This is a genomic window from Streptococcus mitis, assembly GCF_013305725.1.
GTDB classification, from domain to species: domain Bacteria; phylum Bacillota; class Bacilli; order Lactobacillales; family Streptococcaceae; genus Streptococcus; species Streptococcus mitis_BO.
The window spans coordinates 395,687-452,045 of sequence record NZ_CP047883.1; the positions used below are offsets into that span (position 1 = coordinate 395,687).

At 41.9% G+C, this 56,359-nt stretch carries 55 protein-coding genes, 19 tRNA genes, 3 rRNA genes and 1 riboswitch (2 of these 78 cut by a window edge); of the genes, 67 read left to right on the forward strand and 10 right to left on the reverse strand.

Going from position 1 to position 56,359, the window contains the following annotated elements; all coding sequences use genetic code 11:
• The 32 genes from M594_RS01995 to groL form a co-directional block, all read left to right on the forward strand.
• A protein-coding gene (locus M594_RS01995) for a hypothetical protein (protein WP_020903123.1) crosses the window boundary here: on the forward strand, positions 1-397 show its 3' portion. 8 nt of this gene lie to the left of the window's left edge; only the last 397 of its 405 coding nucleotides appear in the window; its start codon lies beyond the left edge, outside the window; it ends in the stop codon at positions 395-397.
• A gap of 45 nt (positions 398-442) precedes the next feature.
• On the forward strand, positions 443-691 hold the full coding sequence (gene blpZ, locus M594_RS02000; RefSeq protein ID WP_000276505.1) for an immunity protein BlpZ: 249 nt from the start codon (positions 443-445) through the stop codon (positions 689-691).
• Between the two features lie 29 nt (positions 692-720).
• On the forward strand, positions 721-1,332 hold the full coding sequence (locus M594_RS02005) for a CPBP family intramembrane glutamic endopeptidase (RefSeq protein ID WP_173875832.1): 612 nt from the start codon (positions 721-723) through the stop codon (positions 1,330-1,332).
• Between the two features lie 161 nt (positions 1,333-1,493).
• A complete protein-coding gene (gene ccrZ, locus M594_RS02010; protein ID WP_173875833.1) occupies positions 1,494-2,288 on the forward strand; it encodes a cell cycle regulator CcrZ in 795 nt (264 codons plus the stop codon).
• The gene (trmB, locus tag M594_RS02015) at positions 2,285-2,920 is read left to right on the forward strand and encodes a tRNA (guanosine(46)-N7)-methyltransferase TrmB (protein WP_001266094.1); all 636 of its coding nucleotides are present in this window, start codon (positions 2,285-2,287) and stop codon (positions 2,918-2,920) included. Before ccrZ ends, trmB begins: the two co-directional genes overlap by 4 nt.
• 125 nt (positions 2,921-3,045) lie before the next feature.
• Positions 3,046-3,525, forward strand: a complete 480-nt coding sequence (gene rimP, locus M594_RS02020) for a ribosome maturation factor RimP (protein WP_000338691.1) — start codon at positions 3,046-3,048, stop codon at positions 3,523-3,525.
• Positions 3,526-3,568: 43 nt separating this feature from the next.
• Positions 3,569-4,705, forward strand: a complete 1,137-nt coding sequence (gene nusA, locus M594_RS02025) for a transcription termination factor NusA (protein ID WP_000032274.1) — start codon at positions 3,569-3,571, stop codon at positions 4,703-4,705.
• A 21-nt stretch (positions 4,706-4,726) separates the two neighbouring features.
• Positions 4,727-5,020: an RNase P modulator RnpM gene (rnpM, locus tag M594_RS02030; protein ID WP_000857560.1), complete on the forward strand. Its 294-nt coding sequence runs from the start codon at positions 4,727-4,729 to the stop codon at positions 5,018-5,020.
• Entirely contained in the window at positions 5,013-5,312 is a 300-nt protein-coding gene (locus tag M594_RS02035; protein ID WP_173875834.1) for a YlxQ-related RNA-binding protein, read from the forward strand. Before rnpM ends, M594_RS02035 begins: the two co-directional genes overlap by 8 nt.
• A gap of 16 nt (positions 5,313-5,328) precedes the next feature.
• A complete protein-coding gene (gene infB, locus M594_RS02040) occupies positions 5,329-8,121 on the forward strand; it encodes a translation initiation factor IF-2 (RefSeq protein ID WP_173875835.1) in 2,793 nt (930 codons plus the stop codon).
• 252 nt (positions 8,122-8,373) lie between these two features.
• Positions 8,374-8,724, forward strand: a complete 351-nt coding sequence (gene rbfA / locus M594_RS02045; RefSeq protein WP_001273601.1) for a 30S ribosome-binding factor RbfA — start codon at positions 8,374-8,376, stop codon at positions 8,722-8,724.
• A gap of 143 nt (positions 8,725-8,867) precedes the next feature.
• Positions 8,868-9,647, forward strand: coding sequence for a hypothetical protein (locus M594_RS02050; RefSeq protein WP_084887571.1), 780 nt, complete (start codon positions 8,868-8,870; stop codon positions 9,645-9,647).
• 1 nt (position 9,648) lies between these two features.
• The gene (locus tag M594_RS02055; protein WP_173875836.1) at positions 9,649-9,831 is read left to right on the forward strand and encodes a hypothetical protein; all 183 of its coding nucleotides are present in this window, start codon (positions 9,649-9,651) and stop codon (positions 9,829-9,831) included.
• A gap of 265 nt (positions 9,832-10,096) precedes the next feature.
• The gene (locus M594_RS02060) at positions 10,097-10,330 is read left to right on the forward strand and encodes a DUF1858 domain-containing protein (RefSeq protein ID WP_049499782.1); all 234 of its coding nucleotides are present in this window, start codon (positions 10,097-10,099) and stop codon (positions 10,328-10,330) included.
• Positions 10,330-11,664 (forward strand): DUF438 domain-containing protein, encoded by a 1,335-nt coding sequence (locus M594_RS02065; RefSeq protein ID WP_173875837.1) that lies wholly within the window; start codon positions 10,330-10,332, stop codon positions 11,662-11,664. Before M594_RS02060 ends, M594_RS02065 begins: the two co-directional genes overlap by 1 nt.
• Before the next feature lie 9 nt (positions 11,665-11,673).
• Complete coding sequence (locus tag M594_RS02070) at positions 11,674-11,928, forward strand: DUF1912 family protein (protein ID WP_049510149.1); 255 nt, start codon at positions 11,674-11,676, stop codon at positions 11,926-11,928.
• Between the two features lie 95 nt (positions 11,929-12,023).
• Positions 12,024-12,419 carry a helix-hairpin-helix domain-containing protein gene (locus M594_RS02075; RefSeq protein WP_000038635.1) on the forward strand — a complete coding sequence of 132 codons (396 nt, stop codon included), beginning with the start codon at positions 12,024-12,026 and terminating at the stop codon, positions 12,417-12,419.
• Positions 12,420-12,698: 279 nt separating this feature from the next.
• On the forward strand, positions 12,699-13,259 hold the full coding sequence (locus M594_RS02080) for a GNAT family N-acetyltransferase (protein WP_173875838.1): 561 nt from the start codon (positions 12,699-12,701) through the stop codon (positions 13,257-13,259).
• Positions 13,259-13,837, forward strand: coding sequence for an AAA family ATPase (locus M594_RS02085; protein ID WP_173875839.1), 579 nt, complete (start codon positions 13,259-13,261; stop codon positions 13,835-13,837). The genes M594_RS02080 and M594_RS02085 overlap by 1 nt, the downstream gene beginning before the upstream one ends.
• Positions 13,830-16,481 carry a valine--tRNA ligase gene (locus M594_RS02090; RefSeq protein WP_173875840.1) on the forward strand — a complete coding sequence of 884 codons (2,652 nt, stop codon included), beginning with the start codon at positions 13,830-13,832 and terminating at the stop codon, positions 16,479-16,481. Before M594_RS02085 ends, M594_RS02090 begins: the two co-directional genes overlap by 8 nt.
• Positions 16,482-16,572: 91 nt before the next feature.
• Positions 16,573-17,604, forward strand: a complete 1,032-nt coding sequence (locus tag M594_RS02095; RefSeq protein ID WP_173875841.1) for a nucleoid-associated protein — start codon at positions 16,573-16,575, stop codon at positions 17,602-17,604.
• Entirely contained in the window at positions 17,591-19,015 is a 1,425-nt protein-coding gene (locus M594_RS02100; RefSeq protein WP_173875842.1) for a hypothetical protein, read from the forward strand. Before M594_RS02095 ends, M594_RS02100 begins: the two co-directional genes overlap by 14 nt.
• A gap of 296 nt (positions 19,016-19,311) precedes the next feature.
• On the forward strand, positions 19,312-19,899 hold the full coding sequence (rpoE, locus tag M594_RS02105; RefSeq protein WP_000418409.1) for a DNA-directed RNA polymerase subunit delta: 588 nt from the start codon (positions 19,312-19,314) through the stop codon (positions 19,897-19,899).
• 342 nt (positions 19,900-20,241) lie between these two features.
• Positions 20,242-21,849: a CTP synthase gene (locus tag M594_RS02110; RefSeq protein WP_173875843.1), complete on the forward strand. Its 1,608-nt coding sequence runs from the start codon at positions 20,242-20,244 to the stop codon at positions 21,847-21,849.
• Positions 21,850-21,968: 119 nt separating this feature from the next.
• A complete protein-coding gene (locus tag M594_RS02115; protein ID WP_173875844.1) occupies positions 21,969-23,045 on the forward strand; it encodes an N-acetylmuramoyl-L-alanine amidase family protein in 1,077 nt (358 codons plus the stop codon).
• Positions 23,046-23,135: 90 nt separating this feature from the next.
• Positions 23,136-23,435, forward strand: coding sequence for a DUF4651 domain-containing protein (locus M594_RS02120; protein ID WP_173875845.1), 300 nt, complete (start codon positions 23,136-23,138; stop codon positions 23,433-23,435).
• Positions 23,432-23,749: a thioredoxin family protein gene (locus tag M594_RS02125; protein WP_000615777.1), complete on the forward strand. Its 318-nt coding sequence runs from the start codon at positions 23,432-23,434 to the stop codon at positions 23,747-23,749. Before M594_RS02120 ends, M594_RS02125 begins: the two co-directional genes overlap by 4 nt.
• A 15-nt stretch (positions 23,750-23,764) precedes the next feature.
• A complete protein-coding gene (gene ytpR, locus M594_RS02130; RefSeq protein ID WP_173875846.1) occupies positions 23,765-24,391 on the forward strand; it encodes a YtpR family tRNA-binding protein in 627 nt (208 codons plus the stop codon).
• A 41-nt stretch (positions 24,392-24,432) separates the two neighbouring features.
• Positions 24,433-25,194: an SDR family NAD(P)-dependent oxidoreductase gene (locus M594_RS02135; protein WP_173875847.1), complete on the forward strand. Its 762-nt coding sequence runs from the start codon at positions 24,433-24,435 to the stop codon at positions 25,192-25,194.
• 77 nt (positions 25,195-25,271) lie between these two features.
• Complete coding sequence (locus M594_RS02140) at positions 25,272-25,667, forward strand: single-stranded DNA-binding protein (protein WP_173875848.1); 396 nt, start codon at positions 25,272-25,274, stop codon at positions 25,665-25,667.
• A 155-nt stretch (positions 25,668-25,822) separates the two neighbouring features.
• Positions 25,823-26,107 carry a co-chaperone GroES gene (gene groES / locus M594_RS02145; protein ID WP_000917335.1) on the forward strand — a complete coding sequence of 95 codons (285 nt, stop codon included), beginning with the start codon at positions 25,823-25,825 and terminating at the stop codon, positions 26,105-26,107.
• A gap of 15 nt (positions 26,108-26,122) precedes the next feature.
• Complete coding sequence (gene groL, locus M594_RS02150; RefSeq protein ID WP_173875849.1) at positions 26,123-27,745, forward strand: chaperonin GroEL; 1,623 nt, start codon at positions 26,123-26,125, stop codon at positions 27,743-27,745.
• A gap of 75 nt (positions 27,746-27,820) precedes the next feature.
• Here the strand turns inward: groL and M594_RS02155 are convergent.
• Positions 27,821-29,169 (reverse strand): IS3 family transposase gene (locus tag M594_RS02155; RefSeq protein ID WP_173875850.1). Its coding sequence is split into 2 segments (ribosomal slippage): positions 27,821-28,728 and positions 28,728-29,169, totalling 1,350 coding nucleotides; the frame shifts between segments, so codons are not numbered across the junction.
• A 150-nt stretch (positions 29,170-29,319) separates the two neighbouring features.
• Between M594_RS02155 and M594_RS02160 the strand changes: the two genes are divergently transcribed.
• Positions 29,320-30,087 (forward strand): epoxyqueuosine reductase QueH, encoded by a 768-nt coding sequence (locus tag M594_RS02160; RefSeq protein ID WP_000567567.1) that lies wholly within the window; start codon positions 29,320-29,322, stop codon positions 30,085-30,087.
• A gap of 70 nt (positions 30,088-30,157) precedes the next feature.
• On the opposite strand, the gene M594_RS02165 is transcribed toward M594_RS02160, so the two are convergent.
• Positions 30,158-30,691, reverse strand: a complete 534-nt coding sequence (locus M594_RS02165; RefSeq protein ID WP_000775316.1) for a DUF402 domain-containing protein — start codon at positions 30,689-30,691, stop codon at positions 30,158-30,160.
• Between the two features lie 88 nt (positions 30,692-30,779).
• Positions 30,780-31,556, reverse strand: a complete 777-nt coding sequence (gene recX, locus M594_RS02170; protein WP_173875851.1) for a recombination regulator RecX — start codon at positions 31,554-31,556, stop codon at positions 30,780-30,782.
• Between the two features lie 37 nt (positions 31,557-31,593).
• Between recX and rlmD the strand changes: the two genes are divergently transcribed.
• The 23 genes from rlmD to M594_RS02285 all read left to right on the forward strand — a co-directional run bounded on the left by rlmD (position 31,594) and on the right by M594_RS02285 (position 39,722).
• The gene (gene rlmD, locus M594_RS02175) at positions 31,594-32,949 is read left to right on the forward strand and encodes a 23S rRNA (uracil(1939)-C(5))-methyltransferase RlmD (RefSeq protein ID WP_173875852.1); all 1,356 of its coding nucleotides are present in this window, start codon (positions 31,594-31,596) and stop codon (positions 32,947-32,949) included.
• 58 nt (positions 32,950-33,007) lie between these two features.
• Positions 33,008-33,079, forward strand: a tRNA-Glu gene (locus M594_RS02180).
• 242 nt (positions 33,080-33,321) lie between these two features.
• Positions 33,322-34,867 (forward strand): 16S ribosomal RNA (locus tag M594_RS02185).
• 51 nt (positions 34,868-34,918) lie between these two features.
• Positions 34,919-34,991: transfer RNA gene (locus M594_RS02190), tRNA-Ala, on the forward strand.
• A 124-nt stretch (positions 34,992-35,115) separates the two neighbouring features.
• A 23S ribosomal RNA gene (locus M594_RS02195) occupies positions 35,116-38,017 on the forward strand.
• Positions 38,018-38,093: 76 nt separating this feature from the next.
• Positions 38,094-38,209, forward strand: a 5S ribosomal RNA gene (gene rrf, locus M594_RS02200).
• The 16S, 23S and 5S rRNA genes sit together here with 19 tRNA genes alongside, the layout of an rRNA operon.
• Positions 38,210-38,213: 4 nt before the next feature.
• Positions 38,214-38,286, forward strand: a tRNA-Val gene (locus M594_RS02205).
• 2 nt (positions 38,287-38,288) lie between these two features.
• A tRNA-Asp gene (locus M594_RS02210) sits at positions 38,289-38,361 on the forward strand.
• A gap of 23 nt (positions 38,362-38,384) precedes the next feature.
• A tRNA-Lys gene (locus M594_RS02215) sits at positions 38,385-38,457 on the forward strand.
• A 5-nt stretch (positions 38,458-38,462) separates the two neighbouring features.
• A tRNA-Leu gene (locus tag M594_RS02220) sits at positions 38,463-38,544 on the forward strand.
• Between the two features lie 18 nt (positions 38,545-38,562).
• Positions 38,563-38,635 (forward strand) — tRNA-Thr (locus tag M594_RS02225).
• Positions 38,636-38,657: 22 nt separating this feature from the next.
• A tRNA-Gly gene (locus tag M594_RS02230) sits at positions 38,658-38,729 on the forward strand.
• A gap of 7 nt (positions 38,730-38,736) precedes the next feature.
• Positions 38,737-38,822: transfer RNA gene (locus M594_RS02235), tRNA-Leu, on the forward strand.
• Between the two features lie 11 nt (positions 38,823-38,833).
• Positions 38,834-38,907 (forward strand) — tRNA-Arg (locus tag M594_RS02240).
• A gap of 15 nt (positions 38,908-38,922) precedes the next feature.
• A tRNA-Pro gene (locus M594_RS02245) sits at positions 38,923-38,996 on the forward strand.
• A gap of 5 nt (positions 38,997-39,001) precedes the next feature.
• A tRNA-Met gene (locus tag M594_RS02250) sits at positions 39,002-39,075 on the forward strand.
• A 13-nt stretch (positions 39,076-39,088) separates the two neighbouring features.
• Positions 39,089-39,162 (forward strand) — tRNA-Ile (locus tag M594_RS02255).
• Between the two features lie 12 nt (positions 39,163-39,174).
• Positions 39,175-39,264: transfer RNA gene (locus tag M594_RS02260), tRNA-Ser, on the forward strand.
• A gap of 10 nt (positions 39,265-39,274) precedes the next feature.
• A tRNA-Met gene (locus tag M594_RS02265) sits at positions 39,275-39,348 on the forward strand.
• 3 nt (positions 39,349-39,351) lie between these two features.
• A tRNA-Phe gene (locus tag M594_RS02270) sits at positions 39,352-39,424 on the forward strand.
• Between the two features lie 20 nt (positions 39,425-39,444).
• A tRNA-Gly gene (locus tag M594_RS02275) sits at positions 39,445-39,515 on the forward strand.
• A gap of 39 nt (positions 39,516-39,554) precedes the next feature.
• A tRNA-Ile gene (locus M594_RS02280) sits at positions 39,555-39,628 on the forward strand.
• A 6-nt stretch (positions 39,629-39,634) separates the two neighbouring features.
• Positions 39,635-39,722 (forward strand) — tRNA-Ser (locus tag M594_RS02285).
• Between the two features lie 185 nt (positions 39,723-39,907).
• Here the strand turns inward: M594_RS02285 and birA are convergent.
• The gene (birA, locus tag M594_RS02290) at positions 39,908-40,843 is read right to left on the reverse strand and encodes a bifunctional biotin--[acetyl-CoA-carboxylase] ligase/biotin operon repressor BirA (RefSeq protein WP_173875853.1); all 936 of its coding nucleotides are present in this window, start codon (positions 40,841-40,843) and stop codon (positions 39,908-39,910) included.
• A 269-nt stretch (positions 40,844-41,112) separates the two neighbouring features.
• Here birA and M594_RS02295 point away from each other — a divergent pair, with 269 nt between their 5' ends.
• The 5 genes from M594_RS02295 (at position 41,113) to M594_RS02315 (ending at position 45,918) form a co-directional block, all read left to right on the forward strand.
• On the forward strand, positions 41,113-42,306 hold the full coding sequence (locus tag M594_RS02295; RefSeq protein ID WP_084950229.1) for an O-antigen ligase family protein: 1,194 nt from the start codon (positions 41,113-41,115) through the stop codon (positions 42,304-42,306).
• A 144-nt stretch (positions 42,307-42,450) separates the two neighbouring features.
• Positions 42,451-42,894 (forward strand): MarR family winged helix-turn-helix transcriptional regulator, encoded by a 444-nt coding sequence (locus M594_RS02300; protein WP_173875854.1) that lies wholly within the window; start codon positions 42,451-42,453, stop codon positions 42,892-42,894.
• 3 nt (positions 42,895-42,897) lie between these two features.
• Positions 42,898-43,662 (forward strand): ester cyclase, encoded by a 765-nt coding sequence (locus M594_RS02305; RefSeq protein ID WP_173875855.1) that lies wholly within the window; start codon positions 42,898-42,900, stop codon positions 43,660-43,662.
• A gap of 14 nt (positions 43,663-43,676) precedes the next feature.
• On the forward strand, positions 43,677-44,405 hold the full coding sequence (locus tag M594_RS02310; protein ID WP_173875856.1) for an ABC transporter ATP-binding protein: 729 nt from the start codon (positions 43,677-43,679) through the stop codon (positions 44,403-44,405).
• Positions 44,398-45,918 (forward strand): ABC transporter permease/substrate-binding protein, encoded by a 1,521-nt coding sequence (locus M594_RS02315; RefSeq protein ID WP_173875857.1) that lies wholly within the window; start codon positions 44,398-44,400, stop codon positions 45,916-45,918. The genes M594_RS02310 and M594_RS02315 overlap by 8 nt, the downstream gene beginning before the upstream one ends.
• 136 nt (positions 45,919-46,054) lie before the next feature.
• On the opposite strand, the gene M594_RS02320 is transcribed toward M594_RS02315, so the two are convergent.
• Positions 46,055-46,591, reverse strand: a complete 537-nt coding sequence (locus M594_RS02320) for a TetR/AcrR family transcriptional regulator (protein WP_004235331.1) — start codon at positions 46,589-46,591, stop codon at positions 46,055-46,057.
• A 132-nt stretch (positions 46,592-46,723) separates the two neighbouring features.
• On the opposite strand from M594_RS02320, the gene M594_RS02325 reads away from it, so the two are divergent.
• The gene (locus tag M594_RS02325; protein WP_000095928.1) at positions 46,724-47,614 is read left to right on the forward strand and encodes a cation diffusion facilitator family transporter; all 891 of its coding nucleotides are present in this window, start codon (positions 46,724-46,726) and stop codon (positions 47,612-47,614) included.
• Positions 47,615-47,647: 33 nt separating this feature from the next.
• Here the strand turns inward: M594_RS02325 and galR are convergent, their stop codons facing one another.
• Complete coding sequence (galR, locus tag M594_RS02330; RefSeq protein WP_153209320.1) at positions 47,648-48,652, reverse strand: DNA-binding transcriptional regulator GalR; 1,005 nt, start codon at positions 48,650-48,652, stop codon at positions 47,648-47,650.
• Between the two features lie 164 nt (positions 48,653-48,816).
• Between galR and M594_RS02335 the strand changes: the two genes are divergently transcribed.
• The 4 genes from M594_RS02335 to M594_RS02350 all read left to right on the forward strand — a co-directional run bounded on the left by M594_RS02335 (position 48,817) and on the right by M594_RS02350 (position 52,624).
• Positions 48,817-49,995 carry a galactokinase gene (locus M594_RS02335; protein ID WP_173875858.1) on the forward strand — a complete coding sequence of 393 codons (1,179 nt, stop codon included), beginning with the start codon at positions 48,817-48,819 and terminating at the stop codon, positions 49,993-49,995.
• Positions 49,996-50,006: 11 nt separating this feature from the next.
• The gene (locus M594_RS02340) at positions 50,007-50,666 is read left to right on the forward strand and encodes an HAD family hydrolase (protein WP_173875859.1); all 660 of its coding nucleotides are present in this window, start codon (positions 50,007-50,009) and stop codon (positions 50,664-50,666) included.
• Complete coding sequence (locus M594_RS02345; RefSeq protein WP_173875860.1) at positions 50,663-52,150, forward strand: UDP-glucose--hexose-1-phosphate uridylyltransferase; 1,488 nt, start codon at positions 50,663-50,665, stop codon at positions 52,148-52,150. The genes M594_RS02340 and M594_RS02345 overlap by 4 nt, the downstream gene beginning before the upstream one ends.
• Before the next feature lie 69 nt (positions 52,151-52,219).
• Positions 52,220-52,624, forward strand: coding sequence for a PaaI family thioesterase (locus M594_RS02350; RefSeq protein ID WP_000651218.1), 405 nt, complete (start codon positions 52,220-52,222; stop codon positions 52,622-52,624).
• A 29-nt stretch (positions 52,625-52,653) separates the two neighbouring features.
• Here M594_RS02350 and M594_RS02355 read toward each other — a convergent pair whose 3' ends face one another.
• From M594_RS02355 to M594_RS02370, 4 genes are all read right to left on the reverse strand, one after another.
• Positions 52,654-53,916 carry a nucleobase:cation symporter-2 family protein gene (locus M594_RS02355; RefSeq protein WP_004256021.1) on the reverse strand — a complete coding sequence of 421 codons (1,263 nt, stop codon included), beginning with the start codon at positions 53,914-53,916 and terminating at the stop codon, positions 52,654-52,656.
• On the reverse strand, positions 53,916-54,497 hold the full coding sequence (locus tag M594_RS02360) for a xanthine phosphoribosyltransferase (protein ID WP_173875861.1): 582 nt from the start codon (positions 54,495-54,497) through the stop codon (positions 53,916-53,918). The genes M594_RS02355 and M594_RS02360 overlap by 1 nt, the downstream gene beginning before the upstream one ends.
• Positions 54,498-54,626: 129 nt before the next feature.
• Positions 54,627-54,722: riboswitch (purine riboswitch) on the reverse strand.
• A 133-nt stretch (positions 54,723-54,855) separates the two neighbouring features.
• On the reverse strand, positions 54,856-55,242 hold the full coding sequence (locus tag M594_RS02365) for a bleomycin resistance protein (protein ID WP_049539602.1): 387 nt from the start codon (positions 55,240-55,242) through the stop codon (positions 54,856-54,858).
• Positions 55,243-55,253: 11 nt separating this feature from the next.
• Entirely contained in the window at positions 55,254-56,081 is an 828-nt protein-coding gene (locus M594_RS02370) for an exodeoxyribonuclease III (protein WP_084930297.1), read from the reverse strand.
• 218 nt (positions 56,082-56,299) lie between these two features.
• Between M594_RS02370 and M594_RS02375 the strand changes: the two genes are divergently transcribed.
• Positions 56,300-56,359 carry the beginning of a CPBP family intramembrane glutamic endopeptidase gene (locus M594_RS02375; RefSeq protein WP_094753359.1) on the forward strand. 840 nt of this gene lie beyond the right edge of the window, so the window shows 60 of its 900 coding nt (coding positions 1-60); it begins with the start codon at positions 56,300-56,302; its stop codon lies beyond the right edge, outside the window.

Here is a 56,359-nt window from a genome sequence, read left to right on the forward strand (position 1 = left end):
TTTTCTTGCTAAAAAACGGAACATCTTCCTTGCGAGATTGTTCTTAGGTCAGTTGCCTTTACTTGTCTCTACTTATCTATTTCTATCTCGTCAGTTTTTAAATTTTTCCTTGGTTTTCCAATTTCTTTTAGTGGTTATTAACTTGGCTTCTATTTTGGTCACTGTTTATCTCACTAGAGAAATGAGGATAAGAAAGTTTGAAGATGATGATTTGGTTAGTCCTAGAACCAATCAACTCATGTTCATCGGCTTGACAGGTTTTATGTCTATTATTTGTTTGTATAGAGGTGTCACAGCAGGAGAATCTTACCAACAACTAATTGCCTATATTGGCGCTATTCTCTGCTTGATTATTATGCTTCTACTCATTTGGGGCTTGAAGTATTATAAAAAGTAGGGAAGAACTTGCGGCTAGTCTATAGTCTGATAAGAGGAGGTCATCATGTATAAACACTTATTTTTCCTAGATTCCAAAACTTTAGACCGGTTGACGCCCTATATTCTGGTCTTGGCTTCTGACACCATTGCCTTTAATGTTTTTGTGCTAACCTTTGTATCTGCGGTGGTCTTTAATTCCCTAAATTCCATGCTAGCTTTAATGGCTATATTCTTAGGGGCTGGCTATGTGGTCGGATTTTGGTTACTCAAATGGTTTGTTTTGGAAAGACTAGATCTAAAGAATGACGTGTAGGAAGTCTGTTTGGTGAGGAGGATAGCTTTATGGCCATTTTCAATAAGTGTCATGCCTTGTTTTTGGGATTTTTAGTCTTTGCAATCATTGGTACAGCGGGATATTCCGTCAATCAAGGGGATTATTTTCAACACCAGTACACATTCATTATGATAAAGAGTCTCTTGCTTTTCCTTAGTTTTGGCTATGCGAGATGGTTTGACATGATTTCTTTTGGGATGTTAAGCAAGAAACAACTCTTGCTCTTCATTGGAATCTTTCTTCTCACTGTGCTGGTAAATATAGGTTATCATGCCTTTTTCTCAGTTGCTTCTGGTGCTTCGGCTCAACACCTTGAGGAAACGAGTAAAGGACTTTCGCTTTCCTTTATTGTAAGTGCCATAGTTTTGGCCCCTATCCATGAGGAACTCCTGTTTAGAGGACTTCTTCAGGGTGCTGTTTTTGACAATTCTTGGTTAGGGTTTGTGCTAACTTCATCTCTCTTTTCTTTCATGCATGGACCTTCTAATGTCCCTTCGTTTATTTTTTATCTACTTGGGGGCTTGTTACTGGGCTTTGCTTATAAAAAGAGCCAAAACCTATGGGTTTCTACTCTAGTCCACATGTTTTACAACAGTTGGCCACTCTTATATTATTTATAAAAATTATGAAAAGGTAAGTAGGAGATTGTGCTTACCTTTTTCTTTCTATAATGATACCCAAGCCAATCTAGAGGCTTTTCTTTGAGAATCGGGTGTGGAGCGGTTGACGAATAGCCCAAAAACTAGTAGAATAGTAAGGAAACTTTATACGGAGGAAAGAAATGGATTTGGGTGATAATGAGCTAACACTGACTCCCATACCTGGGAAAAGTGGCAAGGCTTATATGGGTAGCTATCCTGATGGGAAGCGTATCTTTGTAAAAATGAACACCTCTCCAATCCTACCTGGTCTAGCTAGAGAACAAATTGCTCCACAATTATTATGGAGTCGCCGTTTGGCAGATGGGCGTGATATGTGTGCTCAAGAATGGTTGACAGGCAAAATATTGACCCCCTATGATATGAATCGTAAACAAATCGTCAATATTTTAACCCGCCTTCATCGCTCACGTCCTTTGATGACACAGTTGAGTCGTTTGGGATATGCCATGGAAACACCTGTAGATTTACTACAGTCTTGGCAGGAAACGGCTCCAGATGCTTTGCGTAAAAATCATTTTATCAGTGAAGTGATGACTGATTTACGTCAGACTATTCCAGGATTTAGAGAGGACCATGCGACCATTGTCCATGGAGATGTACGACATAGTAATTGGATTGAGACAGACAGTGGCTTAATTTATTTGGTGGATTGGGATTCGGTTCGCTTGACCGATCGCATGTTTGATGTGGCCCATATGCTCTGCCATTATATTCCAGAACATCAGTGGAAGGAATGGTTGACCTACTACGGTTACAAGTACAATCAAACGGTATTAAGTAAATTGTATTGGTACGGTCAATTGTCTTATTTGAGCCAGATTTCCAAGTATTATATGAACCAAGATTTAGAAAATGTCAATCGGGAGATTCATGGCTTGCGTCACTTCCGAGACAAGTATGGAAAGAGAAGATGAGAGTTAGAAATCGTAAAGGGGCAACAGAATTACTAGAGGCAAATCCCCAGTATGTGGTCCTCAATCCCTTGGAAGCCAAGGGAAAATGGCGGGACTTGTTTGGTAATGATAATCCCATTCATGTGGAAGTTGGAAGTGGAAAGGGTGCCTTTGTTTCAGGTATGGCCAAGCAAAACCCTGACATCAACTATATCGGGATTGATATTCAAAAGTCTGTTTTGAGCTACGCTTTGGACAAGGTGCTTGAAGTTGGAGTGCCTAACATTAAGCTCTTGTGGGTAGATGGTTCTGACTTGACTGACTACTTTGAAGACGGTGAGATTGATCGCTTGTATTTGAACTTTTCAGATCCATGGCCTAAAAAACGCCATGAAAAGCGTCGTTTGACTTACAAGACCTTCTTGGATACCTTCAAGCGTATCTTGCCTGAAAATGGAGAAATTCATTTCAAGACGGATAACCGTGGCTTGTTTGAGTACAGCCTAGTGAGTTTTTCTCAGTATGGCATGAAGCTCAATGGTGTCTGGCTTGATTTACATGCCAGTGATTTTGAAGGCAATGTCATGACAGAATACGAGCAAAAATTCTCCAACAAGGGGCAAGTTATCTACCGAGTTGAGGCAGAATTTTAAGAAATAGCCTGAAATCAGGCTGTATAAGTGCTTTTGCTTTACATAAGCTGGCAAACGTGCTATACTAAGAGTAAGAATATGAAAAGAGAGGCGGGGAAATATCTTCGCCTCTTGCTTATGAGGAGGTGGACGCAATCGCAACAATCGTAGAATTAGTCAGAGAAGTTGTAGAACCTGTCATCCAAGCACCTTTCGAACTCGTGGATATCGAGTATGGAAAGATTGGCAGTGACATGATTCTCAGTATTTTTGTAGATAAACCTGAAGGAATTACCTTGAACGACACGGCAGACTTGACAGAAATTATCAGTCCTGTCTTAGACACCATCAAGCCAGATCCCTTCCCAGAACAATATTTCCTAGAAATCACCAGTCCAGGCTTGGAACGTCCTTTGAAAACCAAGGATGCTGTCGCTGGAGCGGTTGGGAAATACATTCATGTCGGGCTCTACCAAGCCATCGATAAGCAAAAGGTCTTTGAAGGAACCTTGTTGGCCTTTGAAGAGGACGAGTTGACCATGGAATATATGGACAAGACGCGTAAGAAAACCGTCCAAATTCCATATAGTTTAGTATCAAAAGCACGTTTAGCAGTTAAATTATAGAAAAAGAAAGGATAGCTTTTGAGGATTCAAAAGTGAAGAAAACATGAGTAAAGAAATGCTAGAGGCCTTCCGCATTTTGGAAGAAGACAAGGGAATCAAAAAAGAAGATATCATCGACGCAGTAGTAGAGTCGCTTCGTTCCGCTTATCGCAGACGCTATGGTCAATCAGACAGCGTAGCTATTGACTTCAATGAAAAAACAGGTGACTTTACAGTCTATACTGTCCGTGAAGTGGTTGATGAAGTATTTGATAGCCGTTTGGAAATCAGTTTGAAAGATGCTCTTGCCATTAATTCAGCCTATGAACTTGGTGACAAAATCAAGTTTGAAGAAGCACCTGCTGAGTTTGGTCGTGTAGCAGCTCAATCTGCCAAACAAACCATCATGGAAAAAATGCGCAAGCAAACACGTGCCATCACTTACAATACTTATAAAGAACATGAGCAAGAAATCATGTCTGGTACTGTAGAACGCTTTGATAACCGTTTTATCTATGTCAACCTTGGCAGCATCGAAGCCCAATTGTCAAAACAAGACCAAATCCCTGGAGAAGTTTTTGCTTCTCATGATCGTATTGAAGTTTATGTCTACAAGGTTGAAGACAACCCTCGCGGGGTCAACGTCTTTGTTAGCCGTAGCCATCCAGAAATGATCAAACGTTTGATGGAGCAAGAAATTCCAGAAGTTTATGATGGAACTGTTGAAATCATGAGCGTGGCTCGTGAAGCTGGTGACCGTACGAAGGTTGCCGTTCGCAGTCATAATCCAAACGTGGATGCTATCGGTACAATCGTTGGACGTGGTGGTGCTAATATCAAGAAGATTACCAGCAAATTCCACCCAGCTCGTTATGATGCTAAAAATGACCGCATGGTACCAATCGAAGAAAATATCGATGTTATCGAGTGGGTAGCAGATCCAGCTGAATTTATCTACAATGCCATCGCTCCTGCTGAAGTTGACCAAGTTATCTTTGATGAAAACGACAGCAAACGTGCCTTGGTGGTTGTTCCTGATAACAAGCTTTCTCTTGCTATCGGTCGTCGTGGGCAAAACGTTCGCTTGGCGGCTCACTTGACTGGTTACCGTATCGATATCAAGTCTGCTAGCGAATTTGAAGCCATGGAAGAAGCTGGTTCGGTAGATTTGGAAGCAGAAAACGATACTGTAGAAGAATAAAAGCTGCTAGAGGAGGGAAAGATGAAAACGAGAAAAATCCCTTTGCGCAAGTCTGTTGTGTCTAACGAAGTGATTGATAAGCGTGATTTGCTCCGCATTGTCAAGAATAAGGAAGGGCAAGTCTTTATCGATCCGACAGGCAAGGCCAATGGCCGTGGCGCTTATATCAAGCTAGACAATGCAGAAGCCCTAGAGGCGAAAAAGAAGAAGGTCTTTAACCGCAGCTTTAATATGGAAGTGGAAGAAAGCTTTTATGACGAGTTGATCGCTTATGTGGATCACAAAGTAAAAAGAAGAGAGTTAGGACTTGAATAAGCAAAAGATAAGCAATCTCTTGGGACTTGCTCAGAGAGCAGGGCGGATTATATCGGGTGAAGAATTGGTGGTCAAGGCCATTCAAGATGGCAAGGCCAAGTTGGTCTTTCTAGCCCATGATGCTGGACCCAATCTGACCAAGAAGATTCAAGATAAAAGTCATTATTATCAAGTAGAAACTGTAACCGTGTTTTCAACACTGGAATTAAGCATAGCAGTCGGGAAATCAAGAAAGGTTTTGGCTGTAACAGATGCTGGATTTACAAAGAAAATGAGGTCTCTTATGGAATAGAAGAGGAGGACATGATTTGTCTAAGAAAAGATTGTACGAAATCGCAAAAGAACTTGGAAAAGAAAGTAAAGAAGTTGTAGCGCGTGCAAAAGAGTTGGGCTTGGATGTGAAAAGCCACTCATCAAGTGTGGAAGAAGCTGTCGCTGCAAAAATCGCTGCCAGCTTTAAGCCTGCAGCTGCTCCGAAAGCAGAAGCAAAACCTGCAGCACCAAAAGCAAGTGCAGAAAAGAAAGCCGAAAAATCTGAGCCAGCTAAACCAGCTGTAGTTAAGGAAGAGGCAAAAGCGCCAGAGCAAGTTGCTCCGAAAACAGAAAAAGTAGCAACTAAACCGCAAAGCCGTAATTTCAAGGCTGAACGTGAAGCCCGTGCCAAAGAGCAGGCAGAACGACGCAAGCAAAATAAGGGCAATAACCGTGACCAACAACAAAACGGAAACCGTCAGAAAAATGATGGACGTAATGGTGGAAAACAAGGTCAAGGCAATCGCGACAATCGTCGCTTTAATGACCAAGCTAAGAAACAGCAAGGTCAGCAAAATCGTGGAAATGAGCGCCGTCAACAAGAGGACAAACGTCCAAATCAAGCGGCTCCACGTATTGACTTTAAAGCCCGTGCAGCTGCCCTAAAAGCAGAACAAAATGCAGAGTACGCACGTTCAAGCGAGGAACGTTTCAAACAAACTCAGGCTGCCAAAGAAGCCTTGGCCCAAGCTAACAAACGCAAGGAACCAGAGGAAATCTTTGAAGAAGCTGCTAAGTTAGCTGAACAAGCGCAACAAGTTCAAGTAGTGGTTGAAACAGCTCCTGCGAAAAAAGAAGCTGCAGTGGATACACGTCGTAAGAAGCAAGCCCGACCAGACAAAGAACGTGATGATTATGATCACGAAGAAGATGGTCCTAGAAAACAACAAAAGAATCGAAGTAGTCAAAATCAAGTGAGAAATCAAAGAAATAGTAACTGGAATAACAACAAGAAAAACAAAAAAGGCAATAACAAGAACAACCGTAATCAGACTCCAAAACCTGTTACAGAACGTAAATTCCATGAATTGCCAACAGAATTTGAATATACAGATGGTATGACCGTTGCGGAAATCGCAAAACGTATCAAACGTGAACCAGCTGAAATCGTTAAGAAACTTTTCATGATGGGTGTCATGGCCACACAAAACCAATCCTTGGATGGAGAAACAATTGAACTCCTCATGGTGGATTACGGTATTGAAGCTAAGCAAAAGGTTGAAGTGGATAATGCCGACATCGAACGTTTCTTTGTCGAAGATGGTTATCTCAATGAAGATGAATTGGTAGAGCGTCCACCAGTTGTAACCATCATGGGACACGTTGACCACGGTAAAACAACACTCCTAGATACCCTTCGTAATTCTCGTGTTGCGACAGGTGAAGCAGGTGGTATCACTCAGCATATTGGTGCCTACCAAATCGTGGAAAATGGCAAGAAGATTACCTTCCTTGATACACCAGGACACGCGGCCTTTACATCTATGCGTGCGCGTGGTGCTTCTGTTACCGATATTACTATCTTGGTCGTAGCGGCAGATGACGGGGTTATGCCTCAGACTATCGAAGCCATTAACCACTCAAAAGCGGCCAACGTTCCAATCATCGTAGCCATTAACAAGATTGATAAACCAGGTGCTAACCCAGAACGCGTTATCGGTGAATTGGCAGAGCATGGAGTTATGTCAACTGCTTGGGGTGGAGATTCTGAATTTGTTGAAATTTCAGCTAAATTCAACCAAAACATCGAAGAATTGTTGGAAACAGTCCTTCTTGTGGCTGAAATCCAAGAACTCAAGGCAGACCCAACAGTTCGTGCTATCGGTACAGTTATCGAAGCGCGCTTGGATAAAGGAAAAGGTGCGGTCGCAACCCTTCTTGTTCAACAAGGTACCTTGAATGTTCAAGACCCAATCGTTGTCGGAAATACCTTCGGTCGTGTCCGTGCTATGACCAACGACCTTGGTCGTCGTGTTAAGGTTGCTGGACCATCAACACCAGTATCAATCACAGGTTTGAATGAAGCGCCGATGGCGGGTGACCACTTTGCTGTTTACGAAGATGAAAAATCTGCGCGTGCAGCTGGTGAAGAACGTGCCAAACGTGCTCTTATGAAGCAACGTCAAGCTACCCAACGTGTCAGCCTTGAAAACCTCTTTGATACACTTAAAGCTGGTGAACTCAAATCAGTTAACGTTATCATTAAGGCTGACGTACAAGGTTCTGTTGAAGCCCTTTCTGCATCACTTCAGAAAATCGATGTAGAAGGTGTTAAAGTTACCATTGTTCACTCAGCGGTCGGTGCCATCAACGAATCTGACGTGACTCTTGCCGAAGCTTCAAATGCCTTTATCGTTGGTTTCAACGTACGCCCTACACCACAAGCTCGTCAACAAGCTGAAGCTGACGATGTGGAAATCCGTCTCCACAGCATTATCTACAAGGTTATCGAAGAGATGGAAGAAGCTATGAAAGGGATGCTTGATCCAGAATTCGAAGAAAAAATTATTGGTGAAGCAGTTATTCGTGAAACCTTCAAGGTGTCTAAAGTGGGAACTATCGGTGGATTCATGGTCATCAACGGTAAGGTTACCCGTGACTCTAAAGTTCGTGTTATCCGTGATGGTGTCGTTATCTATGACGGTGAACTTGCAAGCTTGAAACACTACAAAGACGACGTCAAAGAAGTTACAAACGGCCGTGAAGGTGGTTTGATGATCGATGGCTACAATGATATCAAGATGGATGATGTGATTGAGGCCTATGTCATGGAAGAAATCAAGAGATAAGATTTTTTTGCTCCTTTCTTAGGTGGTGAGGGACGCAAGCAACCCCATGGTTTCATTGCTTATTTTTGAGCTTAGGGTCTCAAAAATCCCCTGTGATGGGACTGATAAATCAGTTCCATCACTTTCACCACAGCGAAAGAAGCGGATGAGTTCAAATTGAACTTTGTTTCAATTTGAACTGAAAATCAAGCAGTTTAAAAATAGCTAGGTCTGCTGGCCTAGCTTTTGGTTCAAAGTAGAGAAAGGAATATCATGGCAAATCATTTCCGTACGGATCGAGTGGGCATGGAAATCAAGCGTGAAGTCAATGAGATTTTGCAAAAGAAAGTCCGTGATCCGCGTGTCCAAGGTGTGACCATCACAGATGTTCAGATGCTGGGTGACTTGTCTGTTGCCAAGGTTTACTACACCATTTTGAGTAACCTTGCTTCAGATAATCAAAAAGCTCAAATCGGACTTGAAAAAGCAACTGGTACCATCAAACGTGAACTTGGTCGCAATTTGAAATTGTACAAAATCCCAGATTTGACCTTCGTCAAAGACGAGTCCATCGAGTATGGGAACAAGATTGACGAAATGCTACGCAATCTGGATAAGAACTAAAGAAGAGGGGCAACCCTCTTTTTTGGTGTTTGAACTCTTCTAGCTATTAATAGCTGTATTTACAAAAAACAGTTTAAAAAATTTGTAAATACCTCATAGTATGATATGATAAAGTTTAATACGAATGACGAATGGAGATAGAGATGGGCAAACAAGAGTTAGCGATGAAAGTGCTGCAACAAGTGGTGAAATTACCCATGGTCAAAGTTGATCGAGAAAAATTTTTAGTTGACAAGTTTTCTAAAGAGTTAAATCGAAAGGATATTGCTACATTATTGGAAAAAGGTCCGACCTCTTTGTTAACAAAGGGAAGCTTGGATCGAGTTGCTAAGACCTGTATTAAGGACAATGTTCTACGAGCAAGCGGGACTTCGATTTTGGCAGGTTTACCTGGCGGTATTGCCATGGCAATCACTATTCCAACAGATGTAGTTCAGTTTTATGCTTTTTCATTAAAGTTGGCCCAAGAACTAGGCTATATTTATGGATTTGATGATCTTTGGGAATCCCGTGATGAATTGAGCGAGGATGCTCAAAATACACTCTTGCTTTATCTCGGTGTCATGCTAGGGGTAAATGGAGCAGGGGCTTTACTTCGCTCTGGAGGTGTGACAGTTGCCAAGCATGTGATGAAGACGATTCCGCAGAAAGCTTTGACAAAGACACTTTGGTATCCTATTCTGGAGAAAGTTTTGAAAATTTTTGGAGTCAGCTTGACAAAGGGAGGCTTGGCTAAGGGAATGGGAAAAGTGATTCCTATTTTAGGGGGTGTCCTTTCTGGTGGCTTAACCTTTGCGACCATGAAGCCGATGGGGAAAAGACTGCAAAAGGAATTATCCAAATTAGTTAATTATAATGAAGGGCAGTATCAAATAGATATTGATACTATCCGAAAAGAAGCTGAAATCATCGAAGGTGAGTAATATGGGACTTATAAAAACTCTAGCTAAAACTTACGGGAATTACTTTTTGACCGTGCAAGGTGTAAAAGTAATGAAAACGATAAAGAAAGATGACAATGTCGTTGTCGGTCTGGGGAAACTCTTTATTGTAGACAAGTTAATGGATACGGCTCGGTGGCTCATTAAGCCAGAGGAGAAAGAATGAAATTTTTCTGGGGACTTCTTGCCATTCTTTTTATCAAACCAATTTTTGGGATTGTGAAATTCTTTTGGATGATCATCTCTTTTGCAGTCCAATTGCTGTTTTACAAGATAGTGTTTAAGATATTGGATTGGCTCTTTAAACTTATTTAGATAGTAATTCAAGTCGCAGATAACTAGCAGGAACTCCACTGCTAGTTTTTTAATCTCTTTCCTTGTGGTATAATAAAAGCAGTAAAATCATTTTAGAACATTCAATGGAGGTCGTCATGGATAATATCATCGATGTGTCAATTCCCGTTGCAGAAGTGGTTGACAAGCATCCAGAAGTCTTGGAAATCCTAGTGGAGCTTGGTTTTAAACCCCTTGCTAATCCCTTAATGCGTAATACAGTTGGTCGTAAAGTATCACTCAAACAGGGTTCTAAGCTTGAAGGAACTCCTATGGACAAGATTGTCCGCACGCTGGAAGCAAACGGCTACGATGTGATTGGATTAGACTAATGGCAGATGAACGGATTCATGTCCTGCGGGATATTTTGTTAGAATTGCACAATGGTGCCTCTCCTGAGTCGGTTCAGGAGCGTTTTGATGCGACTTTTGCAGGTGTCTCAGCCATAGAGATTTCCCTCATGGAGCACGAGCTGATGAACTCAGACTCAGGTGTCACCTTTGAAGATGTCATGGAACTCTGTGATGTCCATGCCAATCTTTTTAAAAATGCTATTAAAGGTGTCGAAGTAGAGGATACCGAGCATCCAGGTCACCCCGTTCGCGTTTTCAAAGAAGAAAATCTGGCCCTCCGTGCGGCCTTGATTCGCATTCGGAGATTGTTAGATACTTATAAATCTATGGAAGACGAGGAAATGCTGGCGGAGATGCGCAAGGGCTTGGTGCGTCAGATGGGACTTGTAGGTCAATTTGACATCCACTACCAGCGCAAGGAAGAGCTCTTTTTCCCCATCATGGAGCGCTATGGTCACGATTCACCTCCTAAAGTTATGTGGGGAGTGGATGACCAGATTAGGGAACTCTTTCAAACAGCTTTAGCGACAGCCAAGTCACTACCAGAAGTGCCGCTTAGCACTGTAAAGGAAGATTTTGAAGCCTTTGCGACAGAGTTTGAAAGTATGATTTTCAAGGAAGAGTCCATCCTTCTTATGATTCTCCTTGAATCCTTTACTCAGGATGACTGGCTTCAGATTGCGGAGGAGAGCGATGCCTATGGTTATGCCATCATCCGTCCATCTGAGAAATGGGTGCCAGAACGCCAGAGTTTTGTTGAGGAAAAGAGTGCAGAGGAGCCCGTACAACTAGATACGGCAGAAGGTCAAGTTCAGCAAGTTATTGATACGCCAGAAGGTCAGTTTACCATTACCTTTACCCATAAGGAAAAGGAAACAGTGCTGGACCGCCATAGTCAACAGGCTTTTGGGAATGGCTATCTCTCAGTCGAGCAGGCCAATCTCATCCTCAATCACCTCCCCATGGAAATTACCTTTGTCAATAAAGACTATATTTTCCAGTATTACAATGACAATGCGCCGGCTGATGAGATGATTTTCAAACGAACGCCGTCCCAAGTTGGGCGCAATGTTGAACTCTGTCATCCACCTAAGTACTTGGACAAGGTCAAGACCATCATGAAGGGGCTTCGTGAGGGAAGCAAAGACAAGTATGAAATGTGGTTCAAATCTGAGTCACGAGGCAAGTTTGTCCACATCACCTATGCCGCAGTCCATGATGAAGAGGGAGAATTCCAAGGTGTGTTGGAGTATGTTCAGGATATCCAGCCCTACCGTGAGATTGACACGGACTATTTTCGTGGATTAGAATAAGGAGAAAAAATGAGTTACGAACAAGAGTTTATGAAGGAATTTGAAGCTTGGGTCAATACCCAAATCATGATCAACGACATGGCGCATAAGGAAAGCCAAAAAGTCTACGAAGAAGACCAGGACGAGCGTGCCAAAGATGCCATGATTCGCTACGAAAGTCGCTTGGATGCCTACCAGTTCTTGCTGGGTAAATTTGAAAACTTCAAAGCAGGCAAGGGATTCCATGATTTGCCAGAAGATTTGTTTGGTGAGAGAAATTACTAAACGAGATAGATTCTTGATTTTTTACTAAAATCTTGATAGAATATTTATATTAAATCCTTGTCAGAACAGGGATTTTTTATTGAAAGGATTTTATCATGTCAAAGAAACTCAATCGTAAAAAACAATTACGAAATAGCCTCCGTCGTGCAGGTGCTTTTTCAAGTACTGTGACTAAGGTTGTAGAAGAGACAAAAAAAGTCGTGAAACGTGCAGAGCAGTCAGCAAGCCAAGCTGGTAAGGCTGTTTCTAAAAAAGTTGAGCAAGCAGTAGAAGCTACCAAAGAGCAAGCTCAAAAAGTAGCCAATTCTGTAGAAGATTTTGCAGCAAACTTGGGTGGACTTCCACTTGATCGTGCTAAGACTTTCTATGATGAAGGAATCAAGTCTGCTTCAGATTTCAAAAACTGGACTGAAAAAGAACTCCTTGCCTTGAAAGGAATCGGCCCAGCTACCATCAAGAAATTGAAAGAAAACGGCATCAAATTCAAGTAATCTTTCTTGTCCCTTGCATTTCCGTCAAAATCTTGCTACAATATAGCCATTAGAGGTGTTTTGAATCCCACATTTTACAGAAAGTGGCGGTGCTGAGAAGTCCATAAATGTGTCAAAACTGGTTGCTAATGGATGAAAAATTGAAATAAAAGTGTCTTTTTGTTTTAAAGACGAGAGTTGCGGGCTCTGCCCGAAATTGGGTGGTACCGCGGATAAACACATTCGTCCCTGTCATGTAGATGGCAGGGGCGATTTTTTGTAGAAAGCGAGGTGAGAAGAATGTCAAGAGCTGAATTACCAGAACGCTTAGAAACCGAACGGCTCGTCTTGCGAGTTCGTACAGTGACTGACGCCGAAGATATTCATGCCTACGCTAGTCTCCCAGAGGTCGCCTATCCAGCAGGATTTCCGCCCGTCAAGACCTTGGAAGATGAGGTTTACTATCTAGAGCATATTCTGCCTGAGCGCAATCAAAAGGAAAATCTCCCAGCTGGCTATGGGCTTGTCGTCAAAGGAACAGATAAAGTCATTGGTTCGGTTGACTTCAACCACCGCTATGCGGATGATGTGCTAGAGCTTGGCTATACCTTGCATCCAGACTATTGGGGTCGAGGCTATGTACCAGAAGCAGCGCGAGCCTTGATTGACCTAGCTTTTAGAGAACTAGGTCTTCACAAGATTGAACTCTCTTGCTTTGGCTACAATATCCAAAGTCAACGAGTTGCAGAAAAACTTGGTTTTACTCTTGAAGCTCGCATCCGAGACCGTAAAGATGTTCAAGGAAACCGCTGTGACAGTCTGATATATGGCTTGCTGAGAAGTGAGTGGGAGGGAATTTGATGCATCTTTTCATCATTGGTGCTCCGGCCTCAGGAAAAATGACGATTGGTCAAGAACTATCTCGACTGACGGATTCTACCCTCTTTTATAACCATCAAGCCATCGATTTTGCACTAGAAATCTATCAGGATTATACAGAGGAGATGTGGGAATTTGTTCGTGGAATTACCTTTTCTTTCCTTGGAGCAAGTGCAAGAAATCAGCGATCAGTAATTTTAACAGACGTAATTGATTTTTCAAATCAGTACCAGCTGATGTATTTAAAGCAAATTCAAGATTTGTTGAATGACTATCATCAAGAGATTCTTTTTGTGGAGTTGGAAACAAGTCTTGAAGAGCGCTTACGTCGAAATCGAACGGAGAACCGGTTGAAGCACAAACCCTTAAAACGACATATTGAGTTATCTGAAAGAGAAATTTTAGAGACCGCTGAAACACTTCAATTAAATTCCCAACATCAACCGAATGAGCTGCACCACTACTTTAAAATAAATAATACGAATTTGTCTGCAGAAGAAGCTGCTAAGCAAATTCAAGATAAAATGAATACAATAGAGAAAGGACAAACACATGTCTAAAGAACTTTCACCTAAATACAATCCAGCCGAGGTTGAGGCTGGTCGTTACCAAAAATGGCTTGACGAAGATGTTTTCAAGCCTTCAGGCGATCAAAAGGCTAAGCCTTATTCAATCGTGATTCCACCACCAAACGTAACTGGTAAACTCCACCTTGGTCACGCTTGGGATACGACTTTGCAGGATATTATCATCCGTCAAAAACGCATGCAAGGGTTTGATACTCTTTGGCTTCCAGGTATGGACCACGCGGGGATTGCCACTCAGGCTAAGGTTGAGGAGCGCTTGCGTGGTGAGGGCATTAGCCGTTATGACCTTGGTCGTGAGTCTTTCTTGACGAAAGTCTGGGAATGGAAAGACGAATATGCGACTACCATCAAGGAACAGTGGGGCAAGATGGGGCTCTCTGTAGACTATTCTCGCGAGCGTTTCACTCTTGATGAAGGTTTGTCAAAAGCCGTTCGCAAGGTCTTTGTGGACCTTTACAAGAAAGGCTGGATCTACCGTGGTGAGTTTATCATCAACTGGGACCCAGCAGCTCGCACTGCCCTTTCTGATATCGAGGTGATTCACAAGGACGTCGAAGGTGCCTTCTACCACATGAATTATATGCTGGAAGACGGTTCGCGCGCCCTTGAAGTTGCGACCACTCGTCCTGAGACCATGTTTGGGGACGTTGCCGTTGCGGTCAATCCAGAAGATCCACGCTACAAGGACTTGATCGGTAAAAACGTCATCCTTCCAATCGCTAATAAATTGATCCCAATCGTTGGGGATGAGCATGCTGATCCTGAGTTTGGTACTGGTGTTGTTAAAATCACCCCTGCCCACGATCCAAACGACTTCTTGGTTGGTCAACGCCACAACTTGCCACAAGTCAACGTCATGAACGACGACGGAACTATGAATGACTTGGCCTTCGAATTTGCAGGCATGGACCGTTTTGAAGCTCGTAAGGCAGTTATTGCTAAGCTGGAAGAAATCGGTGCCCTTGTTAAAATCGAAAAACGTGTCCACAGTGTTGGTCACTCAGAGCGTACAGGTGTTGTGGTGGAGCCACGCTTGTCTACTCAGTGGTTCGTCAAGATGGATCAATTGGCCAAGAATGCTATTGCCAACCAAGACACAGAAGACAAGGTAGAATTCTACCCGCCACGTTTCAACGATACCTTCCTCCAATGGATGGAAAATGTCCACGACTGGGTTATCTCTCGTCAGCTCTGGTGGGGTCACCAAATCCCTGCTTGGTACAATGCTGAGGGTGAAATGTACGTCGGTGAAGAAGCGCCAGAAGGTGACGGATGGACTCAGGACGAAGATGTCTTGGATACTTGGTTCAGTTCAGCCCTTTGGCCATTCTCAACCATGGGCTGGCCTGATGTCGACTCAGAAGACTTCAAACGTTACTTCCCAACTTCAACCTTGGTTACAGGTTACGACATCATCTTCTTCTGGGTATCTCGTATGATCTTTCAATCATTGGAATTCACTGGTCGTCAGCCATTCCAAAACGTTCTGATCCACGGTCTTATCCGTGACGAGCAAGGACGTAAGATGTCTAAATCTCTTGGCAATGGGATTGACCCAATGGATGTTATTGAGAAATACGGTGCAGATGCCCTTCGTTGGTTCCTTTCAAATGGTTCTGCACCAGGGCAAGACGTGCGCTTCTCTTACGAGAAAATGGATGCTTCATGGAACTTCATCAACAAGATCTGGAACATCTCTCGCTACATCCTCATGAACAATGAAGGTTTGACTCTTGAGCAAGCAACTGCCAATGTGGAAAAAGTTGTCAACAAGGAAGCTGGTAATGTCACAGACCGCTGGATTCTCCACAACCTCAATGAAACGATCGGAAAAGCTACTGCCAACTTTGATAAGTTTGAGTTTGGTGTCGCTGGACACATCCTCTACAACTTCATTTGGGATGAATTTGCGGACTGGTATGTTGAGTTGACTAAGGAAGTCCTTTATAGTGATAATGAAGAAGAGAAAGTCATCACACGCTCTGTTCTCCTTTATACTTTGGACAAGATTCTTCGTCTCCTTCACCCAATCATGCCATTCGTGACAGAGGAAATCTTTGGACAAATCTCAGAAGGTTCTATCGTTACAGCAGAATACCCAACTGTCAACTCAGCCTTTGAAGACCTTGCTGCCCACACTGGTGTGGAAAGTCTTAAAGACTTGATTCGTGCAGTTCGTAATGCGCGTGCAGAAGTAAACGTAGCTCCAAGCAAGCCAATCACCATCCTTGTTAAGACAAGCGATAGTGACTTGGAAGCCTTCTTTAACAGCAATGTCAACTACATCAAACGCTTCACAAATCCAGAACACCTGGAAATCGCATCAACTATTCCTGCACCTGAACTCGCTATGTCAAGCGTCATCACAGGAGCAGAAATCTACCTGCCACTCGCTGACCTCCTCAATGTCGAAGAAGAACTCGCTCGTCTCGACAAGGAACTCGCTAAATGGCAAAAAGAACTGGATATGGTCGGTAAGAAACTCTCTAACGAACGCTTCGTAGCCAATGCCAAACCAGAAGTCGTCCAAAAAGAACGCGACAAACAAGCCGACTACCAAGCTAAATACGACGCGACCGTCGCACGTATTGATGAGATGAAGAAGTTGGTGAAATAAGTAATTATATAAATATAATAAAACGCAGTGTAAAAACTGTGTTTTTTTGGTATAATGCTTACAATAGTAACTGTAATTAGGAGAAAAATTAATGGAATTAAAACAAGCTACTATTTATACAATTGATAGGCAAAATAATATTACAATAAAAAATATACCAGATGATAGTATAAAATTTGATGATTACTTTCATGAAATTCTTATCACTATGGCAGATAATAAAATTGTTAAGAACTATAAATCAAAGGCAGTAACGACGCAAGTCTTAAATTGTATTAAAAAGATAATAGATAATCAAAACGAACCAACTGATTGTGAAGTATTTTTTGAATCAATTTCTAAAAGGTTGTTGGAGAAAGAATTGTGGGCACAAAGTAAAATAGAAAAAATGCAAAAATCTGTTCAAGTTGGGTCACTAATGCAAGCTTTGTTCTATGATGGTGATAACGAAAGATATATGTTTTTACTTGCAAAAGTAGCTCACATTGTTTTTGTGAATCAAGTAGGTTTATCAGATACACAAGGTTTTCCAAAAGATATTAAAATTTACAAATCGGCAACTTTTTATATTGATGAAACTAGTAACGAAGAGATTGGAGTTCAACTACACCAAGATACAATTACTAAGTATTGGTATGATGAATTTCTTGAGTTAATTGAATTGACTAATGATGAGGAAAACACAAAAAACGCTTTTAATGCTATTGATGGTTTCTTGAATAGAAAAATTAAGCAAAAATATCCAAAAGATCGAGCTTTTTTAAGGAATTCTTTTATCCATTATTTTAGAACAAATGCTACTATGGATTATGATTCTATGATCGATGACATTTTTAATGATTATTCTCCTATTGATGAATTATTTCCAAGAGAACAATTTAAAAATGAATTACTTGAATTACCAGAAAAGAAAAAATTTGAGAGGAATTTTCAGGTAGTTGCCGATATTGTAAAGGCTAGAATCCGTACAAATTATGAAGTATACCCGGGCATAAGATTAACAGTTTCAGAAAATAGAGAAGTTATTGAAACTTATATTGAACAAGGGAAAAAGTATTTAAAAATACAAGTTACCGATGAAACGACTTATTTAGAATTTACGCATAGAAATGACAATATATGATATTCTATTAGAAAAATTTAAAACTGATGATGATCGACTTTATTTTGAAGCTAAACAATCATTTTCTCTGAAAGCACTACCTAGGATTTCGTTCTTTAAAACTCTTATAAAAGCAGTATCAGAACGAGATAAAATAATAATTAATTTAACTAATGATGCAGGGCGAGAGCTGCGGATTGATAATGTAACACAGAATGATGTTTATATAGATTTTATATCTGATTCTGATCAAATTGATGTAACTATTTCTATTAATAAGAATGTTTTAAATCATACTCTATCAATCTTTAATTACAATAAGTTTATTGATAATCTAAGCAAACTTGATAACACTGATTTTCTGAATTTTTTAAGTTCGATAATAACTAGCAATACAGAGTATATTTTTTTTGAAGTTTATGATAACGATATGCTTGGTAAAGCATATCGAACAGAAACTATATTTTTTAAATATTATGAAGATAAGTGTTTTGAATGTTCGAAAATAAATAGATTAGAATTATTTTCGAAAGTATTGTTTACTAATAATTTTTTTAATTTAAATGAGTTTCCCTTACTTCCAAATGATTTTCATATAGTCAGTAGTGAGTTCGACTCTAGAATAAAAGAATTGTTTCAAAAATGGGAGATACTATTTTCATTTATCTATCTAGCTTCTTTTTCATTTCTTCACAAAGAGAAATTAAATTTATCGAAAAATGCAACAAAGAACATAACAGATGTTATAAATATAAATCAATTTTCTTTTTTATATACTAAAGAAATATATGATATTTTTAGTTGGATTTACCATGATGATATTTATCTGGATAAACTTACAATAGCAAGAGAAGTGATAGAATCACCAACATTTCATTTTAGTGATTTAAAATTAAGTGTGAGAGATGTTTCAAGGGCTTATAATTTATATATAAAAAATAATGTGAGCGAATATCTAAGTGCTAAAAAGGATATAGGTGATTTTATAGTACATACACTGTATGAAATGGATCAGTATCGTAATGTTATAATTGGTAGTTTTAGTAATAACTTTGTTGCGTTAGTAGCATTTATTACGACTACTATGATAGCTAATATTGTATCTGATTCTCCTCTAGATAATATTTTTAGTAAAGATATTCTATGGTTGTTGCTGTTCGCGCTGCTAGGTTCTTTAATTTATTGTTATTTATCTAATAAAAAATTTAATAAAGATATAACAGATTTTAATAAAGTCTTTGAGAGATTAAAAAATAATTATAAAGATATTTTGACAGAGGAAGATATTGGTAGTTTATTTTCTGAATCTGAATTTAAACAGCAAGTCGAAAATATATCAGAGATTAGACTGAATATAAATATTATTTGGATTATATCTTCTATTGTACTAATTTTTTTAACTGTTTTTGCGTTATATAAGAAATATGTTTAATCTATTTTGGGAATGCGAGGATTTACATACCAGATTTTGTTAGTTCGAACCGACCTGAGAAGTACAATATTGTTACTTAATTTCATATACCATTGCATCGAATTCATCTGGATTGATACCGAAAATCCACCAAGCGACACCATCGGCTGGGTAGCAAAGAAATAAAAAGTCCTGTCACTTTCTCTCATTTAACCTTTGACTATTCCGCAAAATTATCGTAAAATAAAGAGTAAATGATAAAATGAGGTCAGAGTCTGTTTACTCTGGCGATAGTAGTAAAAATGAGGAGAAACGCTTTGGAATTAGAAGTATTTGCTGGGCAAGAAAAAAGTGAACTATCTATGATTGAGGTAGCGCGTGCTATCTTGGAACTTCGTGGTCGCGATCATGAGATGCATTTTAGCGATCTTGTAAACGAAATTCAAAACTACCTTGGAACATCAAACAGCGATATCCGCGAAGCTTTACCTTTGTTCTACACAGAGTTGAACTTTGACGGTAGCTTCATCTCACTTGGAGATAACAAATGGGGGCTTCGTTCATGGTATGGTGTGGATGAAATCGACGAAGAAATCATCGCTCTTGAGGAAAATGACGACGATGAAGTAGCACCAAAAGCTAAGAAAAAACGTGTCAATGCCTTCATGGATGGTGATTCAGATGCTATTGACTACAATGCAGATGATCCAGAAGACGAAGATGCATACGAAGCAGATCCAGCTCTTTCATACGATGATGAAAATCCAGATGATGAGAAAAATGAAGTGGAAGCTTACGATGCAGAAATCAACGAAATCGCTCCTGATGACTTGGGTGAAGACGTGGATCTCAACGAAGAAGACGACGAGTTTTCAGATGATGATACTGAAAACATCGAGGAATAAAAGTTAGCTATTGACAATTATCCTATTTTTAGGTATCATATTGTTCGGGCACCTCTTTTGGAGGTCGGGGCTCCCTAGTTCTTAGGGAGCTATTTTTGTTTTTTCAAGAAGTTATATTCTTGTATTTTATACTCAATGAAAATCAAAGAGCAAACTAGGAAGCTAGCCGCAAGCTGTACTTGAGTACGGTAAGGCGCAGCTGACGTGGTTTGAATTTGATTTTCGAAGAGTATTTGTTGTGAATCTGGTGCAGTCATCCCAGATTATTCTTATTAGTAGGGTCTTGTTTTCTATGTCCCCTCGTAGTTGACAAGACATTGAGCATTTTAGAAAGAGGAATCTATGTCAACGAAATATATTTTTGTAACTGGTGGTGTGGTATCGTCTATTGGGAAAGGGATTGTTGCAGCGAGTTTGGGCCGTCTCTTGAAAAATCGTGGTCTCAAAGTAACCATTCAAAAGTTTGACCCTTATATCAATATCGATCCGGGAACTATGAGCCCTTACCAGCACGGGGAAGTTTTTGTGACAGATGACGGAGCTGAGACAGATTTGGACTTGGGTCACTATGAACGTTTCATCGATATCAATCTTAATAAATATTCCAACGTGACAACTGGTAAAATTTACAGTGAAGTGCTTCGTAAGGAACGCCGTGGAGAATACCTTGGGGCAACTGTTCAAGTCATTCCTCATATCACAGATGCTTTGAAAGAAAAAATCAAGCGTGCCGCTCTAACGACTGATTCTGATGTCATTATCACAGAGGTCGGTGGAACTGTTGGGGATATCGAGTCCTTGCCATTCCTAGAGGCCCTTCGTCAGATGAAGGCAGATGTGGGGGCGGATAATGTTATGTACATCCATACAACCTTGCTTCCTTACCTCAAGGCTGCTGGTGAAATGAAAACCAAACCAACTCAACACTCTGTAAAAGAATTGCGTGGATTGGGAATCCAACCAAATATGTTGGTTATTCGTACAGAAGAGCCAGCTGGCCAAGGAATTAAAAACAAACTAGCCCAGTTCTGTGATGTGGCACCAGAAGCCGTTATCGAATCGTTGGATGTTGAACACCTTTACCAAATTCCATTGAACTTGCAGGCTCAAGGTATGGACCAAATTGTCTGTGACCACTTGAAATTAGACGCACCAGCAGCGGATATGACAGAATGGTCAGCCATGGTGGACAAGGTCATGAACCTTAAGAAACAAGTTAAAATTTCCCTTGTTGGTAAGTATGTGGAGTTGCAAGATGCCTACATCTCAGTGGTTGAAGCTTTGAAACACTCTGGTTATGCCAACGACGCAGAAGTTAAGATCAATTGGATCAATGCCAATGATGTTACAGCAGAGAATGTGGCAGAGCTTTTGTCTGATGCGGACGGAATCATCGTACCCGGTGGTTTTGGACAACGTGGTACGGAAGGGAAAATCCAAGCTATCCGCTATGCGCGTGAAAAGGATGTTCCAATGTTGGGTGTCTGCTTGGGCATGCAGTTGACTTGTATTGAGTTTGCTCGTCACGTTTTAGGTCTTGAAGGTGCCAATTCTGCAGAGCTTGCACCTGAAACAAAATACCCTATCATTGATATCATGCGTGATCAGATTGACGTTGAGGATATGGGGGGAACCCTTCGCTTGGGACTTTATCCGTCTAAACTAAAACGTGGCTCTAAGGCAGCAGCTGCTTATCACAATCAAGAAGTGGTGCAACGCCGTCACCGTCACCGCTATGAGTTTAACAACGCCTTCCGTGAGCAGTTTGAGGTAGCAGGCTTTGTCTTTTCAGGAGTTTCTCCAGATAATCGTTTGGTCGAAATCGTGGAAATTCCTGAAAATAAATTCTTTGTAGCGTGTCAGTATCACCCTGAACTTTCAAGTCGTCCAAACCGCCCAGAAGAACTCTACACAGCCTTTGTCACTGCAGCAGTTGAGAACAGCAATTAGCTAGATTATAACCTTTGAGAAGAATCTCAGAGGTTTTTTGCTTGCATATTTAGGATATGAGTTGCAAAATAAAAACATAGTGATATAATTAACATAAAAAATCCTAAGGAGGATCTACGATGAAAAAAATAACATTATTTGGTTTGTCTCTAGCTGGTCTAGCTTTACTGGCTTTTCCACATTCAGGTCAGGCATTTGAGCTTAAAGAAGAATGGGTTGTTAAGTGTGGAGTACAGTATCAAGATGGCAAGATTCTTCGGTTTAACAATGGTCATGAAGTAGATATCAAAGTCTTGGATTTGCCTAAAAACGAGAAAATCGAGTGGACAGTTAGTCTCAATGGTCAAGATCAGACTGTCAATTTTCTAGGCCAAGAAAAGGACAAGTCTATGATTGGTATAGAAGGGCGTTACCTGAATTTCTATGTTCCATATGGCTATAGAGGAGATATCAAGGTAGAGGCCAAGAGCGGAAACGAAGTGAAGACCTGGTCAACGAAAGTTGTGGATGATATTCATAATGATAGTGGAAAGAGAGGTTATTATCGTATTGAAGAATCCAATAATCAATACACTTACCTCGATGCTAAATGGGATTATCAAACTAAGACTTACACTGCTACCTTACCAGAGACTGTTAATGGTCAAAAAGTTTTTGCTTGGGCAAATTATGATAATGACGAGTTGAAACTTGAAAAACTAAAGTTTGTCAGTCATAAATATGATGATGGAGGATCTTTCAAAGAACTTTATCCAATTGTGAAAGCAGAAAGCTGGCTAAAATCAAACCAAAAATGGTACTATCAAAAACAAGGTCAATTAGTGCAGAAGGATTGGGTTTATGACAAGGGAACTTGGTACTTTATGAATGATAAAGGAGTCATGTTCAATCAAACTTGGCTTTATCAAGGTAGCAACTGGTATGCCTTTAAATCATCAGGAGCTATGATTGCGAGTGACTGGCTTTACGACCAAGGCAAGTGGTACTATTTATCAGCTTCAGGGGCCATGAAAGCAAGCACTTGGATTTATGACAAGGGAGAATGGTATTATGTAAGTTCTTCTGGTGCCATGCTAGCGAATGATTGGGTCAAAGATAATGGCAAGTGGTATTATCTAGCTTCATCAGGTAAGATGCTTCGCAATACCTACACACCTGATGGCTACTACGTTGGTAACTCAGGCGCCTGGCAATAAGAATAAGAAGTCCTTTTCCTTAAAGGAAGAGGCTTTTTACTTGCTTTTCTGCTGCTTCCTCATTTGTCCTAAAGCCTTTTTTGTGTTAAAATGAATGGTATGAAAGCTAAAAAAATGTGGATGGCAGGTCTGGCTCTGATAGGTATTGGGAGCCTTGCCCTTGCTACGAAAAAAGTTGCAGATGACCGTAAGCTCATGAAGACTCAGGAAGAGTTGACAGCGATTGTGCGAGACCATTTTTCAGATATGGGGGAAATTGCGACTCTCTATGTTCAAGTTTATGAAAGTAGTCTAGAACGACTAGTCGGTGGTGTCATTTTTGAGGATGGTCGTCATTATACCTTTATCTATGAAAATGAAGACATAGTCTATGAGGAGGAAGTCTTATGATACAGCCAGCAAGTTTAGAAGAATTGGCATCTTTAGTTGAAAAGGATGGCAAGAAAGTCTTTCTTTTTGTGGCGGACTGGTGTGGCGATTGTCGTTATATCTATCCTGCCTTGCCAGAAATTGAGGAGACCAATCCAGAGTTCACCTTTATTCGAGTGGATAGAGACCAGTATATGGATTTGGCCAAACTCTGGGATGTATATGGAATCCCTAGCCTTGTTGTTCTAGAAAAGGACAAGGAAATTGGCCGTTTTGTAAACCGCGACCGTAAAAGCAAGCAACAAATTAACGATTTTTTAGCAGGACTGAAATAGGAGAAAAAGGAAACAATGATTTTTACATATAATAAAGAACATGTCGGCGATGTCCTTATGGTCATCGTGAAAAACAGCGGAGATGCCAAACTGGATGTGGAGCGCAAAGGAAAGGTAGCTCGTGTTTTTCTCAAAGATAATGGGGAAACAGTGGCTTGGAATATTTTCGAAGTTTCAAGTTTGTTTGAAATTACAGAGCGCGGTCAAGTCTTTTTATCAGATGAGCAAGTCGTTCGTTTGAACCAAGAATTGCAGGCGGAAAGTTTTACAGAAGAAATTATCAATGACAAAGAGCCTAAGTTTGTTGTTGGTGAAATTGTCGAGATGGTAGCTCATCCAGATAGTGATCACCTCAACATCTGCCAAGTTGCAGTCGCAAGTGATAAGACTGTACAAATCGTTGCAGGGGCTCCTAATGCGCGTGTCGGATTGAAAACCATTGTCGCTTTACCTGGTGCCATGATGCCAAAAGGCAATCTCATTTTCCCAGGCGAACTTCGTGGTGAAAAGAGTTTTGGAATGATGTGCAGCCCTCGTGAACTTGCCTTGCCAAATGCTCCGCAAAAACGTGGTGTGATTGAATTATCAGAAGACCAAGTTGTCGGAACTCCATTTGATCCAGCTAAACACTGGACTGCTTAGGAACTTGTCAGTATCTGATAGACCAGCTAGAAGGAAATAAGATGGCAAAAAATGTAGTGATTACAGGAGCGACATCAGGAATTGGTGAAGCGATTGCGCGTGCTTATCTAGAGCAGGGTGAGAATGTCGTTCTAACTGGACGACGGATAGACAGACTAGAAACCCTCAAGTCGGAGTTTGCAGAAACTTTTCCAAATCAAACAGTTTGGACTTTTCCCCTAGATGTCACGGATATGACCATGGTAAAGACTGTATGCTCTGATATTCTAGAAACGATAGGTCAGATTGAAATTCTGGTCAACAATGCCGGACTGGCTCTAGGTTTAGCACCTTATCAAGACTATGAAGAGTTGGATATGTTAACTATGTTGGATACCAATGTCAAAGGTTTGATGGCAGTCACTCGCTGTTTCTTGCCAACAATGGTAAAAGCCAATCAAGGACATATCATCAACATGGGGTCAACCGCAGGAATCTACGCCTATGCAGGTGCAGCAGTTTATTCAGCTACCAAGGCAGCAGTTAAGACCTTTTCAGATGGTCTGCGAATTGATACCATTGCAACGGATATCAAGGTGACGACCATTCAGCCTGGAATTGTCGAAACAGATTTTTCTACAGTGCGTTTTCATGGTGACAAAGAGCGGGCTGCGACGGTTTATCAGGGGATCGAAGCCTTGCAGGCACCGGACATCGCCGACACAGTAGTCTATGTGACCAGTCAACCTCGTCGTGTTCAGATTACAGATATGACCATTATGGCCAATCAACAGGCGACAGGTTTCATGGTTCATAAAAACTAAAAAATTTTCTCGAAAAGTTACAAATTTCTGTAACTTTTTTTGATTTCCTACGAATAGATAAGTAGGAGGAAGAAAATATGTATAATAAAGTTATCATGATTGGACGTTTAACGTCTACACCAGAATTGCACAAAACCAATAATGACAAGTCAGTAGCGCGCGCAACGATCGCTGTGAACCGTCGTTACAAAGACCAAAACGGTGAACGCGAAGCTGATTTTGTTAATATGGTTTTATGGGGTAGACTAGCAGAAACTTTGGCAAGCTACGCAACCAAAGGTAGTCTTATTTCTGTGGATGGAGAATTACGTACCCGTCGTTTTGAGAAAAACGGTCAGATGAACTACGTGACCGAAGTCCTTGTCACAGGATTCCAACTCTTGGAAAGTCGTGCCCAACGTGCTATGCGAGAAAATAACGCAGGGAAGGATTTGGCAGATTTGGTTTTGGAAGAGGAAGAATTGCCATTTTAAACATCGAAAAGTCTGAGTTTGTCTCAGGCTTTTTATCTTGAGAAAGTCAGACTTTTTTCTTGACTATTTCTGACCAAGTGATACAATAGAACTATGATTTAGCACTTAGGTATAAAGAGTGCTAATAATATCTATCTCATTATGGAGGAAATCAGATGTTGAAACCATTAGGAGACCGTGTGGTCTTGAAAATTGAAGAAAAAGAACAAACTGTTGGAGGCTTTGTCCTCGCAAAATCAGCCCAAGAAGAAACGAAAACAGCTACAGTAGTGGCTACTGGACAAGGTGTTCGTACCTTGAACGGTGACTTGGTTGCTCCAAGTGTTAAAGCTGGAGACCGTGTCTTAGTTGAAGCTCACGCAGGTCTTGATGTCAAAGATGGCGATGAAAAGTACATCATCGTTGGCGAAGCTAACATCTTGGCAATCATTGAAGAATAGAAGGAGAAAGTAAGTATGTCAAAAGAAATTAAATTTTCATCAGATGCCCGTTCAGCTATGGTCCGTGGTGTCGATATCCTTGCAGACACTGTTAAAGTAACCTTGGGACCAAAAGGCCGCAATGTTGTTCTTGAAAAATCATTCGGTTCACCACTCATCACCAATGACGGTGTAACTATTGCCAAAGAAATCGAATTGGAAGACCATTTTGAAAATATGGGTGCCAAATTGGTATCAGAAGTAGCTTCAAAAACCAATGATATTGCAGGTGATGGGACTACAACTGCAACTGTTTTGACCCAAGCAATCGTCCGTGAAGGAATCAAAAACGTCACAGCAGGTGCAAATCCAATCGGTATCCGTCGTGGGATTGAAACAGCAGTTGCTGCAGCAGTTGAAGCCTTGAAAAACAATGCTATTCCTGTTGCCAACAAAGAAGCTATCGCTCAGGTTGCTGCCGTATCTTCTCGTTCTGAAAAAGTCGGTGAATACATTTCTGAAGCTATGGAAAAAGTTGGCAAAGACGGAGTCATCACTATCGAAGAGTCACGTGGTATGGAAACAGAGCTTGAAGTCGTAGAAGGAATGCAGTTCGACCGTGGTTATCTTTCACAGTACATGGTGACAGATAGCGAAAAAATGGTAGCTGACCTTGAAAATCCATACATTTTGATTACTGATAAGAAGATTTCAAATATCCAAGAAATCTTACCACTTCTAGAAAGCATTCTCCAAAGCAATCGTCCACTCTTGATTATTGCGGATGATGTTGATGGCGAAGCTCTTCCAACTCTTGTTTTGAACAAGATTCGTGGAACCTTCAACGTAGTAGCCGTTAAGGCACCTGGTTTTGGTGACCGTCGCAAAGCCATGCTTGAAGATATCGCCATCTTAACAGGCGGAACAGTTATCACAGAAGACCTAGGTCTTGAGTTGAAAGATGCGACAATTGAAGCTCTTGGTCAAGCAGCGAGAGTAACTGTGGACAAAGATAGCACGGTTATCGTAGAAGGTGCTGGAAATCCTGAAGCGATTTCTCACCGTGTTGCAGTTATCAAGTCTCAAATCGAAACCACAACTTCTGAATTTGATCGTGAAAAATTGCAAGAACGCTTGGCAAAATTGTCAGGTGGTGTAGCGGTTATTAAGGTTGGAGCCGCAACTGAAACTGAGTTGAAAGAAATGAAACTCCGCATTGAAGATGCCCTCAACGCTACTCGTGCAGCTGTTGAAGAAGGAATCGTTGCAGGTGGTGGAACAGCCCTTGTAAATGTTATCCCAGCCGTGGCTGATTTGGAATTGACAGGAGACGAAGCAACGGGCCGCAATATTGTTCTCCGTGCCTTGGAAGAACCTGTTCGTCAGATTGCGCACAATGCAGGATTTGAAGGATCTATCGTTATCGATCGTTTGAAAAATGCCGAGCTTGGTACAGGTTTCAACGCAGCAACTGGTGAGTGGGTCAATATGATTGATCAAGGGATTATCGATCCAGTTAAGGTTAGTCGTTCTGCCCTTCAAAATGCAGCATCTGTAGCCAGCTTGATTTTGACTACAGAAGCAGTTGTAGCCAATAAACCAGAACCAGTGGCCCCAGCTCCAGCAATGGACCCAAGCATGATGGGCGGCATGATGTAAGCTTTCTGTAGATAGCAACTTATAAAAAACACAAAAGGAGGGAATGTACTGACCCCAAAAAGTTAGACAATTAATTTATCCAAAGGATTTAGTTCTGTATTGCACAGGACTGAGTCCTTTTAGTTTTACCTTAATTCGTTTATTGTTGTAGTAATCAATATAGTCTACAATGGCTTGTTCCAATTGCTTAAGCGACTGAAACGACTTCTCATAACCGTAAAACATTTCCGATTTCAGAATCCCAAAGAAGGACTCCATCATACCATTGTCTGAGCTGTTACCCTTACGTGACATGGATGCTTGAATTCCCTTACCCTCTAGAAACTGATGATAAGAATCGTGTTGGTATTGCCAGCCCTGGTCACTATGGAGAATCGTATTCTCGTAGTGTTTCTCTGTGAATGCCTGCTCCAACATCGTTTTTACTTGCTCTAAGTTGGGCGAAGTAGAAAGATGATAAGCAATAATTTCACTGTTAAATCCATCTAAAACAGGCGATAAATAGAGTTTCTGTGTGCTATTTGGAATGGCAAACTCTGTCACATCCGTATAGCACTTTTCCATTGGTTTCGATGCTTCAAACCGGCGTTGAATAAGGTTGTCTGCTTTCTTGCCAACATCTCCTTTATGAGAAGAATATTTTCGTTTCTGTCGCATTTTAGCTTGTAAATTGAGCACTTTCATCAAGCGTTGAACTCTTTTATGATTGACCACATAACCACGATTTCTTAATTCTAAATGAATCCGACGATAGCCATAATTTCCCTTGTGTTCGATAAAAATGGATTGAATTTTAGCTTTAAGCTCTTGGTCCTTATCTGGTTTGTCTAGCTGTTTCAAGTGATAGTAGTAGGTCGAACGAGCTAGTTTAATGGCTTTTAGAAGAATATTTAACGAAAACTCAGTCATTAATTCTTGAACAATTTCTGTCTTTCTTCTTTCTCTTTTTCCTCCTTCAAGCGGAGTTCTCTCAACTTTTTTAGGACAGCATTCTCCGCTCGCAGATACTCGTTTTCTGCTTGAAGGCGTTCTAACTCTGTCATCTCTTCGGGTTTCTTCTTTGGTTTACGTCCCATTTTAGGTACTCTCCCTCTTGTTTTCTCAACAATAGTATACCCGTTTTTCCTGTATTGTGCTAGCCAGTTAAGAAGTATCGTACGACTTGGGAGGCCGTATTCAAGAGAAACTCTATCTTTAGTCCAGCCTTCATGTAAGACTTTATGAATCATTTCTTGTTTTAAATCAGGAGAATAGTAACGATTTTTTCCTTTTTTGACGAACTCTATTCCGTAACGATCAATCAATTTAATCATATACCTAATATTAGAATTGTTTATCCCAAATTTATTTGAAAGCTTCTCTATGCTATATCCTTGTTTTCTAAGTTCATAGATCCGAACTTTATCATCATAAGTTAATTTCATAATAAAAACACTCCAAAAGTTAGATTTTTCTGTCTAACTTTTGGGGTGCAGTTCAGAATGCCACCCCTCCTTTTTATGCTATTCACTTCTAAATAGATTTGAGCTCTCCTAATTTATATGATAAAATAAGACTAGAAAAAGGAGAAGAACATGATCGATGTAGAAGAAATTCTGAGCAAGATGAACCCCAATCAGAAGATTAATTATGACCGTGTCATGCAGAAGATGGTACAAGTATGGGAAAAAAATGAGCAACGGCCAACCATTCTCATGCATGTTTGCTGTGCCCCTTGCAGTACCTATACCCTAGAATATTTGACTAAGTATGCAGACGTGACCATTTATTTTGCCAATTCTAATATCCATCCCAAGGCAGAATACCACAAGCGAGCCTATGTTACCAAGAAATTTGTCAGTGATTTTAATGAGCGGACTGGAAATACGGTCCAGTATCTAGAAGCTCCCTACGAACCAAATGAATATCGTAAGTTAGTCAGAGGACTGGAAGAAGAGCCAGAAGGTGGCGACCGTTGCAAGGTTTGCTTTGACTACCGACTGGATAAGACAGCGCAAGTGGCTATGGATTTGGGCTTTGACTACTTTGGCTCAGCCTTGACCATCAGTCCTCATAAGAATTCTCAAACCATTAACAGCATCGGAATCGATGTGCAAAAAATTTATACAACCCACTATCTTCCAAGTGATTTCAAGAAAAATCAAGGCTACAAACGTTCAGTAGAGATGTGTGAAGAGTATGACATCTACCGTCAATGTTATTGTGGATGCGTCTATGCAGCTCAGGCTCAAAATATTGATTTGGTTCAGGTTAAGAAGGACGCCACGGCTTTCTTACTGGATAAGGATGTTGAAAAAGACTATTCTCATATTAAATTTACTGTTACGAAATTAGATATATAAGGATAAGCCCAGCTGTAAAGCTGGGTTTTTAAAATAAAAAAACCAGGGCCTTCACCCTAGTTTGACAACTTTACCGATTCTTTAGTTCTACATAGCGCTTGTACCAAATGTTTACATAGGCTTCTGAGAAAGGACCTCGTCCATTGTTAATCCAATCAACAAGAATTTTGACATGTTCTTTTAAAATATAGTCCAAGTCATCAGAATAATTCATTTTGCGTTTGTGACGCTCATACTCCTCAACGTCCAAGAGACGTTTTTCCCCATCTGTAAAAATTTTAACATCCAAATCGTAATCAATATACTTCAGTGCTTCTTCATCCAGATAGTAGGGGCTAGCCATATTGCAATAGTAGGAAATTCCATTATCGCGAATCATGGCAATGATATTAAACCAATATTTCTTGTGAAAGTAAACAATAGCCGGTTCTCGAGTGACCCAACGACGACCATCACTTTCGGTAACCAGTGTATGATCGTTGACACCAATAATGGCGTTTTCTGTTGTTTTTAGTACCATGGTGTCCCGCCAAGTTCGGTGGAGACTCCCATCATGCTTATAACTTTGAATTGTAATAAAGTCGCCTTCTTTTGGAAGCTTCATAACTAACCAACTTTCTACAATTTATAAGTTTATCGTTTACTATTGTACCATAAAATTACCTAAAATCTGTGAATTTTACATGAAAATATTAAAGATATTCTCTGAGAGCGCTTGCTATATCCGAAAAATCGTAGCCTTTTCGTGCTAAAACTTGAGTTAAACGTTGTTTAAGTTCGTATCCTTCATATTTTCGGGTATACTTAGCATATTGCTTATCAAGTTCCTTGAAGATGAGTTCCTGAGTCGTTTCTTGGTCAACTTGACTATCCAACTGGTCAAAGGCACTTTTAGCATCAGAATAGGAAAACCCCTTGTTGGTCAGATTTTGTATAATCTTATCCTGCAAAGCACGAGCAGGAAGCTTTCCAGAGTATTTTTTAAGCAGTTTCTCTGCAACACGTTGAGCAACTTCAGAAAAATCAAATTCTTTCAAGTTCTCTTCTATAGTAGATTTTGGAACCCCTTTTTGTGTTAGTTTCTGAATCAATACATAAGGTCCCTTGTCTCCTGAAAGCTGATTGGCGTTGATGATAGCATAAGCGTACTGAGCATCATTAATCCACTTATCTTCTTTAAGATTAATAATGACTTGAGAAACTACGTTTTCATCAATATCGTATTTTTTCAGATATTCTCTGACTTCTTTTTCAGTGCGAGCTTTAAAGGATAGGTGGTAGAGAGCTAGATTTTTACCGTAAGAAAATTTGGCAAAGTCCTGAATCTCTTTCAATTCTTCTTCACTTATCACCTTATCTCTTGATAACATAAAGCGAACAATTGTATCTTCGGTGATGTAGCATTTGTCGCCATTATCAAGCTCCATCAGATAGAGTCTTTTTTTCTTTTCAAGTTTTGTGATTTTCATAGTTCTATTATAACTCAAAATGTGATAAGATAGGGATATGAATCTGAAAGTGAAACAAAAAATACCATTAAAAATCAAGCGCATGGGAATTAATGGTGAGGGAATCGGCTTTTATCAAAAAACACTAGTCTTTGTGCCTGGTGCTCTCAAAGGAGAAGATATCTATTGTCAGATTACTTCTATTAAACGTAACTTTGTTGAGGCAAAATTACTGAAGGTCAACAAGAAGTCTAAATTTCGAGTTGTGCCAGCTTGTACTATTTACAATGAGTGCGGAGGCTGCCAAATCATGCATCTGCATTATGATAAGCAGCTGGAGTTCAAGACGGACTTACTTCACCAAGCGCTAAAAAAATTTGCCCCTGCAGGATATGAAAACTATGAAATCCGCCCGACGATTGGAATGCAGGAACCCAAGTACTATCGTGCTAAGTTACAATTTCAGACTCGAAAATTTAAAAATCAGGTCAAGGCAGGTCTGTATGCACAAAACTCTCATTATTTGGTAGAGTTGAAAGACTGCCTAGTACAAGATAAGGAAACTCAAGTGATTGCTAATCGTCTAGCAGAATTACTTACTTATCACCAGATTCCAATCACGGATGAGAGAAAAGTTCTAGGTGTTAGAACGATAATGGTCCGACGAGCAAGAAAGACTGGACAGGTTCAGGTTATTATTGTTACAAACCGCCAGCTTAATTTAACCCAACTAGTAAAAGACTTAGTTAAAGATTTTCCAGAAGTTGTGACAGTGGCTGTGAATACAAATACAGCTAAAACCAGTGAAATTTATGGTGAAAAGACAGAGATTATCTGGGGAGAAGAGAGTATTCAAGAAGGTGTACTTGATTATGAATTTTCACTATCTCCTCGAGCTTTCTATCAACTGAATCCTGAACAAACAGAAGTCCTTTATAGCGAGGCAGTAAAAGCGCTGGATGTTAGTAAAGAAGACCATTTGATTGACGCATATTGTGGAGTTGGAACAATTGGTTTTGCCTTTGCAAAGAAAGTAAAAACACTCAGAGGTATGGATATTATTCCAGAAGCTATTGAAGATGCCAAGCGAAATGCTAAAAGAATGGGATTTGACAATACTCATTATGAAGCTGGAACGGCAGAAGAGATTATTCCTCTCTGGTATAAGGAAGGCTACCGAGCAGATGCTCTGATTGTGGATCCACCACGTACAGGTCTGGATGATAAGTTATTAGATACTATTCTTACTTATGTACCAGAAAAAATGGTCTATATTTCTTGCAATGTTTCGACCTTGGCTCGTGATTTAGTACGTTTAGTAGAAGTCTATGATCTCCATTATATCCAGTCGGTCGATATGTTCCCGCATACAGCTCGAACGGAAGCTGTTGTAAAATTAATAAAAAAAGTTTAAAAAAAGTGTTGACAAAGTTTGAAAAGCCAGTATAATAGTAAGAGTTGAAAATAACTCTGGTCCGTTGGTCAAGGGGTTAAGACACCGCCTTTTCACGGCGGTAACACGGGTTCGAATCCCGTACGGACTATGGTATGTTGCAGATGGAACACTTGATGAAAAAAAGATTAAAAAAGTTTCAAAAAAGTGTTGACAAGCGAAAGCAGCTGTGATATACTAATATAGTTGTCACTTGAGAGAAGTGAGTGACAAAGACCTTTGAAAACTGAACAAGACGAACCAATGTGCAGGGCACTACAACTAAGGTTGTAGTACTGAACAATGAAAAAACAATAAATCTGTCAGTGACAGAAATGAGTGAGAACTCAAACTTTTAATGAGAGTTTGATCCTGGCTCAGGACGAACGCTGGCGGCGTGCCTAATACATGCAAGTAGAACGCTGAAGGAGGAGCTTGCTTCTCCGGATGAGTTGCGAACGGGTGAGTAACGCGTAGGTAACCTGCCTGGTAGCGGGGGATAACTATTGGAAACGATAGCTAATACCGCATAAGAGTAGATGTTGCATGACATTTGCTTAAAAGGTGCAATTGCATCACTACCAGATGGACCTGCGTTGTATTAGCTAGTTGGTGGGGTAACGGCTCACCAAGGCGACGATACATAGCCGACCTGAGAGGGTGATCGGCCACACTGGGACTGAGACACGGCCCAGACTCCTACGGGAGGCAGCAGTAGGGAATCTTCGGCAATGGACGAAAGTCTGACCGAGCAACGCCGCGTGAGTGAAGAAGGTTTTCGGATCGTAAAGCTCTGTTGTAAGAGAAGAACGAGTGTGAGAGTGGAAAGTTCACACTGTGACGGTATCTTACCAGAAAGGGACGGCTAACTACGTGCCAGCAGCCGCGGTAATACGTAGGTCCCGAGCGTTGTCCGGATTTATTGGGCGTAAAGCGAGCGCAGGCGGTTAGATAAGTCTGAAGTTAAAGGCTGTGGCTTAACCATAGTACGCTTTGGAAACTGTTTAACTTGAGTGCAAGAGGGGAGAGTGGAATTCCATGTGTAGCGGTGAAATGCGTAGATATATGGAGGAACACCGGTGGCGAAAGCGGCTCTCTGGCTTGTAACTGACGCTGAGGCTCGAAAGCGTGGGGAGCAAACAGGATTAGATACCCTGGTAGTCCACGCCGTAAACGATGAGTGCTAGGTGTTAGACCCTTTCCGGGGTTTAGTGCCGTAGCTAACGCATTAAGCACTCCGCCTGGGGAGTACGACCGCAAGGTTGAAACTCAAAGGAATTGACGGGGGCCCGCACAAGCGGTGGAGCATGTGGTTTAATTCGAAGCAACGCGAAGAACCTTACCAGGTCTTGACATCCCTCTGACCGCTCTAGAGATAGAGTTTTCCTTCGGGACAGAGGTGACAGGTGGTGCATGGTTGTCGTCAGCTCGTGTCGTGAGATGTTGGGTTAAGTCCCGCAACGAGCGCAACCCCTATTGTTAGTTGCCATCATTCAGTTGGGCACTCTAGCGAGACTGCCGGTAATAAACCGGAGGAAGGTGGGGATGACGTCAAATCATCATGCCCCTTATGACCTGGGCTACACACGTGCTACAATGGCTGGTACAACGAGTCGCAAGCCGGTGACGGCAAGCTAATCTCTTAAAGCCAGTCTCAGTTCGGATTGTAGGCTGCAACTCGCCTACATGAAGTCGGAATCGCTAGTAATCGCGGATCAGCACGCCGCGGTGAATACGTTCCCGGGCCTTGTACACACCGCCCGTCACACCACGAGAGTTTGTAACACCCGAAGTCGGTGAGGTAACCGTAAGGAGCCAGCCGCCTAAGGTGGGATAGATGATTGGGGTGAAGTCGTAACAAGGTAGCCGTATCGGAAGGTGCGGCTGGATCACCTCCTTTCTAAGGATAAGGAACTGCGCATTGGTCTTGTTTAGTCTTGAGAGGTCTTGTGGGGCCTTAGCTCAGCTGGGAGAGCGCCTGCTTTGCACGCAGGAGGTCAGCGGTTCGATCCCGCTAGGCTCCATTGGTGAGAGATCACCAAGTAATGCACATTGAAAATTGAATATCTATATCAAATAGTAACAAGAAAATAAACCGAAAACGCTGTAGTATTAATAAGAGTTTATGACTGAAAGGTCAGAAAATAAGGTTAAGTTAATAAGGGCGCACGGTGGATGCCTTGGCACTAGGAGCCGAAGAAGGACGTGACAAACGACGATATGCCTTGGGTAGCTGTAAGTAAGCGATGATCCAGGGATTTCCGAATGGGGGAACCCAACAGGTACTACCTGTTACCCGCATCTGTTAAGGATGTGAGGAGGAAGACGCAGTGAACTGAAACATCTAAGTAGCTGCAGGAAGAGAAAGCAAAAGCGATTGCCTTAGTAGCGGCGAGCGAAATGGCAGAAGGGCAAACCGAAGAGTTTACTCTTCGGGGTTGTAGGACTGCAATGTGGACTCAAAGATTATAGAAGAATGATTTGGGAAGATCAGCCAAAGAGAGTAATAGCCTCGTATTTAAAATAGTCTTTGTACCTAGCAGTATCCTGAGTACGGCGGGACACGTGAAATCCCGTCGGAATCTGGGAGGACCATCTCCCAACCCTAAATACTCCCTAGTGACCGATAGTGAACCAGTACCGTGAGGGAAAGGTGAAAAGCACCCCGGGAGGGGAGTGAAATAGAACCTGAAACCGTGTGCCTACAACAAGTTCGAGCCCGTTAATGGGTGAGAGCGTGCCTTTTGTAGAATGAACCGGCGAGTTACGTTATGATGCGAGGTTAAGTTGAAGAGACGGAGCCGTAGGGAAACCGAGTCTGAATAGGGCGCCTTAGTATCATGACGTAGACCCGAAACCATGTGACCTACCCATGAGCAGGTTGAAGGTGCGGTAAGACGCACTGGAGGACCGAACCAGGGCACGTTGAAAAGTGCTTGGATGACTTGTGGGTAGCGGAGAAATTCCAAACGAACTTGGAGATAGCTGGTTCTCTCCGAAATAGCTTTAGGGCTAGCGTCGACATTAGAGATTCTTGGAGGTAGAGCACTGTTTGGGTGAGGGGTCCATCCCGGATTACCAATCTCAGATAAACTCCGAATGCCAATGAATTATGGTCGGCAGTCAGACTGCGAGTGCTAAGATCCGTAGTCGAAAGGGAAACAGCCCAGACCACCAGCTAAGGTCCCAAAATAATTGTTAAGTGGAAAAGGATGTGGGGTTGCACAGACAACTAGGATGTTAGCTTAGAAGCAGCTATTCATTCAAAGAGTGCGTAATAGCTCACTAGTCGAGTGACCCTGCGCCGAAAATGTACCGGGGCTAAAACAATTTACCGAAGCTGTGGATACCTTTATAGGTATGGTAGGAGAGCGTTCTATGTGTGATGAAGGTGTACCGTGAGGAGTGCTGGAACGCATAGAAGTGAGAATGCCGGTATGAGTAGCGAAAGACAGGTGAGAATCCTGTCCACCGTAAGACTAAGGTTTCCAGGGGAAGGCTCGTCCGCCCTGGGTTAGTCGGGACCTAAGGAGAGACCGAAAGGTGTATCCGATGGACAACAGGTTGATATTCCTGTACTAGAGTATGTAGTGATGGAGGGACGCAGTAGGCTAACTAAAGCAGACGATTGGAAGTGTCTGTCTAAGCAGTGAGGTGTGATATGAGTCAAATGCTTATATCTGTAACATTGAGCTGTGATGGGGAGCGAAGTTTAGTAGCGAAGTTAGTGACGTCACACTGCCAAGAAAAGCTTCTAGCATTTAAACATACTCTACCCGTACCGCAAACCGACACAGGTAGTCGAGGCGAGTAGCCTCAGGTGAGCGAGAGAACTCTCGTTAAGGAACTCGGCAAAATGACCCCGTAACTTCGGGAGAAGGGGTGCTGACTTTAAGTCAGCCGCAGTGAATAGGCCCAAGCAACTGTTTATCAAAAACACAGCTCTCTGCTAAATCGTAAGATGATGTATAGGGGGTGACGCCTGCCCGGTGCTGGAAGGTTAAGAGGAGTGCTTAGCGTAAGCGAAGGTATGAATTGAAGCCCCAGTAAACGGCGGCCGTAACTATAACGGTCCTAAGGTAGCGAAATTCCTTGTCGGGTAAGTTCCGACCCGCACGAAAGGCGTAATGATTTGGGCACTGTCTCAACGAGAGACTCGGTGAAATTTTAGTACCTGTGAAGATGCAGGTTACCCGCGACAGGACGGAAAGACCCCATGGAGCTTTACTGCAGTTTGATATTGAGTGTCTGTACCACATGTACAGGATAGGTAGGAGTCTATGAGATCGGGACGCCAGTTTCGAAGGAGACGTTGTTGGGATACTACCCTTGTGTTATGGCCACTCTAACCCGGATAGGTGATCCCTATCGGAGACAGTGTCTGACGGGCAGTTTGACTGGGGCGGTCGCCTCCTAAAAGGTAACGGAGGCGCCCAAAGGTTCCCTCAGAATGGTTGGAAATCATTCGCAGAGTGTAAAGGTATAAGGGAGCTTGACTGCGAGAGCTACAACTCGAGCAGGGACGAAAGTCGGGCTTAGTGATCCGGTGGTTCCGTATGGAAGGGCCATCGCTCAACGGATAAAAGCTACCCTGGGGATAACAGGCTTATCTCCCCCAAGAGTTCACATCGACGGGGAGGTTTGGCACCTCGATGTCGGCTCGTCGCATCCTGGGGCTGTAGTCGGTCCCAAGGGTTGGGCTGTTCGCCCATTAAAGCGGCACGCGAGCTGGGTTCAGAACGTCGTGAGACAGTTCGGTCCCTATCCGTCGCGGGCGTAGGAAATTTGAGAGGATCTGCTCCTAGTACGAGAGGACCAGAGTGGACTTACCGCTGGTGTACCAGTTGTCTTGCCAAAGGCATCGCTGGGTAGCTATGTAGGGAAGGGATAAACGCTGAAAGCATCTAAGTGTGAAACCCACCTCAAGATGAGATTTCCCATGATTTTATATCAGTAAGAGCCCTGAGAGATGATCAGGTAGATAGGTTAGAAGTGGAAGTGTGGCGACACATGTAGCGGACTAATACTAATAGCTCGAGGACTTATCCAAAGTAACTGAGAATATGAAAGCGAACGGTTTTCTTGATTTGAATAGATATTCAATTTTGAGTAGGTATTACTCAGAGTTAAGTGACGATAGCCTAGGAGATACACCTGTACCCATGCCGAACACAGAAGTTAAGCCCTAGAACGCCGGAAGTAGTTGGGGGTTGCCCCCTGTGAGATATGGAAGTCGCTTAGCTCTAGGGAGTTTAGCTCAGCTGGGAGAGCATCTGCCTTACAAGCAGAGGGTCAGCGGTTCGATCCCGTTAACTCCCATAGGTCCCGTAGTGTAGCGGTTATCACGTCGCCCTGTCACGGCGAAGATCGCGGGTTCGATTCCCGTCGGGACCGTTAGAATAATGTAAGTTATTTTAGACTCGTTAGCTCAGTTGGTAGAGCAATTGACTTTTAATCAATGGGTCACTGGTTCGAGCCCAGTACGGGTCATATATGCGGGTTTGGCGGAATTGGCAGACGCACCAGATTTAGGATCTGGCGCTTAACGGCGTGGGGGTTCAAGTCCCTTAACCCGCATTAAGATATAATAAATGAGCCGGCTTAGCTCAGTTGGTAGAGCATCTGATTTGTAATCAGAGGGTCGCGTGTTCAAGTCATGTAGCCGGCATTTTTAGATAGAAGAAAACAGTGCGAACGTAGTTCAGTGGTAGAACACCACCTTGCCAAGGTGGGGGTCGCGGGTTCGAATCCCGTCGTTCGCTTAGAGAGGCCGGGGTGGCGGAACTGGCAGACGCACAGGACTTAAAATCCTGCGATTGGTAACGATCGTACCGGTTCGATTCCGGTCCTCGGCATAATATAATGAGCACCCTTAGCTCAACTGGATAGAGTACCTGACTACGAATCAGGCGGTTAGAGGTTCGACTCCTCTAGGGTGCATTTTTCTTTTTAACTCGGGAAGTAGCTCAGCTTGGTAGAGTACTTGGTTTGGGACCAAGGTGTCGCAGGTTCGAATCCTGTCTTCCCGATTCATGGCGGTGTAGCTCAGCTGGCTAGAGCGTCCGGTTCATACCCGGGAGGTCGGGGGTTCGATCCCCTTCGCCGCTATAATGATCTTGTTGGACCTTTAGCTCAGCTGGTTAGAGCTCTCGGCTCATAACCGAGTGGTCGTAGGTTCAAGTCCTACAAGGTCCATTTGAATAGTATGGAGGATTACCCAAGTCCGGCTGAAGGGAACGGTCTTGAAAACCGTCAGGCGTGTAAAAGCGTGCGTGGGTTCGAATCCCACATCCTCCTTTTATATTAACGCGGGATGGAGCAGCTCGGTAGCTCGTCGGGCTCATAACCCGAAGGTCGTAGGTTCAAATCCTGCTCCCGCAATAAGGCTCGGTAGCTCAGTTGGTAGAGCAATGGATTGAAGCTCCATGTGTCGGCGGTTCGATTCCGTCTCGCGCCATTTTTATTTATAGTATTTATGCGGGTGTAGTTTAGTGGTAAAACTACAGCCTTCCAAGCTGTTGTCGCGAGTTCGATTCTCGTCACCCGCTTTGAACTTTGTTCAAATTACATTACCAAGTTTTTAACTTGGGCGCGTAGCTCAGGTGGTTAGAGCGCACGCCTGATAAGCGTGAGGTCGGTGGTTCGAGTCCACTCGTGCCCATTAATAGGAGAATTACTCAAGAGGCTGAAGAGGACGGTTTGCTAAATCGTTAGGTCGGGTAACTGGCGCAAGGGTTCGAATCCCTTATTCTCCGTTTTATTGAGAGTTTATAACTCTTTTTTTGTATTTTTAAGAATAGTAGAATAAAAACTTCAGATTTGTAAAACTTAATTGGATTACTTATCTGAAGTTTTTTTGCGCTCTTTGTCAACTGTAGTGGGCTGCAGAAAAGCTAAAATCTTTATATATTGTTGATTTTATGATTGTGCTTGTTTATTACTACTTCCAACTCTTGAGTGAAATTTCTCCGCTATTTAGCCAGATTTCTTTTCCGTTATCACATTGAACTAAAAGTTTGCCATTTTCTGAGATATCTTTAGCAAGTCCCTTGTAGTCTTTTTGATTTAGTGTGAAAGTAACTTCTTTTCCTAGAACGAATGACTGTTTTTTGTATAGGTATAATAGTTCTTCTGCTGGTGTTTCGAAGAAAGTGCGCCAGATTTCTATGATTAATTCATTTCTGGTAATAGGTGCTGGTGTTTTAAATAAACTAGCAGCTTTTTCTTTTAATTCTTGTGGGAAATCATTAATAGTGAAGTTGATTCCTACTCCAATAATGATATCTGTGACTAAGCTAGTTTCCACAGAGGTCATTGCTTCAGTGAGGATTCCTCCAATTTTTTGATTTTTGAGGTAGATATCATTGACCCATTTTATGTCGATATCTATTAAAGTTAGGTTCTTAATGGCTTTGTAGATAGCTCCTGCTACAAGTAGTGTGTAGGATGGTAATTTGTCGTAAGGGAGATTTGGTTTGAGATGGAGGGTCATATAAATGCCACCTTGTGGGGAGTAGAAGGAGCGTTGAAAACGGCCTCGTCCTGCTGTTTGATAGGAAGCTAGATAGAGGGTGTTTGCTTCATTTCCTAAATCAATTGCTTCTTTTGCATCGAGTTGTGTTGATCTTGTTTCGGGTTTAAAACTGACTTTAATTGGAAGGTTTTCTTCTAGAATCTCTGGAAGAATAAGGTCTCCACTCACCAGTTTATAGCCTTTGTTTTTGATACTATCAATTTCAATGCCTTCTTGTTCTAGCCGCCTGATGGCTTTCCAAATTGATGTTCGGCTGAGGGATAGTTCTTCTGCGATTTTTTCTCCGCTGATATAGTTGGCATCTTTAGCTAGAATTTGGTAGACAGCTTGGTAAGATTTCATAGTGTTTCCTTTCTTTAGGAATAGTATCTGATTTGAATCTAGTTTGGCTAGTTGCTTAATTACTACTATTTTAACATATGCCTAGTATTTACGGTATGATTTTCTTAGAGTAAATGTAGTCATTAAGCTTGAGGTGTGAAATCTCAGTATTTTTGCTCCTTTTTTAACTAGGAAGCGTTTCCTTTGTTTTCAAATTGCTAAAAAAGTGGTACAATATAGGATAGCTTACTATTATCTGAATCAACTGATTTGGAGAGAAAGGATTCATTTTGAAATCAATAGGCTTTATTGAAAAGCTGAAAGGGTTGTCTAGTAAAGAGCTGATTTTATTGGGAATTATCCTGAGTATCTTTTTACCCTTTTATCTTTTTGTAGTTGTATTCTGTTTATATATTATCAGTTTAATTTTCACAGGAGACATGAAAAGTATTCTTCAGAAAATGGGGGAGCATCCGATGCTGCTTCTTTTTCTTGGCTATAGTACTGTTATATCCGTTTTTGCACAAAATTGGATGGGAGTTGTGGCTTCAGTAGGAATTTTTCTATTTACTGTTTTCTTTTTGCATTATCAGTCGATTTTATCACATAAATTCTTTCGATTGATTTTGCAGCTCGTCTTGTTTGGTAGCGTCTTGTCAGCTGCTTTTGCGAGTTTAGAACATTTCCAAATTGTGAAGAAATTCAACTATGCTTTTCTTTCACCCAATATGCAGGTGTGGCATCAGAATCGTGCAGAAGTGACCTTCTTTAATCCTAATTATTATGGAATTATTTGTTGTTTCTGTATAATGATTGCTTTCTATCTGTTTACAACGACCAAATTGAATTGGTTGAAAGTATTCTGTGTGTTTGCAGGCTTTGTGAATCTCTTTGGTTTGAACTTTACGCAAAATCGAACTGCCTTTCCTGCTATTATCGCTGGAGCCATTATTTATCTCTTTACGACCATTAAAAACTGGAAGGCCTTTTGGCTTAGTATTGGGGTCTTCGCAATCGGATTGAGTTTCCTCTTTTCTAGTGATTTAGGAGTTCGGATGGGGACTTTAGACTCTTCTATGGAAGAACGCATTTCTATCTGGGATGCTGGGATGGCCTTGTTTAAGCAAAATCCTTTTTGGGGTGAAGGGCCATTGACCTACATGCACTCGTATCCTCGGATAAATGCTCCTTATCATGAACATGCTCACAGTCTTTATATTGATACGATTCTGAGTTACGGAATTGTAGGGACTATTTTACTAGTTTTGTCTTCTGTGGCTCCTGTTCGCTTGATGATGGATATGAGTCAGGAGTCGGGGAAACGTCCGATTATAGGTCTTTATCTATCTTTCCTTACAGTGGTTGCTGTGCATGGAATCTTTGACTTGGCCCTCTTCTGGATTCAGTCAGGTTTCATTTTCTTGCTAGTTATGTGCAGTATTCCGTTGGAGCATCGAACATTGGTATCGGACATGACGGATTAAGTTTATTAGATTCAAATCTTCTACCTTGGGTGGGAGATTTTTTTGCTAGGAAAAATTATTTCCAAATCGAAATAGTTGACAGTTGGAACGATGAGTGTTACAATTGTTTTATTCATTTCGATATCGAAATAAATTGGAGGTGTTATGAAAGATAGTCATTTGGTAGCCCATCATATTCGTTTGTTGAATGGGCGGATTTTTCAAAAGTTACTGAGCCAAGACCCTGAAGCTCTTTATCGGAGTGAACAGGGCAAGATTTTAGCGGTTTTATGGAATAGTGAAACTGGCTGTGCAACTGCGACAGACATTGCACTTGCGACTGGGCTTGCTAACAATACACTGACGACTATGATTAAAAAGCTAGAGGAACAAAATCTTGTAGCGATTAGTCCATGTGGAAAAGATAAGAGGAAGAAATATTTAGTTTTAACAGAGTTGGGGCTGGCCCAAAAAGAAGTGGGGCATCGTGTCAGTCAGAAATTGGATACTATCTTTTACAAAGGATTTTCAGAGGAAGAAATTCGTCAGTTTGAAGGTTTTCAAGAAAGAATTTTGGCTAATTTGAAAGAGAAGGAAAATGAGGTTTAGAATATGTCAAAACAAGTTGAAAATGCACAAAATTTATACATTCATGCTATTCAAGACGGACGAGTTGCTGAGGCCCAAGCCCAGTCTGTAGGGGATACCTACATCCAACACTCAACAGGTGTGCCTGATGGGAAAGAAGGATTTGCTACTTTCTTTGCAAATTTCTTCGAGCGCCATCCAGAGCGTCAGATTAAGATTGTCCGCACTATTGAGGACGGCAATCTGGTCTTTGTCCATGTTCATCAATATCTGAATGGTGGAGAAGCTCAATGGGTGACGACGGATACTTTCCGTGCGGATGAGAATGGTCGTATCGTTGAGCATTGGGACGTTATTGACTACTATCGCACACCTGAAAATGGGCAACTAGATCAAATCTTTGGAGATTTTGAAATCAAGGATTTGGATAAGACAACAGAAAATAAAAAGTTGGTTCATCGTTTCTTGACAGAAATTTTCCAAAATGGGGAGCTAGAGCGGTGGAGCGATTATGTGGCAGAGGATTTGATTCAGCATAATCATGAGATTGGACAAAGAAGTGATGCTTATAAAAACTATGTAGTAGAACATGGTGTCACTTTTGACTTTGTTTTCCAACTCTTAGGACAAGGAAACTATGTGGTTAGCTATGGTCAGACTCAGATTGGTGGAGTTGCCTATGCCCAGTACGATATCTTCCGTCTAGAAAACGGGAAAATTGTGGAGCATTGGGACAATAAGGAAGTCATGCCTAAGGTAGAAGACTTGACTAACCGAGGAAAATTTTAAATTGAGGACTAAGAATGATTGAATACAAAAATGTAGCGCTACGCTACACAGAAAAAGATGTTTTGAGAGATGTCAATTTACGGATTGAGAATGGGGAGTTCATGGTTTTAGTTGGGCCTTCTGGGTCTGGTAAGACGACCATGATTAAGATGATTAACCGTCTTTTGGAACCGACTGATGGAAATATTTATATGGATGGCAAGCGCATCAAAGACTATAATGAGCGGGAATTGCGTCTTTCTACTGGTTATGTTTTACAGGCTATTGCTCTTTTTCCCAATTTAACAGTTGCAGAAAATATTGCTCTGATTCCTGAGATGAAAGGTTGGACTAAGGAAGAAATTGCTCAGAAAACAGAAGAGCTTTTGGCTAAAGTTGGTTTACCAGTGGCTGAGTATGGGCATCGACTTCCAAGTGAATTATCTGGTGGAGAACAGCAACGGGTTGGTATTGTTCGTGCTATGATTGGTCAGCCTAAGATTTTGCTTATGGATGAACCTTTTTCAGCCTTGGATGCTATTTCGAGAAAACAGCTACAGGTTCTGACGAAAGAATTGCATAAAGAGTTTGGAATGACAACGATTTTTGTGACCCATGATACGGATGAAGCTCTGAAATTGGCGGACCGTATTGCTGTCTTGCAGGATGGAGAGATTCGTCAGGTGGCAAATCCTGAGACGATTTTAAAGGCTCCTGCAACAGACTTTGTAGCAGACTTGTTTGGAGGTAGTGTTCATGACTAATTTGATATCAACTTTTCAGGATCGTTTTGGTGATTGGGTAACAGCCCTATCTCAACATTTGCAGTTGTCACTTTTGACCTTATTACTAGCTATTTTTATTGCTATTCCCTTGGCTATTTATCTTCGCTATCATGAGAAGTTGGCGGACTGGGTCTTGCAGATTGCAGGAATTTTCCAGACTATCCCGTCTCTGGCCTTGTTGGGACTCTTTATTCCCTTGATGGGAATTGGAACCTTGCCTGCTTTGACTGCTCTGGTGATTTATGCGATTTTCCCGATTTTGCAAAATACTATCACTGGGCTAAAGGGAATTGATCCGAGTCTGCAAGAGGCTGGGATTGCCTTTGGGATGACCAGATGGGAGCGTCTCAAGAAGTTTGAAATTCCGCTTGCCATGCCTGTTATGATGTCTGGGATTCGGACGGCAGCTGTCTTGATTATCGGTACAGCAACCTTGGCGGCCTTGATTGGGGCAGGGGGACTAGGTTCCTTTATCCTTTTGGGAATTGACCGTAATAATGCCAGTCTGATTTTGATTGGGGCACTTTCTGCTGCAGTGCTTGCTATTGCCTTTAACTTCCTACTAAAAGTGATGGAAAAGGCAAAATTGCGGACGATTTTTTCTGGTTTTGCCTTGGTGACAATATTGCTCGGTCTGTCTTATAGCCCAGCCCTCTTAGCTCAAAAAGAGAAAGAAAACTTGGTTATTGCTGGGAAATTGGGACCGGAACCAGAAATTTTGGCCAATATGTATAAGTTGCTGATTGAAGAAAATACCAGCATGACTGCGACTGTTAAACCAAATTTTGGGAAAACAAGCTTTCTTTATGAAGCTTTGAAAAAAGGCGATATTGATATCTATCCTGAATTTACTGGTACGGTGACTGAAAGTTTGCTGCAACCATCACCGAAAGTGAGTCATGAGCCAGAGCAAGTTTATAATGTGGCGCGTGATGGCATTGCCAAACAGGATCATCTATCCTATCTCAAACCCATGTCTTATCAAAATACCTATGCTGTAGCTGTTCCGAAAAAGATTGCTCAGGAATACGGCTTGAAGACCATTTCGGACTTAAAAAAAGTGGAAGGGCAATTGAAGGCAGGCTTTACACTTGAGTTTAATGACCGTGAAGATGGCAATAAGGGCTTGCAGTCAATGTACGGTCTCAATCTCAATGTGGCGACCATGGAGCCAGCCCTTCGCTATCAGGCAATTCAGTCAGGTGATATTCAAATCACGGACGCTTATTCAACCGATGCGGAATTGGCACGTTATGATTTACAGGTATTGGAAGATGACAAGCAACTCTTCCCACCTTATCAAGGGGCTCCACTAATGAAAGAAGCTCTTCTAAAGAAACATCCAGAGTTGGAAACAGTTCTCAATAAATTGGCTGGTAAAATTACTGAAAGCCAGATGAGCCAGCTCAACTACCAAGTCGGTGTTGAAGGCAGGTCAGCAGAACAAGTAGCCAAGGAGTTTCTACAAGAACAAGGTTTGTTGAAGAAATAGCTTGAAAAGCTAAACTCAACTTGGTTAAACGACTATATAGAAGAACGCTCAGACAATGTCGTCTGGGCTTTTTTGATTGTTGAAAAGATGAAAACTCAGTAGCCTAGAAATAAGGCAACTGAGCTCTACTCTGTATTCAATTTTTAGGAATGAGAAGGTCTAGATAAAACTGGACAACTTCCTGGTATGTAAAGTCTTGTCCTTTTTTGAGCCACCAGGTCAATGTCTCGATAAAGTTGGACACGACCAAGTGTTGGAGGTAAGAAGTAGGCAGATTAGTGTGGGCTTCTTTTAACTCATCAGCCAACATGGGATAGACATGGTGTTCTAGCTCTTTATGGAGTTGACGGAGGAAGTAGTCATTTTTGGAAAATAGCAGACTGGTAACATGGTCCTGGTTTTTCTGAAAATGTAAAAAGATATGTGCGAGGTAGTCCTCGGTAGTAAAGTGTCCTTCCCTTTCAAAGAGATGATGAAAGAGGTAGCGACAGAGCTCATCTAAAAGGAGTTCCTTGCTTTCATAGTGACAGTAAAAAGTAGAACGCCCAACATCTGCTAGGTCAATGATATCCTGAACAGTAGTGGCATCATAGCCTTTGTCGTTCAAAAGTTGTAAAAAAGCTTGATAGATGGCTTTTTTCGTCTTGCTGACTCGACGGTCTCTTTTTGGCATGTAGACACTTGAGACAAACTGTTCAGAACTGAACATGGCTGACAGTTTGCTTCTATCCTTTCTTTGAATTTTATTAGATAATACAAATGAAAGAAGTATGTATATACCCATTATACCAAAGGAGGGAGAGAAATGAGTTCTAAAACATCTATCTGGTTAGCTTTTTTCTTAAATTTAAGCTATGCGATTGTTGAGTTTATCGCAGGAGGAATCTTTGGTTCGAGTGCAGTTCTTGCTGATTCCGTTCATGACTTGGGAGATGCTATAGCCATTGGCATCTCAGCCCTTTTAGAAACAATTTCAAACCGTGAAGAAGATAGACAGTACACCTTGGGTTACAAACGTTTTAGTCTTTTAGGAGCCATGCTAACGGCTGTGATTCTTATGATAGGGTCTGTCCTAGTGATCTTGGAAAATGTCACAAAGATTGTTCACCCGCAACCCGTCAATGAGGAAGGCATCCTCTGGCTGGGAATCATTGCAGTAGCCATTAATGTGCTAGCAAGTCTGGTAGTTCGTAAGGGGAAAACAAAGAACGAGTCAATTCTTAGCCTGCATTTTTTGGAAGACACTCTTGGTTGGTTGGCCGTCATTCTAATGGCGATTATTCTTCGATTTACGGACTGGTATATCCTCGATCCGCTTTTATCACTAGTTATTTCTATCTTTATTCTGTCGAAAGCCATTCCTCGCTTTTGGAGCGCACTGAAAATTTTCCTAGATGCTGTGCCAGAAGGAGTCGAGACAAGTGATTTGGAGAAGGATTTAGAGGCTCTACCCAATGTCAACAGTGTCAATCAACTTAGCATTTGGTCCATGGATGGTCTAGAGAATAATGCTATTGTTCACATTTGTATCAAGGACTGGGAACAGATGATGGAAACCAAAGAAGTGGTGCGTCAATGTTTAGAAGAAAGAGGCGTGCAGAATATCACTATTGAAGTAGATAGCAGTCAAAGCAATCATGCGCAACATAAGCGGAGGGTGAGAGAATTAGAGCAGAAGCATGGGCATCATCATTAGAAAAGCGACCTCGCTAGAGGTCGTTTTGTTATCCTATTCATTCCTTGTACTTTCTCTCAGAGTCAGTCTGGTTCCCAGCATGGTCAAGCTAGGGATTTTGCGACCGTGGAGTACTTCCTTGTTAAGAATATCCATACCTGCTCGGCCCATTTCCTCGGTATAGACTGTGATGCTGGAAAGGGGAGGATAGACTTGCTTGGTCAGACTAGTGTCATTAAAGGAAATGAGGCTGACACGTTCTGGCAGACTGATTCCAGCTTCTTGAAGTGCACGGAGGGCACCGATGGCTAAACTATCACTAGCGGCAAAAAAGGCTGGTGGGAGTTGGTCTCCTAAGCTCTGAATGGTCTCCTTCATCAAGTCATAGCCAGACTGGGCAGTAAAGCTTCCTTGAAAGACAAGTTCATCATGATAGATTCCTTTTTCTTGACTGTAGTTTCTGAAGTTTTCAAGTCGCTTGTCCTGAATGATTTCTTCTTGGTCAGTCGTTTCCTCAAGGCCTGTTAGAATCCCGATACGGTCCATTCCTTGGCTGAGGAAATAATCGACGACCTGTTTCATGGCAGTGTAAAAATCTGTGATAATGCAAGTGTGTCCTAGGGAAAGTGTATCGCTGTCTAGAAAGACCAGGGGTTTTTGATATTCTTCAAAGGCAGAAATCTGAGCTCGGCTAAACTTTCCGATGCAAAGAATCCCAATCACTTCCTCGCTTAGTGTAAAAGGATGGTCATTAAAATAGCGCAAGATATCATAGTCCAGTTCTTGGGCTCTTTTTTCTATGCCTAGGCGAATCTGGTAGTAGTAGAGATCGTCCAACTCCCCTTGTTCGCTGACCCATTGGATAATGGCAATTTTCTGCTTGGGTTTGTGGGACTCGCCTGTCTTGAGGTGCTTGGTGTAGCCCAACTCTTCAGCAACAGTTAAAATACGGTGTCTAGTTTCTTCTGTAACAGATAGGCTCTGGTCGCGATTGAGGACACGGGATACGGTCGCGATAGAGACAGAGGCTAGCTGTGCAATGTCTTTTAAGGTAGCCATAAATCCTCCTTCCTTTAGGTTAGTATATCATAGTTTTCTGCTTTTTACCGATTGTTTAGTAAAAGTTTAGTAAAAAGGATTGACCTTGGGAAATCCCTTGGATACAATAGAAGAAAACGATTACACGTTAAGGTGACTTAACGAACAGTCAAAGGAGAATTCATATGACACAACATCTTACTGCTGAAGCACTTCGTAAAGACTTTCTTGCTGTTTTTGGTCAAGAAGCAGACCAAACCTTCTTTTCACCAGGTCGTATCAATCTGATTGGTGAACACACAGACTACAACGGTGGGCACGTTTTTCCGGCTGCTATTTCCTTGGGAACTTATGGTGCAGCTCGCAAGCGTGACGACCAAGTCTTGCGTTTCTACTCAGCCAACTTTGAGGACAAGGGTATCATCGAAGTGCCTCTTGCTGACCTCAAATTTGAAAAAGAGCACAACTGGACCAACTATCCAAAAGGGGTTCTTCATTTCTTGCAAGAAGCTGGGCACGTGATTGACAAAGGTTTTGATTTTTATGTTTATGGGAATATCCCAAATGGTGCTGGTTTATCTTCTTCAGCATCCTTGGAACTCTTGACAGGGGTCGTGGCAGAGCATCTCTTTGATTTAAAACTAGACCGTTTGGATTTGGTTAAAATCGGAAAACAAACAGAGAACAACTTTATCGGAGTCAACTCTGGTATCATGGACCAGTTTGCCATCGGTATGGGGGCAGATCAACGTGCTATTTACCTAGATACCAACACCTTGGAGTATGACTTGGTGCCGCTTGATTTGAAAGACAATGTTGTTGTCATCATGAACACCAATAAACGTCGTGAACTAGCAGACTCTAAATACAATAAACGCCGTGCTGAGTGTGAGAAAGCAGTGGAAGAACTGCAAATTGCCTTGGATATTCAAACCTTGGGTGAATTGGATGAGTGGGCCTTTGACCAATATAGCTATCTGATTAAAGATGAAAATCGTTTGAAACGTGCTCGTCATGCTGTGCTTGAAAACCAACGTACCCTTAAAGCTCAAGCAGCCCTTCAAGCAGGAGATTTGGAAACATTTGGTCGCTTGATGAATGCATCTCACGTTTCTCTGGAGCATGATTATGAAGTAACTGGCTTGGAATTGGATACCCTTGTTCACACAGCTTGGGCTCAAGAAGGTGTTCTCGGTGCTCGTATGACAGGGGCAGGTTTTGGTGGCTGTGCCATTGCCTTGGTGCAAAAAGACACTGTTGAGGCCTTTAAGGAAGCTGTAGGCAAACACTACGAGGAAGTAGTTGGATACGCTCCAAGCTTCTATATCGCTGAAGTTGCAGGTGGCAGTCGCGTTTTAGACTAGGAGAGAAGTAAATGGACGCTGTAATATTTGATTTAGATGGCTTATTAGCTGATACTGAGATCATTTCTCTAAAAGTTTATCAAGAATTGCTTAAAGATTTTGGAATTCCTTTCACAGAAGAAACATATTCTAGAGAATACAGTGGACATAGGGAAGAGGAGAATGTTCAACGATTTTTAGATACCTATGATTTACCTTGGAACTTTGACCAAACCTTGGAAAAAGTTTATGAACTGGAAGTTCGAATATTAGCCAAAGGTGTAAATTTAAAAAAAGGTGCTAAAAAGTTGCTTGCTTTTTTGCAAAGAGAAGGTATTCCAATCGCTCTAGCAACTTCAAGTGTTGAATCTAGAGCTAGAATGATTTTGGATAGTAATGGTATACTGTCCCTATTTGACCATCTAGTTTTTGCAAAAGATGTAAAGCGAAGCAAACCTTACCCTGATATGTTTTTAAAGGCCTGTAGTGATTTGAATGTTTTACCAGAGAATTGCTTAGTATTAGAGGATAGTGAAGCAGGTATTGAAGCAGCCTATAGAGCTGGGATACCAGTTATTTGTATTCCAGACTTGAAAATGCCAGCACAGTCTTTCTTAAATAAAACAGAACAAGTTTTTCAGGATTTAGATGCTGTCAGAGACTATTTAGAAAGTAAGAAGGAGAATCAATGAGTCAGGGAGTTCTAGATGCATTTATCACGGAAGTCATTGCTAAAAGTTCATTTGAGGAAATGGATCGAATCTACTTGACCAATCGTGTCTTGGCACGAGTGGGAGATGGTGTTTTGGAAGTTGAGACGAATCTGGATAAATTGATTGACCTCAAGGACCAGCTGGTTGAGGAGGCGGTTCGATTAGAGACGATTGAGGATAGTCAGACTGCGCGTGAAATCCTCGGTGCTGAACTGATGAATTTGGTGACCCCTTGTCCGAGTCAGGTTAATCGTGACTTCTGGGGAACTTACGCCCAATCTCCTGAGCAGGCGATAGCGGATTTTTACCAACTCAGCCAGAAAAATGACTACATCAAGCTCAAGGCCATTGCTAAAAACATTGCTTATCGTGTTCCATCGGACTATGGAGACCTTGAGATTACCATCAATCTCTCTAAGCCTGAAAAGGATCCGAAAGAGATTGCGGCGGCTAAGTTGGTGCAAGCTAGCCATTATCCCCAGTGTCAGCTTTGTATAGAGAACGAAGGCTACCATGGTCGGGTTAACCACCCAGCTCGCAGCAACCACCGTATTATCCGTTTTGAAATGGCGGGTCAGGAATGGGGCTTCCAGTATTCGCCCTATGCTTATTTTAATGAGCACTGTATTTTCTTAGACGGCCAGCACCGCCCCATGGTCATTAGTCGTCTGAGTTTTGAGCGTCTGCTGGCTATCGTAGAGCAGTTTCCGGGCTATTTTGCGGGTTCAAATGCGGACTTACCGATTGTGGGGGGCTCTATTCTAACTCATGACCACTATCAGGGAGGCCGTCACATATTCCCTATGGAATTGGCTCCCTTGCAAAAGACTTTCTCTTTTGCTGGTTTTGAACAGGTCAAGGCTGGGATTGTCAAGTGGCCTATGTCAGTCCTACGTTTGACTTCGGATTCCAAAGAGGAATTGATCAACTTAGCTGACAAGATTTTGCGAGAATGGCGTCAGTATTCAGATCCAAGTGTGCAAGTCTTGGCAGAAAGTAATGGCACACCACACCATACCATCACACCGATTGCCCGTAAACGCGATGGACAGTTTGAGTTGGACTTGGTCTTACGAGACAATCAGACATCGGCAGAGCATCCTGATGGCATCTATCATCCCCACAAGGATGTCCAACATATCAAGAAGGAAAATATCGGCTTGATTGAGGTCATGGGCTTGGCAATCTTGCCACCACGTCTGAAAGAAGAAGTGGAGCAAGTCGCTAGCTATCTTGTAGGAGAAGCTGTTACGGTTGCCGATTATCATCAGAAATGGGCAGACGAACTCAAAGCCCAATATCCAGACCTAAAAGATAAAGAAAAAGCCCTTGAAATCGTCAAGGACTCTGTAGGTGCCATCTTTGCACGTGTTCTGGAGGATGCAGGAGTTTACAAGCAGACGGAGCAAGGACAGGTAGCCTTTATGCGCTTTGTAGAGCAGGTCGGAATTTTGTCAGACTAGGAGCTTTCTCCTTGCACAGTCCTATAAAAAGTAGTATCATAGTGTCGTTTGAAATATCAGGAGGAAACGATGAAAGATTTTCATTTTGACGCTATATCTGCTTTTGAAAATTACGAAATTGAACAAATGAGAGATGGTCATGTTGAGGTGACGACCAAAGTAGTGGACTCGTCGCTCAACTACTATGGCAATGCCCATGGTGGCTATCTCTTCACCCTTTGTGACCAAATCAGTGGTTTGGTGGTTATCTCGCTGGGGCTTGATGGGGTGACACTTCAATCCTCTATCAACTACCTCAAGGCAGGAAAACTTGACGACGTGTTGACCATTAAAGGAGAATGCGTTCATCAAGGTCGCACAACCTGTGTAGTGGATGTCGATATCACCAATCAAGAAGGCAGAAATGTCTGCAAGGCAACATTTACCATGTTTGTCACAGGCCAACGGTCAGAAGACAGACAGGTAAGGATATAACATAAAAAAGAGGCGTACACCTCTTTTTCTTATTTCTTTTTATGATTTAATACGGCATTGAGGACAATGGCGAGGAGGCTGGCTACGACGATTCCGTTTGAGAAGAACATTTGGAAGGCTGTCGGCATGCTGACAAAGAGATTACTATTGTTGAGTCCGACACCTGCAGCGATTGAAACTGCTGCGATAAGGAAGTTGTGTTCATTGTTAGCAAAGTCAACACGGGCGAGGATTTGCATCCCTTGAATCGATACAAAACCAAACATCACCAGCATGGCACCACCGAGGACAGGGCTCGGAATGATTTGAGCAAGGGCACCAAACTTAGGAAGGAGTCCAAGGAGAACCAGGAAACCAGCTGCGTAGTAGATTGGCAGGCGAGTCTTGATACCTGATAATTTAACCAAACCAACGTTTTGTGAAAATCCTGTGTAAGGGAAGGTGTTAAAGATTCCTCCGAGAAGTACGGCCAAACCTTCTGCGCGGTAACCGTTGCGCAGGCGCGTGCTGTCGATTGGGTCTTTTGTGATATCAGACAAGGCTAGGTAAACACCAGTCGATTCAACCATAGACACCGTTGCGATGATACACATCATGACAATAGATGAGATTTCAAAGGTTGGCATCCCAAAGTAGAGGGGAGTTGGGACATGGACAAGTGGTGCTGCCGCAACAGGAGAGAAGTCCACCAAACCCATGCTAGCAGCAATGGCTGTTCCAACAACTAGACCAATCAAAATAGAGATAGACTTGATAAATCCTTTGGTAAAGATGTTAATCAAGAGGATAATCAGAACAGTGATAGCTGCAAGCAAGAGACTTTGACCAGTTGGCTCTGGAACGTTATTTCCCATATTTCCAATAGCGACAGGAATCAAGGTTAAACCAATCGTAGTAATAACAGATCCTGTTACGATAGATGGGAAGAGATTGGCTACTTTTGAGAAAATGCCTGAAACAAGAACCACGTAAATCCCTGATGCGATAAGGGCACCAAACATAGCGCCACTTCCATGGCTTTGCCCAATCATAATCAAGGGAGCAACGGATTGGAAGGCTACTCCTAGAACGACTGGGAGTCCAATACCAAAATATTTGTTGAGTTGGAGTTGGAGGAAGGTTGCCACTCCACACATGAAGATATCTGTGGAAATCAGGTAAGTCAACTGCTCAGTTGAATAGCCAAGGGCTGTCGCAATCATGATGGGAACCAGGATAGATCCTGAGTACATGGCTAGTAAGTGCTGCAAGCCAAGAACGGCTGCTTGTGAATGTTTTTCTTGAGTTTGCATTAGAGATCTGCCTCCTTAAATACGACTTGACCATTTTCAAAACGATCCAAACGAGCGAGTGATAGGACAGGATAGCCTGCTTTTTCAAGCAAATCACGGCCATCTTGGAAGGATTTTTCAATCACAATACCGATAGCTTCGACTGTGGCACCAGCTTGTTCGATGATTTGAATCAAGCCTTTAGCAGCTTGGCCATTAGCAAGGAAATCGTCGATAATCAAGACCTTGTCCTCTGGTGAGAGGAATTTTCCAGCGATAGAAACGGTACTGGTCACTTGCTTGGTAAAGGAGTAAACTTCGGCAGTTAAGATTCCTTCGTTCATAGTGATGTTCTTAGCTTTTTTAGCAAAAATCATGGGAACGTTTAAGGCTTCAGCTGTAAAAACGGCTGGGGCAATACCTGACGCTTCAATGGTTACGACCTTGGTAATACCAGCAGAAGCAAATTTTTCCGCAAAAACCTTACCGATTTCTCGTATCAAGCTAAAGTCAACTTGGTGGGTTAAAAAGGAATCCACCTTGAGGATGTTATCACCCAAGATATGCCCATCCTTGAGGACGCGCTCTTCTAATAATTTCATAAGACCTCCTAAAGTCTAAAAGCTAATCCATTTGCTTGTTTCAGATTTCTATCCAGTAAAACTGATAGAAAAAGGACCTACTTAATCTCTAAGCAAGTCCCCAAAATAGGCATGGCAAAAACGACCATACCTCACTTCTGACTTACTTATTGTTAGGTGTTCCGGCACCTTGTAGAAACGTCGTGCCAATTCACGACATAAACAAGTAAAATGATATTCAATTTTAAATAGGCTTGTGCCAATGTTTTTATTTTACACTAAATAACTTTAGAAATCAAAGATTTTGTTAGTGTTTAGATAAAAAAAACGAACGAACAAAAACCTACAACACGATACAGTATTGTAGGTTTCTATTTTTCTACTCGCTAAATCTTAAAAAATAGCCATCTGGATCCAAAACTGCAAATTCATGGGGATATATAAAGCTATCTCCCACTCGAAATTCTCTTTTGGTCAGCGGACGATGGATAGGATAGTCAGCTTCCAGCAGTTTTTGGTGGAGCTGAGGGACATCTTCAATGCCAAAGGAAATATTGACACCGCGCCCGAAAGGATAGGTTAGTTGGGCTAATTCTTCTGCGCTGCCTTCTTCTAACATGAGCTGGCAGTCTTCAAGCGAGAGGAAGAGAAATTTCTCCTCGGGGCGCTCGTATTCGACAGAGAATCCTAGCAGGTCGCAGTAGAAGTGGCGTGATTTTTCGATGTCAGATACTACAAATTCAGGAATGACAGCTTGATAGTCCATTCGTTTTCTCCTTAGAGTTCAATCTCCATGACAATGGGTGTATGGTCTTGGCGCGCACCGGAGTCAATCATATCAGACTTGGTCACCTTGTCAGCCACGCGGTTGCTTGTGAGCCAGTAGTCGATTCTCCAGCCTGTATTGTTGATTTTAGAAGTCTTGCTGCGTTGTGCCCACCAAGTGTAGCGTTCTGGAACATCGCCATGAATATGGCGGAAGGTGTCGGTAAATCCAGTTGCCAAAAGGTTGGTAAATCCAGCACGTTCCTCGTCGGTAAATCCTGGTGAACGGCGGTTGCTGGCAGGATTTGCAAGGTCGATCTCATTGTGGGCCACGTTGTAGTCACCGGTTGCAAGGACTGGCTTTTCTTTGTCTAGTTCAGCCAAATACTCCGCATATTTGACATCCCAGACTTGACGTTCTTCCAAGCGTTTGAGGCCGTCGCCAGCGTTTGGAGTGTAAACTTGGGTCACGAAAAATTTATCAAATTCTAGAGTGATGATACGACCTTCCAAGTCCATGGTAGAAGGGGCACCGATTTCTGGGAAAGTGACAGTAGGTGTAAGTTCTTTCTTATAAAGGAACATGGTTCCAGCATAGCCTTTCCGGGCAGGTTCTTGGGAAGAGCGCCACGTGTTTGCGTAGCCTGGGAAGAGTTCTTCTAAAATCTCAAGATGTTTTTTAGTAGGCCCCTTGGCAGAAAGCTTGGTTTCTTGGATAGCGATAATATCAGCATTTTCAGCGACCAAGGTTTGTAGGACTTCTTGGGACAATTTCGCGCGAGCTGAGTCACTAGTTAGGGCAGCGTTTAGGGAATCAATATTCCATGAGATAAGTTTCATAAAGTTACCTTTTTCATTCAGATTATAGATTTTATTATACCAAAAAAAGGTCTATTTCCCCAACGTATGGTTTGAAAATTACTCTTTAGACTTTATCCTTAGAAAATAAAAATTCCCTAAACTATTTAGAAAAAAATCTAAATAGTTCTTGTGTTTAGAATAGAAAGGTGTATAATGTTATTTAGAAAAACATCTAAATAGAAAGTGAAGTTACATATATGTCAAATAAGAGAACAATCCTTCTTTTTGTGGTCTTGGCTTATGCCCTTGCTTGGATA

Coding starts and splice junctions, on each gene's coding strand:
- blpZ (WP_000276505.1), top strand. CDS start 443: ATGTATAAACACTTATTTTTCCTAGATTCCAAAACTTTAGACCGGTTG.
- M594_RS02005 (WP_173875832.1), top strand. CDS start 721: ATGGCCATTTTCAATAAGTGTCATGCCTTGTTTTTGGGATTTTTAGTC.
- ccrZ (WP_173875833.1), top strand. CDS start 1,494: ATGGATTTGGGTGATAATGAGCTAACACTGACTCCCATACCTGGGAAA.
- trmB (WP_001266094.1), top strand. CDS start 2,285: ATGAGAGTTAGAAATCGTAAAGGGGCAACAGAATTACTAGAGGCAAAT.
- nusA (WP_000032274.1), top strand. CDS start 3,569: ATGAGTAAAGAAATGCTAGAGGCCTTCCGCATTTTGGAAGAAGACAAG.
- rnpM (WP_000857560.1), top strand. CDS start 4,727: ATGAAAACGAGAAAAATCCCTTTGCGCAAGTCTGTTGTGTCTAACGAA.
- rbfA (WP_001273601.1), top strand. CDS start 8,374: ATGGCAAATCATTTCCGTACGGATCGAGTGGGCATGGAAATCAAGCGT.
- M594_RS02050 (WP_084887571.1), top strand. CDS start 8,868: ATGGGCAAACAAGAGTTAGCGATGAAAGTGCTGCAACAAGTGGTGAAA.
- M594_RS02055 (WP_173875836.1), top strand. CDS start 9,649: ATGGGACTTATAAAAACTCTAGCTAAAACTTACGGGAATTACTTTTTG.
- M594_RS02060 (WP_049499782.1), top strand. CDS start 10,097: ATGGATAATATCATCGATGTGTCAATTCCCGTTGCAGAAGTGGTTGAC.
- M594_RS02065 (WP_173875837.1), top strand. CDS start 10,330: ATGGCAGATGAACGGATTCATGTCCTGCGGGATATTTTGTTAGAATTG.
- M594_RS02070 (WP_049510149.1), top strand. CDS start 11,674: ATGAGTTACGAACAAGAGTTTATGAAGGAATTTGAAGCTTGGGTCAAT.
- M594_RS02075 (WP_000038635.1), top strand. CDS start 12,024: ATGTCAAAGAAACTCAATCGTAAAAAACAATTACGAAATAGCCTCCGT.
- M594_RS02080 (WP_173875838.1), top strand. CDS start 12,699: ATGTCAAGAGCTGAATTACCAGAACGCTTAGAAACCGAACGGCTCGTC.
- M594_RS02085 (WP_173875839.1), top strand. CDS start 13,259: ATGCATCTTTTCATCATTGGTGCTCCGGCCTCAGGAAAAATGACGATT.
- M594_RS02090 (WP_173875840.1), top strand. CDS start 13,830: ATGTCTAAAGAACTTTCACCTAAATACAATCCAGCCGAGGTTGAGGCT.
- M594_RS02095 (WP_173875841.1), top strand. CDS start 16,573: ATGGAATTAAAACAAGCTACTATTTATACAATTGATAGGCAAAATAAT.
- M594_RS02100 (WP_173875842.1), top strand. CDS start 17,591: ATGACAATATATGATATTCTATTAGAAAAATTTAAAACTGATGATGAT.
- M594_RS02110 (WP_173875843.1), top strand. CDS start 20,242: ATGTCAACGAAATATATTTTTGTAACTGGTGGTGTGGTATCGTCTATT.
- M594_RS02115 (WP_173875844.1), top strand. CDS start 21,969: ATGAAAAAAATAACATTATTTGGTTTGTCTCTAGCTGGTCTAGCTTTA.
- M594_RS02120 (WP_173875845.1), top strand. CDS start 23,136: ATGAATGGTATGAAAGCTAAAAAAATGTGGATGGCAGGTCTGGCTCTG.
- M594_RS02125 (WP_000615777.1), top strand. CDS start 23,432: ATGATACAGCCAGCAAGTTTAGAAGAATTGGCATCTTTAGTTGAAAAG.
- ytpR (WP_173875846.1), top strand. CDS start 23,765: ATGATTTTTACATATAATAAAGAACATGTCGGCGATGTCCTTATGGTC.
- M594_RS02135 (WP_173875847.1), top strand. CDS start 24,433: ATGGCAAAAAATGTAGTGATTACAGGAGCGACATCAGGAATTGGTGAA.
- M594_RS02140 (WP_173875848.1), top strand. CDS start 25,272: ATGTATAATAAAGTTATCATGATTGGACGTTTAACGTCTACACCAGAA.
- groES (WP_000917335.1), top strand. CDS start 25,823: ATGTTGAAACCATTAGGAGACCGTGTGGTCTTGAAAATTGAAGAAAAA.
- groL (WP_173875849.1), top strand. CDS start 26,123: ATGTCAAAAGAAATTAAATTTTCATCAGATGCCCGTTCAGCTATGGTC.
- M594_RS02160 (WP_000567567.1), top strand. CDS start 29,320: ATGATCGATGTAGAAGAAATTCTGAGCAAGATGAACCCCAATCAGAAG.
- M594_RS02165 (WP_000775316.1), bottom strand. CDS start 30,691: ATGAAGCTTCCAAAAGAAGGCGACTTTATTACAATTCAAAGTTATAAG.
- recX (WP_173875851.1), bottom strand. CDS start 31,556: ATGAAAATCACAAAACTTGAAAAGAAAAAAAGACTCTATCTGATGGAG.
- rlmD (WP_173875852.1), top strand. CDS start 31,594: ATGAATCTGAAAGTGAAACAAAAAATACCATTAAAAATCAAGCGCATG.
- birA (WP_173875853.1), bottom strand. CDS start 40,843: ATGAAATCTTACCAAGCTGTCTACCAAATTCTAGCTAAAGATGCCAAC.
- M594_RS02300 (WP_173875854.1), top strand. CDS start 42,451: ATGAAAGATAGTCATTTGGTAGCCCATCATATTCGTTTGTTGAATGGG.
- M594_RS02305 (WP_173875855.1), top strand. CDS start 42,898: ATGTCAAAACAAGTTGAAAATGCACAAAATTTATACATTCATGCTATT.
- M594_RS02310 (WP_173875856.1), top strand. CDS start 43,677: ATGATTGAATACAAAAATGTAGCGCTACGCTACACAGAAAAAGATGTT.
- M594_RS02315 (WP_173875857.1), top strand. CDS start 44,398: ATGACTAATTTGATATCAACTTTTCAGGATCGTTTTGGTGATTGGGTA.
- M594_RS02320 (WP_004235331.1), bottom strand. CDS start 46,591: ATGCCAAAAAGAGACCGTCGAGTCAGCAAGACGAAAAAAGCCATCTAT.
- M594_RS02325 (WP_000095928.1), top strand. CDS start 46,724: ATGAGTTCTAAAACATCTATCTGGTTAGCTTTTTTCTTAAATTTAAGC.
- galR (WP_153209320.1), bottom strand. CDS start 48,652: ATGGCTACCTTAAAAGACATTGCACAGCTAGCCTCTGTCTCTATCGCG.
- M594_RS02335 (WP_173875858.1), top strand. CDS start 48,817: ATGACACAACATCTTACTGCTGAAGCACTTCGTAAAGACTTTCTTGCT.
- M594_RS02340 (WP_173875859.1), top strand. CDS start 50,007: ATGGACGCTGTAATATTTGATTTAGATGGCTTATTAGCTGATACTGAG.
- M594_RS02345 (WP_173875860.1), top strand. CDS start 50,663: ATGAGTCAGGGAGTTCTAGATGCATTTATCACGGAAGTCATTGCTAAA.
- M594_RS02350 (WP_000651218.1), top strand. CDS start 52,220: ATGAAAGATTTTCATTTTGACGCTATATCTGCTTTTGAAAATTACGAA.
- M594_RS02355 (WP_004256021.1), bottom strand. CDS start 53,916: ATGCAAACTCAAGAAAAACATTCACAAGCAGCCGTTCTTGGCTTGCAG.
- M594_RS02360 (WP_173875861.1), bottom strand. CDS start 54,497: ATGAAATTATTAGAAGAGCGCGTCCTCAAGGATGGGCATATCTTGGGT.
- M594_RS02365 (WP_049539602.1), bottom strand. CDS start 55,242: ATGGACTATCAAGCTGTCATTCCTGAATTTGTAGTATCTGACATCGAA.
- M594_RS02370 (WP_084930297.1), bottom strand. CDS start 56,081: ATGAAACTTATCTCATGGAATATTGATTCCCTAAACGCTGCCCTAACT.